The sequence below is a fragment of the Photobacterium sagamiensis genome, assembly GCF_050337085.1.
GTDB lineage: Bacteria > Pseudomonadota > Gammaproteobacteria > Enterobacterales > Vibrionaceae > Photobacterium > Photobacterium sagamiensis.
Map to the genome: position 1 here is coordinate 1 of NZ_JAKJSP010000036.1, position 57,671 is coordinate 57,671.

The following is a 57,671-nucleotide window of genomic DNA, read 5'->3' on the forward strand; positions in this document are numbered from 1 at the left end:
TACCGCTCGACTTGCATGTGTTAGGCCTGCCGCCAGCGTTCAATCTGAGCCATGATCAAACTCTTCAATTAAAGTTTTGTTGTTCCTTTCGGAACGGCTCAATGATTTTTACTGATTTTCTGTTTCAACCCCTTCTTCGAGAAGAAAGAGCGAAACGTAAATTGACTGTGCCAATATAATTACTCTGCAGTAACTACATCGTTTGGTCACTCAGTTCATTGATAAATCTTTCGACGAATCATTTCACGAGTGCCCACACAGATTGCATGGTCAAATTGTTAAAGAACATACTGACTGGTTACCGGCTTAAGTTGCCGTGCTCCGTGTCAGTGAGGTCGCATTATAGAGAGTTCGATCGCATTGGCAAGGGGTGTTTATAAATAAACTTATCAAAACTGACAGTTCGAACATAAAACACACTAAACCGTCATAATTTATACTTAAAACTGCTTAAACTGGGCTGCAAAGAGAGAAACTTTATTCCAATCTGTGTATTCCACCTCTTTTGTTGTATCAGTTTCCCCTCCCGTCATCTTCATAATGAATTTAATCATAGTACGATCGAACCAGTTATAACGTGGATAACGTAGTGCACCTGCAAACACAGCCAATATTTTGGGTTGCCATAATGACTTCTTTAAAAACTTCTGCATATAGACACTAGTTTCAGGCGTATTTTTACCTTCTTTACGAGCGGTCAGGTTCACACAGAAGAAACCTACTTTGTGCCGCTCTAATTGTTGCTGATTTTGAGCAATAAACTGATACAGTTTTTTGTTTAAGTGACCATAACGAATAGAGGCACCAATCAGTACACGATCGTATTGAGAAAAATCAACAGCAGACAATGAATGAAGGTCCTGCAATTCGCACTCACAGCTATCACGTAATTCCTCTTTTATATAATGAAGAATTTTAATCGTTTGCCCTTCGGTACTTGAGTGAAGTAGTAAAGCCTTTTCCACAACCTCTCCTTAATTTCGCCAAAACGTCGGCGTAAACAAAACAAGTAAAGTAAACACTTCTAAACGGCCAAATAGCATTGAGATAATGAGTACCCACTTAGCTGATGAATTTATCTCACCAAAATGTACTGCCACTTCTCCCAAGCCTGGCCCCAGGTTATTTAAAGTCGCAGCAACAGCTGAGAATGCCGTAAGCTCGTCAAGCCCTGTCGCAATTAAAGCCAGCATACAAATAACAAATACGAGGGCATAAGCTGAGAAAAAGCCCCAAACCGCATCAACCACTCGCTGCGGCAAAGCTTTACTGCCAAGCTTGATGGTGTACACCGCGCGCGGGTGCACCAGACGTTTAAGTTCTCGAACCCCTTGCAATAACAGCAACAGCATACGAATCACTTTCATACCACCACCGGTTGAACCTGCACAGCCACCAACAAAAGATGAAAACAATAAAAGTACAGGTAAGAACAACGGCCAATCTGAGAATCCAGTTGTAGTAAAACCCGCGGTCGTGGATATCGAAACAGTCTGGAATAAAGCCTGATCAAACGCATCATAATAAGAATTGTATGATTGGTGCTGCAACAACATAGCAAAGCATATTAAGAACAGTATCAATTGAGCTGCCAAAAAGGCTCTGAACTCAGGATCTCGCCAGTAGGTACGAAGATGGATCCCACCATTTGCAAATGCTGCAAAGTGCAGTGAAAAGTTACAGCCGGATATCAGTAAGAACACCACAGTAATAAGATTAATCGTGGGGCTATCAAAGTAACCCATACTGGCATCGTGAGTTGAGAAGCCACCAATGGCAACTGTTGAAAAACTATGGGAGACAGCATCAAACATGGTCATACCTGCCATCCAAAATGCACCAGCACAGCTGACAGTCAAGGCTAAATAGATATACCAAAGGGCCTTCGCTGTTTCTGCGATCCGCGGTGTCATTTTGCTGTCTTTGACCGGCCCCGGAATTTCTGCCCGATATAACTGCATCCCACCGATCCCCAGTACCGGTAAAATAGCAACGGCTAATACAATGATCCCCATCCCGCCGAACCATTGCAGTAGCTGGCGATAAAACAGAACAGCCTTAGGTAAGTCATCCAGCCCGACGATCACCGTCGCCCCTGTCGTGGTTAAGGCTGAGAAAGATTCAAAGAAAGAATCGGTGAGAGACAAATCGGGGGTTTTAGCCAATATAAAAGGGACGGCACCGGCACTACCGATTACAGTCCAGAATAAAACAACGATTAAGAAGCCATCTCGCGCTTTCAGCTCATGACGATGACGCCGGTTGGGAAACCATAACAAAGCTCCACCAGCAAACAGCAGAAAGAACGTGACAACAAATGGAAAACCGGCACCATCCCTATAGATCAAGGCGACCAAAGCAGGTGCAAGCATGGTGACACTAAATAACGCGAGCAATAGCCCCACGATTCTGATAATAGATCGAAACTGCATGGCCTAGTCGGCTCTCATCCTTAAAAACGATTATAGAGTGCGATTAATTATCGGAACCCGTGGTTAGCATGATTCGGCCACCACTGCGATTAGTGAGTTTGGCCGAAAATTCTTTCACCAAACGGCTATCAAGTTCAATTGTCATATCGACCTGGTTGCCATAATCAGCACGAAGCTGAATCCCTGCATATTCTGCCAGCAACGACTCGACCAATGAAACCTGATTATACTCACAGCTCAGGCTGAGTTCCGAAGTTATTACCTTTTCTTTGGTTTGCAGCACAGTTAAGGCTTGCTGTACGCCACCACCATAGGCTTTGACGAGTCCACCCGTACCTAACTTTATCCCACCAGAATAACGGGTAACCACTGCAGTGATCTCACCGACGCCGGACCCCGTTAGCTGGGCAAGAATGGGCTTACCCGCCGTTCCAGAAGGTTCACCATCATCACTGAATCCCCATTTCATCGAATCCGTTGGCCGTCCGGCTACAAAGGCCCAGCAGTGATGGCGAGCACCGCCGTGCTTAGCTTTGATATCTCTAACAAAAGCTTTCGCAGCATCGACTGTTGGAGTGTGCGCCAAATAGGTGATGAAACGACTTTTCTTTATTTCTTCTTCAAAGCTTGCTTCAGCCGCTGGCACTAAATAAGGTTCACATTCCATCATTGGGTGACTACCAATAAAATCCAGATGAAAATAATCGCGCAGGATACCACAACACAAGCCGCAACAAATTCAATATGGTTGTAAAAAGATATATATAAAGGGAAATAATCAGCCAGATACAACAATTAGCAGGCTCGCTCACCAACCCGTTACATTCCAATCAGCATAATACATAAGGAGAGCCGCTGGCTTACCCATGGTTATGGCTAGCCGAATAGAATATGTGCAACAGGCTAATCGCTGAAATCAAACGGTCACCTATACGAAAGACCGTCCTTTGAGCTTAAATCGATATTAACCGGCCTGTCGACTTTATTCACACCCACCATCGTCATAAATAAATGCAGTCAACTAACGACTCGCATCAAGCACTCAGACTTCAGACTTCAGACTTCAGACTTCAGAGGATACAAGGAAATTAACAACAGCCCAACAACAGCCTTACTCTTTCATCAAACACCACAATAATAAAAATCACTTATTTTCAACGATATGCGCAAACTCACAAGTTCCGCCAAATTATCACCCACACAAAAAGTTAAACGATTGTTTTAAATAAGTGTTGAAATAGTTGCATAACGGGTTCAGACTTATCTCTAATCTGGTTACAGGTCAAACCAGTAAAATCAAATCTGGCACAGAACCGGAAATCACGGAGATAGAACATGATTTACCAAGGTGAAACCCTATCCGTTCGCTATCTGGAAGATGGTATTGCGGAACTTAACCTCAACGCTCCAGGCTCGATTAACAAATTCGATCTAAAAACCCTGGAATGCTTTAACGAAGCCTTAAATGCCCTTTATCAGCAAGCAGAGCTTAAAGGCCTGCTGCTTACCTCAGATAAAGAGGCATTTGTTGTTGGTGCTGATATCACAGAGTTTCTTGGCTTGTTTGCCAAACCTGCGGACGAGTTGTCCCAATGGCTGACCCGAGCCAATGACATCTTTAATAAATTAGAAGATCTACCCGTACCTACCCTTTCTGCCATTAACGGCCACGCACTTGGCGGCGGCTGTGAATGTGTTCTTGCCACGGATTTCCGCCTGGCTGATACCACTGCACGTATTGGCTTGCCAGAAACCCGACTCGGTATCATGCCAGGCTTCGGCGGTACGGTACGTCTGCCACGTCTTATCGGAGCTGATTCCGCGATGGAAATCATTACCGCCGGTAAAGATAAAAAAGCTCAAGATGCCCTGAAACTGGGTTTAGTTGATGCCGTTGTCGCACCACAAGTGCTGAAAGAAGCGGCCGTGACAATGATAAAAGATGCCATCGCCGGGAAACTGGACTGGCAAGGCCGTCGTGCGCAGAAAAAGGCCCCGCTAACACTCAACAAAATTGAATCAACAATGTGCTTTACCATAGCCAAAGGTATGGTGGCACAGGTTGCGGGCCCGCACTATCCGGCTCCGATGGCGGCCGTTGTTACCATTGAAGAAGCAGCCAGAATGCATCGTAACGAAGCATTGGCTGTTGAAAACAAGCACTTCGTAAAACTCGCAAAAACGGAGGTCGCCCAGGCTCTGGTTGGGATTTTCCTCAATGATCAGTACATCAAAGGCAAAGCGAAGAAAGCCGCCAAAGAAGGCCAGCCAACAACCAAGGGAGTCGTTCTTGGTGCAGGGATTATGGGAGGAGGCATCGCCTATCAATCTGCGCTTAAAGGCGTACCGGTACTGATGAAAGATATTGCCGTTTCTTCTCTGGATCTGGGCATGAACGAAGCAGCAAAATTGCTGAACAAACAACTGGAACGGGGCCGTATTGATGGTATTAAAATGGCCAAAGTACTGTCAGGTATCACTCCAAGCTTGCACTATGCAGACGCAGAAGATGCCGATATCGTTGTTGAAGCAGTCGTCGAAAACCCAAAAGTTAAAGCCGCTGTCTTAGCGGAAGTCGAAGATAAAGTAACAGGCAATACGGTGATCACCTCTAATACCTCAACAATTCCAATTAACTTACTGGCAAGGTCTCTCAAGCGTCCTGAAAACTTCTGTGGTATGCACTTCTTCAATCCCGTTCACCGGATGCCATTAGTTGAAATCATCCGAGGTGAACGCACGTCAGAAGAAACCATCTCACGTGTTGTCGCCTATGCGGCAAAGATGGGCAAATCCCCGATCGTAGTTAATGACTGCCCAGGGTTCTTCGTTAACCGCGTACTGTTCCCTTACTTTGCCGGCTTTAGTCTGCTACTGCGTGACGGTGCTGACTTCACGGCCGTCGACAAGATCATGGAGAAACAATTCGGCTGGCCAATGGGTCCTGCTTATCTGTTAGATGTAGTTGGTATTGATACCGCTCACCATGCCCAAGCGGTAATGGCAGAAGGTTTCCCGACCCGCATGAGCAAAGATTACAGAGATGCTGTTGATGTGATGTTTGAAGCACAGCGTTTTGGTCAGAAGAATGGTAAAGGTTTCTTCGCCTATTCTGTCGATCGCCGCGGTAAGCCGAAGAAGAGCATTGATCCTGACGTGGCTGAACTGCTCGCACCTGTTTCGGGCTCAGCAACAGCGTTCACCAGTGACGATATTATTGCCCGCATGATGATCCCGATGATTAACGAAGTCGTTCGTTGTCTGGAAGAAGGTATTATTGCAACCCCGGCCGAAGCCGATATGGCGCTGGTGTATGGCGTCGGTTTCCCTCCTTTCCGCGGCGGCGTATTCCGCTACATCGATACTCTTGGTCTGGCTGAATATGTCGCCATGGCTGATAAGTTTGCGCATCTCGGTGCCGTTTATGAAGTACCGGCAGGTCTGCGTGAAAAAGCAGCCAAAGGTGAAAGCTACTATTCGATGCAAAATACAGCACAAGCAAACGCTTAAGGATGAGGGATAAAAAATGAATAACGTAGTAATTGTTGATTGCATCCGTACCCCGATGGGACGCTCTAAAGCTGGTGCATTTCGAAATGTTCGTGCTGAAGATCTGTCTGCGCACCTGATGAAAGGGTTAATCAGCCGTAACCCTCAACTGGATCCAAATTCCATTGAAGATATTTACTGGGGTTGTGTACAGCAGACGCTAGAGCAAGGCTTTAACGTAGCACGTAATGCATCGCTTTTAGCCGGTATTCCACACACTGTTGGTGCAACCACGGTAAACCGCTTGTGTGGCTCTTCCATGCAGGCACTGCATGATGCAACCCGTGCCATCATGGTTGGCGATGCAGACACTTGCATCATTGGCGGTGTTGAGCACATGGGCCATGTACCAATGAGCCACGGTGTAGATTTCCACCCGGGCATGTCAAAGTCCGTCGCAAAAGCCGCTGGCATGATGGGATTAACAGCTGAAATGCTGGGCCGCATGCATGGGATAAGTCGTGAAATGCAAGATCAATTCGCAGCACGTTCTCACCGTCGCGCCCATGCGGCAACGATTGAGGGACGGTTTAAAAATGAAATCCTGCCACTTGAAGGTCACGACGAAAACGGTGTACTAAAACTGTATGACTACGATGAAGTCATTCGCCCGGAAACCACTGTAGAAGGCTTATCTGCTCTGCGCCCGGTATTTGATCCGGTTAACGGTACAGTAACAGCCGGCTCGTCATCTGCGTTGTCAGACGGTGCTTCAGCCATGCTGGTAATGAGTGAGAGCCGCGCTAAGGAGCTGGGGCTCACTATCCGTGCTCGCGTGAAATCAATGGCCATTGCAGGCTGTGATCCTTCGATCATGGGATATGGCCCGGTTCCTGCCACCCAGAAAGCACTGAAACGTGCCGGTCTGGGCATGGAAGATATTGGCATGGTGGAATTAAATGAAGCCTTTGCCGCTCAGTCTTTACCATGTGCGAAAGATCTTGGCTTGCTTGATAAAGTCGATGAGAAAGTGAACCTTAATGGCGGCGCGATTGCATTGGGTCACCCGCTCGGTTGCTCTGGTTCTCGTATATCAACCACGTTAATCAACCAGATGGAGCACCACGATGTTCAGTTTGGTCTTGCCACCATGTGCATTGGCTTAGGCCAGGGCATCGCCACTATCTTCGAACGCGTTGAATAGCCCGTAACAAAGACTTAGCCCGCATTTTGCGGGCTTTTTTTTGTGATCACCCCGTTTGTTCAAACCACACATGCGCTTCATGCATAGATGAAATGATAAAGTTTCATTTTATTCATGGTCTTATCACGACTACACTCTGCCCATATTCACGGCCCTTTCATTTATACCCGGAGCACATCTATGTTTAAGGCACTCGTTCTTGATCAGGAAGAGAAAAAAACCATTGCTGAGATCCGTCAAATTGACGAATCTCAGCTGCCTGAAGGTGAAGTATTAGTCAGTGTTGATTACTCTTCTCTTAACTACAAAGATGGTTTAGCCATCACAGGTAAAGGCCGTATTGTGCGCCAGTTCCCGATGGTGCCGGGTATCGACTTAACCGGTCATGTTGTGGAATCAAGTGATGACCGCTATCAGGCTGGCGATCAGGTTGTACTGACTGGCTGGGGCGTCGGCGAAGGCCACTGGGGCGGTATGGCAGAAAAAGCGCGTCTGAAAGCTGACTGGTTAGTTCCCTTACCTGCGAATTTAGATGGCAAACAAGCCATGATGATTGGTACAGCCGGTCTAACCGCCATGCTTTGTGTACAAGCATTGGTAGATGCGGGTGTTACACCTGATGCCGGTGAAGTACTGGTTACTGGTGCAAGTGGTGGTGTGGGCTCGGTTGCCGTCACTCTACTGGCCCAACTTGGCTATCAAGTTGCAGCCGTCACTGGCCGCAGTGAAGTCAATGGCTCGCTACTCAAAGAGTTGGGCGCTGTCCGTATTATCGAACGCAGTGAATTTGAAGAGCCGGCCCGCCCATTAGAAAAACAAGTATGGGCAGGTGCCGTTGATACTGTCGGGAGTAAAGTACTGGCAAAAGTCCTGGCGCAGATGGATTACAACGGCGCTGTTGCCGCTTGCGGTCTGGCGGGTGGTTTTGATTTACCCACCACGGTTATGCCTTTCATTCTTCGAAATGTAAGACTACAGGGTGTCGATTCGGTCTCGTGCCCATTAGAAAAGCGCCAGCAAGCATGGCAACGTTTAACAGAATTACTACCGGCCAGTTACTACCAGCAAGCTTGCCGAGAAGTGGAGTTAGAACAAGTTGCTGAATGTGCCGAAGCCATTACTAATGGTCAGATCACTGGCCGTGTCGTGATCAAGCTATAAAGAAGACAATGACTACCCAGGCCAGCTATTGCTGGCCTTTTTTGTACCCAATCAGTGCCGGTTTTCCCAGCACCCACAAATAGCGGCTTATGGTTCAGAACGTCTAAGCCAGTCCCATATCATGGATCCGCTTATCAATCAGGCGTCCACACTCTTCTTTAATCAGATTACGCAACCAAATCTGTGAAGCTGAATGTTCACAGCGCTGGTGCCAAATCAGCGAGTAGTCAAACGGCTTGAATTCAAACGGCAAAGACTTCACCACCAAATCATGCTTTTCCGCCACTAAATAGGCCAAATCCGCCGGCACCGTAATAATGAGCGGCATTTTATCCACAATAGCCAATGCCGCTTCCAAATGATAAGCCCGCAGTACCATCTTGCGTTGGCGATAGCCTCGCAAAGATTCATCAATCAGGGATTTAACCCCGTCACTGATCGCAATCATCGCATGGGGAAACGTTAAATAATCATCCAGGGTCAGGTGCTGATCTGCCATCGGATGATTTTTTGACAACAGGCAAAATACACTCACCAGACCCAGGCTATCACGGCATAAGGGATCAACAGGGCCGGTCGGACGGCAAATAGCCATATCACAACCATCGGTGGTTAACTGGCTAAGTAAATGATCATGCTGTAACGGTTCGAATTTCAAGGATATATTAGGTGCTTCCTCATAAATTCGAGGCAAAGCAAACGGTAAGATTGTTTGCATTGCGTAATCGGTAGTGGCAATAACAAAACGCTGATCGCACAATTCCGGACGGAAATCACTGGGGGTGAGAAGAATACGTAATGCTTCCAGCGGATCATTAAGTGACTCATTGAGCTCCAATGCCCTTTGGGTAGGAATAAGATGCTGCCCTTGACGGGTAAAAAGAGGATCGCCCAGTAAATCCCGTAACCGCCCCAATACCCGGCTCATCGCTGACTGGCTGAGACTGAGTCTGACCGCAGCCCGACTGACACTGCATTCTTCAAGCAGGACTTTTAACGCCACCAGAAGATTCAAATCACGGCGGTAGACTTCTTCCAGCTCCATATCAAACTTCACTCGCTTAGCAATAACCACTTCATTATTAGGCTCCCGATAATGATGAAGGTCCAGATAAAAAAATCCCGCTAAAAAGCGGGTAAGCCCAAGAAACTGGGGAGAGTGTAGTATTCGGTGGTCAAAAAAGTTAAGTTTCTTCCTCTTCGAGATCCGGTGAATTTGTTAATTCGAACCAGAGTCCCAGCGCGGCAGCAATCAACCCTCCAAGAGCAAAAATACTCAGATTATTTGGGCTGCGTAAAACAAGAGAACAAAAAGTTATAAAGCACAGCACGCAATAAATTGTCAGGCGATCAATTTGAGTCAACATAAGAACCTCCTAATCCTTCAGAAGATAACGTTAATACCCTGTTAAATAAGTTACACAGTTTACGTTGATTTGCCAACCCTTATTGATTAATTCTTATCCATAAGTATGATCGAAGGCTCTAAAACAGAATGTGTATGTTATGACAGCTATTTTTAAAAACCCGACTCATAACCTGGAAGCACAAGGATTGCGTTGTCCAGAGCCTGTAATGATGGTGCGCAAGACCGTAAGAAAAATGGCAGAAGGTGACACCCTGCTGGTACTGGCCGATGATCCCTCAACAACCAGGGATATCCCTAGTTTTTGTCGCTTTATGGATCACACCCTGATTGCGGCAGACACGGATAATATTCCTTATCGTTTTCTGATCCGTAAAGGAACTGGGAATTAAAAAAGGCAGCTCACAGAGCTGCCTTTTTGCTATTCAACGTTTTCGCCATGTAATACCACTCGATATCCCTTCTTTACTGGCAGCTATCACGAACATCTCTGCGCGCCTGCTCTAACTCGTGGCGTAACTCGCGAATTTCTTTTTTCATCGGAATAACGTAACGTAATCGCACCAAAGCATCGACCGATAAATAGGTCGTTATAATCGCTCCGACCACCATCGGCAACCACATATCGGTCAGCATCATACCCAATATGTTGAGTGCTAAGGCAATATTAAATAACCAGCATTGGCTTTGCGGTGAAATAGCGAGAAATCGGGTCATATCCCCTCCTACGATTGAATACCGTAACGCTCACCACCACCATATCATGGCGATATTTGGTGCACTACGGCAAACATCACAGTTCAGTTGCTCGTCATAATAACTTGATAGTTAACGATTGTTTCACGTGAAACACCTCGCTTTATTTAAATGTCAGAGCCAATGACAGGAAAGTGCGCTTACAAACCAAAGACCGCTGTAACCGCAAGACCAGCAAACAGTGTCGCCGTTACCTTACGGATCAAACCCAGTGGCATACGATCTGCAGACAACTTGCCAATCAAGACGACGGGAACATTCGCCAGCAACATTCCGATCGTCGTCCCCATAACAACAAGCAATAGCGCATCGCTATACTTAGCCCCTAACATCGTTGTGGCAACCTGGGTTTTATCACCTATCTCGGCAATAAAAAACGCAATAAAACTGGCCACAAAAGGGCCTCTATTCGATATGTTTTCATCATCATCGAGCTTATCCGGGATCAGTATCCAACCGGCCATTAAGACAAAACTGATCACAAGCACCCATTTTAAAGCTTCCGGAGTCAGGTAATCAGCCAGCACAACGCCCAACCAGGCAGCCAACGCATGGTTAGCTATCGTGGCGAGAAAAATGGCTAAAATAATGGGTACAGGTTTACGATAGCGACTGGCTAACAGCAGAGATAATAGTTGGGTTTTGTCACCAATCTCAGCTAAAGCAACAGTAGTAATTGATACGGCTAACACACTCACGACATGCTCTTTGGGGCGAGGATATTTATTAGAACCACAGGCAAACTCACACGCCCCACCCCGGTTCATGCAGATTTACCAATGGTCTCGCCAAACTCACCTGTAGGATGAATGTGAGTCATAATCGCCATGAAGATTTTGCTTCAAGTATGTTGACGATTATCTCGATAGATCGAGAGGCTACTCCCCAAAGGAGGAAGGATCATAACCAGTTAGGAAATAAGGGTCAAGCCAGAGATGAAAGCGATAATGAGGAGGCGTTGCCAGCCAATGTCATCGGCTGGCAACAAAAAGAGCAAATTAGCCTGCCGTTGGGCTTAATACAATTGCAACACGACGGTTTTCTGCACGTCCCTGCGTTGTCTTATTAGAGGCAATAGGATGTGCTTCCCCCATCCCCTTTGATACAACCCGGTTTGCAGTTACGCCATCTCGGATCAGGTAATTGCTCACTTCGCCTGCTCGTACTTGAGAAAGACGCAAATTGTAAGATTCAGAACCGGTGCTATCTGTAAAGCCATAAACATTGAGCATGGTCTTATCGTATTCTTTTGCCACCAACGCCACATTATGCAGCGCATTCATCGCACGGGAGCTTAAATCTGACTTATCGACCCCGAAGGTAATTTCATTTGGCATATTCAGTACAATATTGTCACCATCCCGGGTAACACTAATGCCCGTTGATTCTAACTGCTGACGCAGTTTCGTCTCCTGGACATCCATATAATAACCAATGCCACCACCTAATGCCGCACCGGAAGCCGCACCAATCAGTGCACCTTTTCCGCGATCACTCTTACTGGAAGATGCCACACCAATAGCCGCGCCCGCAAAAGCACCAATTAATGCGCCACTGGTTGATTTGGCTGTTTGATCTTCACGGGTATAAGGATTAACGGTTGTACAACCCGTTGCGGCAACAGATGTTGCCACTGCAAAAATAGCAGAGCGCACCCATTTATTAGATGCCACTGAAAAATTGATAGTCATTCTCTTGTCCCTGTTCTCGATTTACGATCGATGTGATTGTTACTAACATTAATACTGTACGGCATATAACTCCGTTCAGAAACCAGTATCATTCTAAAGAATGGAAGAATTAAACACATCAGAACTTTGTCAATTATTCATCTGCCAGATAGTAAAGCCCGTTAATACGCCAAAATATTTAAGCAAATCCGCTAAAGATGGATAAAAAACATGCACTGGCCCTACTCGGAAAATGCCATGCAATGTATACTCGATTGTTACACAAATTACTTTTAATCCACTAATTTCGCGAAGCTGACAATGCAGAAATATGATATTAAAACCTTTCAGGGCATGATCCTCGCGCTGCAGGATTACTGGGGCCAGCAGGGTTGTACCATTGTACAACCTTTGGACATGGAAGTAGGTGCGGGTACCTCTCACCCAATGACATGTCTTCGAGCTCTGGGTCCGGAACCTATTGCAGCAGCGTATGTTCAACCATCTCGCCGCCCAACTGACGGCCGTTACGGTGAAAACCCTAACCGTCTACAGCACTACTACCAGTTCCAGGTAATGTTAAAGCCATCTCCGGACAACATTCAGGAACTCTACCTAGGCTCACTTGAAGTTTTAGGTATTGATACTCAAGTGCACGACATCCGTTTTGTTGAAGACAACTGGGAAAACCCAACATTGGGTGCCTGGGGTCTTGGCTGGGAAGTTTGGCTTAACGGCATGGAAGTAACACAGTTTACTTACTTCCAGCAGGTTGGTGGGCTTGAGTGTAAACCTGTAACCGGTGAAATCACTTACGGTATTGAACGATTGGCGATGTACATCCAGAACGTTGATTCAGTCTACGATCTGGTATGGAATGATGGCCCATTAGGTAAAGTGACCTATGGCGATATCTTTCACCAAAATGAAGTCGAGCAATCAACATATAACTTTGAACACGCAGACGTAGACTTCCTGTTCTCTTTCTTCGACCAGTGCGAAAAAGAGTGTAAGGAACTATTGGAACTTGAAAACCCACTTTCACTTCCAGCCTACGAGCGTATTCTAAAAGCAGGTCACGCGTTCAACCTTCTTGATGCACGTAAAGCGATCTCGGTTACCGAGCGTCAGCGTTACATCCTGCGTATTCGCAACCTGACTAAACAAGTTGCTGAAGCTTACTACGCATCTCGCGAAGCCCTTGGCTTCCCTATGTGCAAAAAAGATAAGTAAGGACGTCGCATGACTGAAAAGAATTTCCTTATCGAATTAGGTACCGAAGAGCTACCTCCAAAAGCCCTACGTACTCTTGCCGAAGCATTTGCGGCAAACTTTGAAGCAGAGCTAAAAGCGGCCGACCTGGCTCACCAGGGCATTAAATGGTTTGCGGCTCCTCGTCGTCTGGCACTAAAAGTCACAGCGCTGGCGGCTGGCCAAGCAGATAAAATCGTTGAAAAACGAGGCCCGGCTATCGCGTCGGCATTTGATGCTGATGGGAACCCGACCAAAGCGGCTCAGGGCTGGGCACGCGGTAACGGTATTAGCGTCGATCAGGCTGAACGTCTGAAAACAGACAAAGGCGAATGGCTTCTGTATAAGCAGGAAGTCAAAGGTAAGTCGGCACAAGCACTACTTCGTGATCTTGCCGCGGCAGCGCTAGCTAAGCTACCAATTCCTAAGCCAATGCGCTGGGGTGACTACGACACTCAATTTATCCGCCCGGTTAAAACCCTAACAATGTTGTTAGGTGACGAACTGATCGCCGGTAATATTCTAGGTGCCGATTCTGCTCGTACTATCCGTGGTCACCGTTTCATGGGTGAAGCAGAGTTCACGATTGATAATGCTGATCAGTACCCGTCAATTCTTGAAGAACGCGGTAAGGTCATGGCAGATTACGATACACGTAAAGCTATTATCCTTGCTGGTGCTAAGAAAGCAGCTTATGACGTTGGTGGGATTGCCGATCTTGAAGATGAGCTAGTTGAAGAAGTGACATCCCTGGTTGAATGGCCAGTGGTACTCACTGCTTCATTCGAAGAAGACTTCCTGAACGTCCCTTCAGAAGCACTGGTTTACACCATGAAAGGTGACCAAAAGTACTTCCCCGTTTACGATGCACAGGGCAACCTGATACCTAAGTTTATCTTCGTAACTAACATTGTGTCGAAAGACCCTCGTCAGATCATTGAAGGTAACGAAAAGGTGGTTCGCCCTCGCCTTGCGGACGCAGAGTTCTTCTTCAAGACCGACCGTAAGCGCCCGCTTGTTGAGCGCCTACCAGAACTTGAAACTGTGTTGTTCCAAAAGCAACTAGGTACACTGCGTGATAAAACCGACCGTATTACTGCGATGTCTGGCTTTATTGCTAACCTGATCGGTGCCGACGTTGAACATTCAGAGCGCGCAGGTCTGCTGTCTAAATGCGACCTGATGACATCAATGGTATTCGAGTTTACCGATACCCAAGGTGTAATGGGCATGCACTATGCACGCCTAGACGGTGAGCACGAAGATGTTGCAGTTGCGCTGAACGAGCAATACATGCCTCGTTTCGCCGGTGATGAACTACCAAAATCTGACGTTGCAGCCGCAGTTGCCCTAGCAGACAAGATGGATACGCTTGTGGGTATCTTCGGTATTGGTCAGCACCCGAAAGGTGCCAACGACCCATTTGCCCTTCGCCGTGCAGCACTAGGTGCACTTCGCATCATGGTAGAGAAAGGCTACAAGCTTGATTTAGTTGACCTGATCACCAAAGCAAAAGAGCTATTTGGTAACAAGCTAACTAATCACAACGTTGAAGCTGATGTTATCGACTTCATGCTGGGCCGCTTCCGTGCCTGGTATCAAGACGAAGGCCATAGCGTTGATGCTATTCAGGCAGTACTGGCTCGTCGCCCGACTCAACCTGCTGACTTCGACAAGCGAGTTAAAGCAGTTACCCACTTCCGTTCTTTGGAAGCGGCAGAATCATTAGCGGCAGCAAACAAGCGTGTCGGTAACATTCTGGCGAAATTCGACGGTGAACTACCAACAGCTATCGAAAGCGCACTACTGGTTGAAGACGCAGAAAAAGCCCTGGCTGAGAAAGTCCAAGTGATGCTAGCGGCACTAACGCCAGTATTTGCAGAAGGTAACTACCAGCAGGCACTGTCTGAGCTGGCAACCCTACGCGAATCCGTGGATGCCTTCTTCGACAATGTCATGGTAATGGCAGATGACGAGAAACTGAAAGTTAACCGTCTGACAATGCTAAACCTGCTTCGTAATGAGTTCCTGAAAGTCGCTGATATTTCACTCCTGCAGAAATAATCACTGATAACAGACTCAAACCCCATACTCAGGTGTGGGGTTTTTTTACGTTCCATTCACTAATGCATACGTCACTCACCGCTGAACATAACCGCATGGTTCCACGTGAAACACCAATTCATTCATACCTCGCTGTAGAGTTTCACCATCGGCTACACTCAAAATATAACAGTACAACTTCGACTTTATTACTGTTTCACGTGAAACAATGAGCAAACAAACTCGGTGAGTTCTTCTCCTTTCCCTCTGCAGTACAATCATGTATGTTGACAACTGAAGGCAATATATACAGACATTTAACAAGTTAATGATAAGAACAAGATACTGAGGTCGGAAGTGCACATGGAGTTTTCTACATTCGGAGACAAGTTCGCTCGTTATTCAGGTATTACCCAGCTAATGGATGATCTCAATGACGGTTTAAGAAATCCTGACGCGATCATGCTTGGTGGCGGCAACCCTGCCCAGATACCAGCCATGGTGGACTACTTTAATGGTGTTGCCAAAGAAATGGTCGACTCCGGTGAGCTCGCGGCGGCAATGACAAATTACGATGGACCACAAGGTAAGAACACCTTCCTTAATGCCCTCGCCGATTTGCTCCGAGAAACGTATGATTGGGATATCACCGCGAAAAACATCGCACTGACTAATGGCAGCCAGAGTGCTTTTTTTAATTTGTTCAACCTGCTTGCCGGTGATTTCCCAGACGGCAGCCGGAAGAAGGTTTTATTGCCTCTGGCTCCAGAGTATATTGGCTATGGCGACTCTGGCCTGAGTGATGACATGTTTATCTCTTACCGCCCGGAGATTTCCTTACTCGACAATGGTCTGTTCAAATACCACATCAATTTTAACGAACTCATCGTTGATAACAGCATCGGTGCAATTTGTGCTTCTCGGCCAACCAACCCGACCGGTAATGTACTCACCGACGAAGAGATCCATCATTTGGATGAACTGGCCCGGCAGCACAATATTCCCCTGATCATTGATAATGCCTATGGCATGCCGTTCCCAGATATTATCTTTGCCGATGTCACCCCTTTCTGGAATGACAACACTATTCTTTGCATGAGTTTATCTAAGCTCGGTTTACCGGGTGTTCGCTGCGGCATCGTCATTGCGAGTGAAGAGATCACCACAGCGATTACAAACATGAACGGTGTGCTCAGCCTAGCGCCTGGCGGCGTTGGTCCTGCAATCGTCAATAAGATGATTGAAAAGCAGGATTTATTGGTACTCAGCGAACAGGTCATTAAACCTTTCTATCAACGTAAATCACAGCATGCTGTCGAGTTATTACAAACCGCCATTACCGATGAACGCTTTCGTATTCATAAGCCAGAAGGTGCAATGTTCTTGTGGTTATGGTTTAAGGAATTGCCCATTACGACGATGGAGCTCTATCGCCGGCTTAAAGCCCGCGGGGTTTTAATTGTTCCTGGTGAGTATTTCTTTATTGGTTTAGACGCTGATTGGCAACATGGCCATGAATGCCTGCGTATGAACTATGTCCAGAATGATGATGACATGAAAAAAGGCATTGCGATCATTGCTGAAGAAGTCGCGAAAGCCTACGCTGATGCTTAATTTTTAGTGACGGGCGGTATGACAACACCGCCTTTCCACGACACTTCCCACTCGCCGATTTCGTTTTTGGTTACATGACTTAATCGATAAAACAGCTTATAAGAGGACTACTTACAACATCACTGTTCATCATCCACAACAAAATTCATCGTTACAGAACTGTTTGGTTCTATCTTTATACTGAGATTCACATCCATTGCCGCAATACTTGATAATCGATAAATTGAATGTTCGAAATCAGCCAAATCGGTAACTATCATGTCTACATCCAGCAAAGCTTTATGATTTGCCGTGTACGTGCTTAGCAGAGATGATATTGCTCAGGCACTCTTCATTCACATACCACAAAGCAGATCCTTCCAACGAGCTTATCGGCATGTTTAAAATATTTCACGTCGAAAGTATGTCTGTATTAAACGAAATTTCACAGGTGAGATCTGTCAAAGTGGATGCAGATTATTGGATAGGGATCAGGGGTGCGGCGTTTTTCAAGATATTAGTGTTCCACGTGAAACAGCTGATAGTCATTTTCACTTATTACGCTCTCCTAGAACCTTTCGGTAAAATAACTAAAGGTCATTTATGAGCTAAGTGAAAATCAAAAAGGCCAGCATATGCTGACCTTCCACTACTCTAAAACGAAATGATTCACACTGAAGTGCTACTCGCCTTCAATCAGGTTTCTGCCGTTAATAGCAATTTTTCTTGGCTTCTGCTCTTCAGGGAGTTCACGTTCAAGATCAATATGAAGTAAACCATTCACCATCTGAGCATTGATTACTTTTACGTAATCCGCTAGTTGGAATTTACGCTCAAAGTCGCGTTCAGCAATACCTTGGTAGAGATAATGGCGCTCTTCTTTGCTCTCAGTTTCTCGAACACCACGCACAATGAGTTTATTTTGCTGCTGGGTAATGTCCAACTGTTCATCAGCAAAGCCGGCAACGGCCATAGTGATGCGGTAGTGATTCTCATCTTGTTGCTCAATGTTATATGGAGGGTAACCGGTATTCGCGTTACTGACATTTTGTTCCATTTGATTGAACAGACGATCAAAGCCAATTGCAGAGCGGTAAAGAGGAGTGAAATCTAGGTTGCGCATAATAACTATCCTTCTAATGAAGCAATAAAAAACAATACGTTTATGTGGTGAAGTGGTTTTCCGCTATTGGACAAACCTGTCGCATGACCCTGAATCAGGCGTCTTGCTCTTCATAACTAGATATAGGGATGGTCTTCGAGTTTTCCAAGAGAAATAAAAAAATAATTGTTATGCCCTACTAGTTTCTAGTTTCTAGTTTCTAGTTTCTAGTTTCTAGTTTCTAGTTTCTAGTTTCTAGTTTCTAGTTTCTAGTTTCTAGTTTCTAGTTTCTAGTTTCTAGTTTCTAGTTTCTTAGAATTATACCCATAAAAAAACGCCACTAAAAAGCGGCGTTTTTATCAGTAATCAACTAAAAGTAATGTTCTATACGTCGAGATTCGCCACTTTCAGTGCATTCTCTTCAATGAAGTTACGACGAGGTTCAACCTGATCGCCCATCAAAGTCGTGAACAGTTCATCAGCAGCCACTGCATCATTGATAGTAACTTGTAGCATGCGGCGAGATTCAGGATCCATGGTTGTTTCCCAAAGCTGCTCAGGGTTCATCTCACCCAGACCTTTATAGCGTTGCAGTGACAGACCACGACGAGACTCTTTAATCAACCAATCCAAGCCTTCTTTGAAGCTAGCTACCGGCTGCTTACGCTCACCACGTTGAACATAAGCACTCTCTTCCAGCAGACCATGCAGCGCTTCAGAAAGATCAGCAAGCTTGCGGTATTCTTTCGAGTTTAATAAGTCATAGCTCAGCGCATATTCATATTCCACCCCGTGGGTGCGAACAATCACTTTCGGCAAGTAGACATTATTCTCTTCATCGCGAATAACGTCGAAGCTGTACTGGCTTTCACCCGATTGCTTGTCATTCAATGCCGCAACTAACGGTGTCGCCCATGCTTCAACCGTCGCTTCATCAGCCAGCATATCAACAGCAAGACGCGGCTGATAGACAAACTCGTTTAGCATCAACAATGGATAGCGGCGGCTCATTCGCTCTACCAGCTTCATTCCCGCATTGTATTGCTTCACTAACTCTTCCAACGCAAGGCCAGCAATAGCAGGCGCGCCTTCAGTGGCAAACAGAGAAGCATTATCCAGCGCCAGAGATACCTGATACTGGTTCATATCATCATCATCTTTGATGTACTGCTCTTGCTTGCCTTTCTTCACTTTGTAAAGCGGTGGCTGAGCAATATAGATATGACCACGTTCGATCAATTCTGGCATCTGACGATAGAAGAAGGTCAACAGTAGCGTACGGATGTGCGAACCATCGACATCGGCATCGGTCATGATAATGATGTTGTGGTAACGCAGCTTATCCGGGTTGTACTCGTCACGACCGATACCACAGCCCATCGCTGTAATAAGCGTTGCTACTTCTTGAGAAGATAGCATCTTGTCGAAACGTGCTTTTTCTACGTTTAGGATCTTACCTTTCAGCGGTAAGATTGCCTGATTCTTACGATTACGCCCCTGCTTGGCTGAACCGCCAGCAGAGTCCCCTTCCACTATGTATAGTTCAGAAAGAGCGGGATCTTTTTCCTGACAGTCAGCCAGTTTACCTGGCAGGCCAGCTAGATCGAGCGCACCTTTACGACGGGTCATTTCACGCGCTTTACGTGCCGCTTCACGCGCACGAGATGCATCAATAATTTTTGAACACACGATTTTGGCATCTGACGGGTTTTCCAGTAAGAATTCACTTAACTTCTCACCCGTTGCAGATTCAACCGCGGGTTTCACTTCGCTTGATACCAGCTTATCTTTGGTCTGGCTTGAGAATTTTGGATCCGGTACTTTAACCGAAACAACTGCAGTCAGACCTTCACGCGCATCATCACCAGAGGTCGCGGTTTTCGCCTTCTTCGAATAACCTTCTTTGTCCATAAAGGTATTCAAAGTACGAGTTAGCGCGCCTCGGAAACCGGCTAAGTGGCTACCACCGTCACGCTGTGGGATATTGTTGGTAAAACAGTAAATGTTTTCCTGGAAACCATCGTTCCACTGCATTGCGACTTCAACCTCAATGCCATCTTCACGCTCAAAATCGAAGTGGAAAACTTTTGAATGGATGGGCGTTTTGTTGCGGTTCAGGTGCTCAACGAACGCTCTGATACCACCTTCATACCTGAAATGGTCTTGCTTGCCTTCTTCACGCTCATCAATCAGTTTGATGGAAACGCCTGAATTCAGGAACGACAATTCACGCAGACGCTTAGCCAAAATTTCATAATGAAAAACGACATTGGTAAACGTGTCTTCACTTGGCCAAAAACGAAGACGTGTACCGGTCTTCTCCGTTTCACCAATCACAGCAAGCGGCGCATCAGGCACACCATGACGATAAATTTGATGATGAACAGAGCCGTGACGATAAATCGTCAGCTCGACTTTTTCAGACAGGGCATTAACAACCGAAACACCGACCCCGTGAAGACCACCCGATACTTTATATGAGTTATCATCAAACTTACCTCCGGCGTGCAGTACCGTCATGATAACTTCAGCGGCAGACACACCTTCTTCTTCGTGAATGTCGGTAGGAATACCCCGGCCATCATCGCTCACAGAAACAGAATTATCTTCATGAATCGTGATGACGATGTCTTCACAGTGACCAGCAAGAGCTTCATCGATAGAGTTGTCGACGACCTCAAACACCATATGGTGCAAGCCAGTACCGTCATCTGTATCGCCAATATACATCCCTGGGCGTTTACGTACAGCATCAAGGCCTTTAAGCACCTTGATGCTTGATGAATCGTAATTGTTGGACATTGAGTTACTCTCGCTTAAATTATCCTGCGGTTATTTTACCGTGTTCCACATGAAACATCTTGCCATTTTCATCATGCATTTCCGCGATTTGCTCATCGCTGATCGCACTAATGAAAACCTGGGCGTTGGTTTCTTTTAACCGTTGCGCTAACAGCGCACGCCGATGGCTATCCAGCTCGGAGGCAAAATCATCAATAAGGTAAATACACTGCTTGCCGGTCGCTTCTGTTAAATGGAGCCCCTGCGCTAAACGTAGCGCACACACCATTAATTTCAGCTGCCCTCGGGACAACACATCTTCAACAGGCGTACCGGCAACCTTCATTCGCAAATCAGCTTTATGAGGGCCGCTTGCGGTATAGCCGAGCTGACAATCACGTTCAAAATTACGCTTTAACAGCTCAGCATAGGGTGTTTCTTTTTCCCAGCCACGATAATAAGCCAGCTGGAGATCATATTCAGGCAAAAAGCCCTGACAGATTTCAGCCGCTTTCTGTTTTACCGCTTCTAAATAGCGGTCACGCCATACGCTGATCTCTTCGGCCAGCGTCGCCAGCTCCTGATCCCAGTAACTGAGTTCACGATAACTACGGGCCGTTTTTAACAACGCATTGCGCTGCTTGGTCAGGCGTTTTATCCGGCTCCAGGCATTATAAAACTGAGGTTCGACATGAAAAACACCCCAATCAATAAATGCACGGCGATATTTCGGCCCGCCGATCAACAATTCAAACCCTTCAGGGGTGATCAACTGCAGCGGTAGAACTTGTGCCAGCTGTGCCAGTTTCTGGCCACTTTCACCGGCAACTTTAACTTCCGTGGTACCGTCTCGCTTTTTATTAATGCCAAGAGGAAGTTCTAAATTATTGTCGGTCTGAACCCGGCCATGGATAAACAATTCATGTTGTTCATGACGGATCACGCGACTGGTAAGGTGGCTGCGAAACGAACGCCCGTGGCCCAGATAATGAATGGCTTCCAATACACTGGTTTTTCCGCTGCCATTCGCTCCAACCAAAAAATTAAAGCTTGCCGACAAGGTTAAGTCACAAGCTTCAATATTTCGAAAATCTTTGATGATTAAACGGGTAAGTGCCATGCCTTATAATCTGATTGGCATCACAACATACATTGCTTCATCGTTAGCACAGTCTTCGACCAAGGCACTGGCATTCGCATCCGTTAACGAGAGACGAACTTGCTCACACTTCAACGTATTAAGCACATCAAGTACATAACTAACATTAAAGCCAATTTCCAAATCATCACCCTGATAATTTACATCAACAAACTCTTCCGCTTCTTCCTGCTCGGGATTATTGGCGGTAATGCGCATTTCACCGTTAGAGATATTAACCCGCACGCCACGGAATTTCTCATTCGACAAAATCGCCGCGCGGGCAAAGGCTTTACGCAATTCATCGCAGCTTGCTTCAACAAATTTATTACTGTTCTGCGGCAATACCCGGCGGTAATCAGGAAAACGACCATCGATCAGTTTAGAAGTGAAGACAAAGTTATTTACTGTGGCACGAATGTTCGAGTTACCAATCTGAATATCAACCATCGCGTCGGCATTATCCAATAAGCGAACCAGCTCCAGTACCCCTTTTCGCGGCACGATGATTTGCTTAGAGGCTAGCTCTTGCGCTAAATCGATCGCACACACCGCCATACGGTGGCCATCGGTAGCCACTGAGCGCAAGTGCGTGCCTTCAGTTTCAAATAACATACCGTTCAGGTAATAACGTACATCCTGATGCGCCATCGAAAACTGAGTACTGTCGATCAGCTGACGCATACGACCCTGAGGTAAGGTAAATTCAACCTCGCTCTGCCAGTCATCGATATTTGGGAAATCTGTCGCCGGTAACGTCGACAGCGAATAACGGCTACGACCAGAACGGATAAGTACGCGGTCTCCTTCCAACGACACCGCAATGTTGGCACCATCAGGCAGGCCACGACAGATATCAAGAAATTTACGCGACGGGACTGTCACCGCCCCCGGCTCGAAGTCCGCTTCAAGAGTCAGCTTCGCAATCAGCTCCACTTCCAGGTCGGTTCCCGTCATCGACAGACAACCGGATTCTACCTGAAGCAGAATATTTCCCAGGATCGGCAGAGAAGGCCGGCCACCCAGTGCACCAGAAACCTGCTGCAGGGGCTTTAATAAATGTTCGCGTTCAACGGTAAATTTCATATCAAGACGACAATGTTCTTATTAGGTTTGAATAATCTTCTTTTATATCATGGCTTTCTTCACGCAACTGTACGATTTTACGACAGGCATGTAAGACAGTGGTATGGTCACGACCACCAAAAGCATCACCGATTTCCGGAAGACTGTGGTTGGTTAATTCTTTTGCCAGGGCCATCGCCATCTGACGCGGGCGCGCCACAGAGCGGGAACGACGCTTCGACAGCATATCAGCCATCTTTATTTTATAGTATTCGGCAACGGTCTTCTGAATATTATCAATCGTTACCAGTTTTTCCTGCAGCGCTAACAAGTCACGCAATGCTTCTCGCACGAAATCGATCGTAATAGCCCGTCCGGTGAAGTTGGCATTGGCGATAACGCGGTTTAATGCCCCTTCCAGCTCACGGACATTAGAGCGCAGACGTTTTGCAATAAAGAACGCCACTTCATCAGGCAGGCGGATATTATGATTTTCCGCTTTCTTCATCAGAATCGCGACTCGGGTTTCCAGCTCCGGCGGTTCAATCGCGACGGTTAATCCCCAACCGAAACGTGATTTCAAACGATCTTCTACCCCGTTGATCTCGCGCGGGTAGCGGTCAGAAGTCAGAATGATCTGCTGATTGCCTTCAAGCAACGCATTAAAGGTGTGGAAAAACTCTTCCTGCGAACGCTCTTTATTGGCAAAGAATTGGATGTCATCAATGAGCAATGCATCAACACTGCGGTAATAACGCTTAAATTCTTCAATCGCATTGTTTTGCAGCGCTTTGACCATGTCTTGCACGAAACGCTCAGAGTGCATGTACACCACACGCGCATTGGGTTTACGCTTAGCAATCGCATTACCCACAGCGTGCAGTAAGTGCGTTTTGCCCAGACCAGTGCCACCATACAGGAACAGCGGGTTATAGGCCGCCCCTGGGTTATCAGAGACCTGACGACAAGCCGCCAGACCCAGCTGGTTCGATTTACCTTCCACAAAATTATTAAAATTGTGCTTTGGATTCACATTCGAACGGTAACCCGACTTCGATTCCGGCTGTACCGGTGAAGGTGCAGGCTCCCATGAACGCGAAGGCGGCTCATCACGCACAATCGGTGCTGGTGACACGGCAACAGGTGCAGCAACGGGCTGAGGCGGGGGCGCGACGACCCGACGACTGCCAACCTCAAAACGCAAAATCGGCATATCATTGCCACAAAACTCATTGAGCAGGCGGTTGATATTATTAAGGTACTTATCCCGTACCCAATCAAGCACAAAACGGTTAGGTGCAAACAGGGTCAACGAATTATCGTTTAACTCTGCCTGTAGGGGTCGAATCCACATGCTGAATTCTGTTGCAGGGAGTTCTTCCTGAAGGCGTTGAAGGCACTGCAACCATAGCGAAGATGACAAGTTCGACTCCACACTGAATAACAAAACACAAAAAGGGAAACAATGTTATACCTGCTGGCTCCGGATCACCAGCAAAGAGATCGCAGATCCAGTGAATAAGATCAGACTTATTCACAGTGATCGCACAAGCAACCCCGAGATCAGCACAATTTTATCAGCCCTTACCCACAATTCTGTTAACAATCGTTCGGATCCTAACCCCTTAAATACAAAACAATATGCATAATATCTCAGCTTATATCGGTAACAGTTTAACTCACGACGATATCGTTAAAGAGCAGATAGAAGTGGCCTATATTAAAAGCAAGGCGGTGAAACAATGACGTGAAGGAGCAAAAAGGAAAACACTGATAAAACTATTTGTTATGTCAAATAACTCCAAGTTATTTAAAAAAAACAGATATAACCAAGTAGGATGACGTAAATAGAGAATCATCACAGTCAGCCACGGAGTAGACCGAATGAAAAGCTGGATAAAGACAACATTCACAGCAGTAGCACTAACGATTGCAGCCAGCCAAACAGCCATGGCAGCGACAGACGTGAAAGTCGGCATGTCCGGGCGCTATTTTCCTTTCACCTTTGTAGAACAAGATGAGCTGAAAGGCTTTGAAGTCGATCTGTGGAATGAAATCAGCAAACGTAATGACTATAACGTTGAATTTGTAACAGCAAGCTTCTCCGGTTTGTTTGGTCTGCTAGAAACCGGCCGGATTGATACGATATCAAACCAAATCACCATCACACCTAAGCGTCAGGCTAAGTACTTGTTTGCACAGCCGTATGTTATTGATGGTGCCCAGTTGGTAGTACGCAAAGGTAATACCGATATCAGCAGCACTGCCGATCTGGCAGGCAAAACTGTTGGGGTTAACTTAGGTTCAAACTATGAACAACTGCTACGAGAGCTGGATAAAGACGGCAAAATTAACATCAAAACCTACGACACAGGTATTGAGCATGATGTTGCGCTGGGACGTACCGATGCCTTTGTCATGGATCGCCTCTCTTCGGTCGAATTGATCAAAAAAGCAAACTTGCCACTGCAACTTGCCGGTACTCCGTTTGAAACCATCGAAAACGCCTGGCCTTTCGTCAAAGGTGAAAAAGGTGAAACACTCCGTGACGAAGTGAACAAAGCCCTAACCGCAATGCGTGAAGACGGTACGCTGACAGATATCTCTATCAAATGGTTTGATGCAGATATCACCAAATAACAGATATAATTAAGTAAAAGCTCGCACGTTAGTAAGCATTTACCTTATATTGACAAAGACTCACCACTTGGTGAGTTTTTGTGTCTCTGCAACGACAACAACGAACGGAATAAGCATCCATTATGGGTTTCGATTTTAACTACATGCTATCCCTGGTGCCGATCTTACTGAAATATCTAGGTACCACGCTCGCCATGGCGGCATGGGGATTAGTCTTTGCACTGGTACTCGCCGTCGCTCTGGCTCTGATCCGGGTTTATAAAGTGCCGGTACTCAATCAGCTCAGTCAGCTTTACATCAGTTTCTTTCGCGGAACACCACTGCTGGTTCAGCTTTTTTTGTTGTATTACGGCCTGCCCCAGGTCTTTCCGGTATTTGTTGGTCTCGATGCCTTCAGTGCTGCCGTGATCGGCCTGAGCCTGCACTTTGCCGCTTATAAAGCGGAAAGTATTCGCGCCGCCATTATTGGTGTCGATCGCAGCCAGATGGAAGCCAGCTTATCGATCGGCATGACGGAAATGCAGGCGATGCGACGGATTATTTTACCCCAGGCAACCCGGATCGCCTTACCGTCACTGATGAACTATTTCATCGACATGATTAAATCGACCTCACTGGCTTTTACCCTGGGCGTAACCGAAATTATGGCCAGAGCGCAAATGGAAGCCTCTTCCAGTTTTAAATTCTTTGAGGCTTTCCTGGCTGTTGCCCTGATTTACTGGGTGATGGTCGTGATACTAACCCGCGTGCAGTACTGGGCAGAAGCCAAACTCAACAAGGCGTATGTACGATGATCAAAATAAACAACCTAACCAAACGCTTTGGTGAAACCACCATCTTTTCCAACCTGGATTTAGAGATCAATAAAGGTGAGATTGTGGTGGTGATCGGCCCGTCAGGCACCGGCAAATCCACTCTGCTCCGCTGCATTAACTTCCTTGAAACCGCCGATTTGGGGCACATCAAGATTGATGATGTCGCCGTCAATAGCCCACAGGCAACAAAAGCAGACATTTTAGCATTGCGCCGTAAAACCGGCTTTGTCTTCCAGAATTATTCTCTTTTTGCCCATTTAACCGCCCGGCAGAATATCGCTGAAGGGCTGATCACGGTTAAAGGCTGGAAAAAAGAAGAGGCTTATGCACGAGCCCAGCAAATTCTCGACGACATTGGCTTAGGCGACAGAGGCGATGCCTACCCGTCAGCCCTCTCAGGCGGTCAACAGCAGCGGGTCGGTATTGGCCGGGCAATGGCCTTAGAAGCCGAACTGTTACTGTTTGATGAGCCGACATCGGCGTTAGATCCGGAATGGGTCGGTGAAGTACTGACTCTGATGCAGAAGCTCGCTACTCGTCATCAGACCATGCTGGTGGTCACTCATGAGATGCAATTTGCCCGTGAAGTCGCTGATCGGGTGATCTTTATGGCCGATGGCGAGTTTGTCGAGCAAGGGAAACCGGAGCAGATCTTCACTAATCCGCACGATCCTCGATTAAAAAAATTCCTGAATCAAGTCGGGATCAGCGAAGGATCCTTGCGCTCTGGCTCACAAAACGTATAATTCACCGCCCATGTCACGATATGGGCATAATTATTGACTCTTTAACGGTCAGTGATTACAATTCCGCCTCTTTGTTTGAGGTAGAGGGTGTTTTACATCCGACACTAAGTAACAAACTTAAAAACTGATCAGTTAATTTAAGGTAAAACCATGAAACGCACTTTTCAACCTTCTGTTCTGAAGCGCAAGCGTAACCACGGCTTCCGTGCTCGCATGGCAACTAAGAACGGTCGCGCAACAATCAATGCACGTCGTGCAAAAGGCCGTAAGCGTCTTTCTAAGTAATCTCTGATTATTTTGAATAAGCTAGCCTTCTATCGGGAGTTACGTTTGTTAACTCCCGATCATTATAAAAAAGTCTTCCAGCAAGCTCACCGTGCTGGCTCTCCTCATTTAACTATTCTTGCTCGTCCAAACGATCTCAATCACCCTCGCCTCGGTCTGGCTGTTCCCAAGAAACAGATCAAAACTGCTGTCGGCAGAAACCAATTCAAACGCATCGTGCGCGAAAGTTTCCGTCTCAAGCAACATGATCTGCCAGCCAACGATTTTGTGGTGATAGCCAAGAAAAGTGCCAGTGAGCTGAGCAACGAAGAGTTATTTAAGTTGTTAGATAAATTATGGCATCGCCTGTCTCGCCCTTCGCGTGGCTAGTCATACGACTGGTCCGCCTTTACCAACTGACAATAAGTCCACTCATTGGACCACGCTGTCGATTTACCCCTACATGTTCTCAGTACGCAATTGAAGCAATAAAAGCGCATGGAGCGATAAAAGGTTGTTGGTTCGCGGCGAAACGTCTATTAAGATGTCATCCTTTAAACAACGGTGGTTACGACCCCGTTCCGCCAACCAAGCATAACGACAGAGATCATTAACGATGGATTCCCAACGCAATATTCTGTTAATTGCCCTACTGTTTGTCTCGTTCCTGCTGTTCCAACAGTGGAATATGGACAACAGCCCACAGCCGCAAGGCCAGGGTGTAGAGCAACAAGTTAACAATAGTGGTGATGTCCCTTCACATTCCGGTGATGGCCAGCCAATTCCGGAGCAAAGCAGCTCCAACGACCTAATCACTATCAATACAGATGTACTGGCTCTTACTGTCGATACGCTTGGTGGTGATGTCATCGAAGCAAAGCTACTGGCTTACGATGACGAACTTGATTCTGAGCAGCCTTTCGTGCTGCTGCAAAACGAGCAAGGTCATAGTTATATTGCCCAATCAGGCCTGATCGGTGCCAATGGTATTGATACCACAGCGGGCCGTGCTCAGCTGACGGTTGAGGCAAAAGAATTCAACCTGGCTGATGGCCAGGACGAACTTCGTGTACCAATGACATTTGTTAAAAATGGCATTACCTACACCAAAACATTCGTGCTTACGCGTAACAACTACGCCGTTGACGTTGAATACACCATCAATAACCAGTCAGACGCCGCAGCAAGTGTCCAGATGTACGCTCAACTGAAGCAAAATCTGATGGACGACGGCGGTAGCCTGACCATGCCTACCTACCGCGGTGGCGCCTATTCAACAGACGATACCAACTACAAAAAATACAGCTTCGATGACATGCAGGATAAAAACCTGAACATGACAACGGCTAATGGCTGGGCAGCAATGCTGCAACACTACTTTGTATCGGCGTGGATCCCACGTTCAGAAGAAACATCGAACCTGTTCACCCGCGCTAGCAATGGCCAGGGCTATATCGGTGTCCGTCTGCCAACGACGACGATTGCTGCCGGCAGTGAGCAAACAGTGAAATCAACACTCTGGGTTGGTCCGAAACTGCAAAAAGAAATGGAAGCGACAGCTGCTAACCTGAACCTGACCGTAGATTATGGCTGGTTATGGTTTATCGCAAGCCCGCTACATAAACTGTTGTCCTTCATTCAGGGTCTAGTCGGTAACTGGGGTATCGCAATCATGACGCTGACGTTTATCGTTCGTGGTGCGATGTACCCGCTGACTAAAGCACAGTACACCTCGATGGCAAAAATGCGCATGCTTCAGCCTAAGCTGGCAGCAATGCGAGAGCGTCTGGGCGACGACCGCCAGCGTATGAGCCAAGAAATGATGGAGCTGTACAAGAAAGAGAAGGTAAACCCGTTGGGTGGCTGTCTGCCAATCCTTCTGCAGATGCCAATTTTCATCGCCTTGTACTGGTCACTGATGGAATCGGTTGAACTACGTCATTCACCGTTCTTCGGTTGGATCCATGATCTGTCAGCACAAGACCCATACTATATCTTGCCGATCCTGATGGGTGCGTCGATGTTCATGATCCAGAAGATGAGCCCGTCGACAGTCACCGATCCAATGCAGCAGAAGATCATGACGTTCATGCCTGTCATGTTCACGTTCTTCTTCCTGTTCTTCCCGTCCGGTCTGGTCCTTTACTGGCTGGTATCGAACGTGGTTACCCTGATCCAGCAAACACTGATTTACCGTTCACTGGAAAAGAAAGGTCTACACAGTAAGTCATAGTTAACCCTGTGACTCGCTCTGTTACCCAAAGGCGGCCTTCTGGCCGCCTTTTTAATGTCCGCTATAATCAAAAAATTGCACTCGAAGCGTTTTTCCTTCTACTCTCTATATACTCATTATCTAACTAGTCCCCCTATTCACTCCAATGGCAACCTCGACTAAAACCACTGAATTCTCGCTGAACTCTGCATCTTGGCCTGGTTTGGGTATACAATTGCAGCGAATTTTTAAAGCTAAGCCAAAGTTATGATCGAACAGACTGATACCATTGTTGCTCAAGCCACACCGCCAGGCCGTGGTGGTGTAGGCATTATTCGCGTCTCGGGCCCGAAAGCCAAAGATGTCGCACTCGCGGTTGCCGGCCGTGAACTTAAAACCCGTTATGCAGAATATCTCCCTTTTAAAAATGAAGACGGCAGCGCACTGGATCAGGGCATCGCTTTATTCTTTAAGGGGCCAAATTCCTTTACCGGTGAAGATGTCCTGGAACTGCAAGGACATGGCGGACCGGTACTGATGGATATGATGATCAGGCGTATCCTCAAGCTGGACGGTATTCGTCCCGCTCGTCCGGGAGAATTCTCTGAGCGGGCATTCATGAATGATAAGCTCGATCTCGCTCAGGCAGAGGCGATTGCCGATCTGATTGATGCCAGTTCAGAGGAAGCGGCCAAAAGTGCCTTTAAATCGCTTCAGGGCGCGTTCTCGACCAAGGTCAACGAGCTGGTGGAAGCACTGATCCACCTGCGTATTTTTGTTGAAGCCGCTATCGATTTTCCCGAAGAAGAGATCGACTTCTTATCAGACGGTAAAGTCAGTAATGATTTGAATGGCATCATGGCCTCTCTTGAAGCCGTACGCCGCGAGGCTAACCAGGGTTCAATTATCCGTGAAGGGATGAAAGTCGTCATCGCCGGCCGCCCCAATGCCGGTAAATCGAGCCTGCTGAATGCGCTGTCCGGCAAAGAGTCCGCTATTGTGACCGATATTGCCGGGACCACCCGTGACGTGCTGCGCGAACATATTCACATCGATGGTATGCCACTGCACATCATCGATACTGCCGGCCTGCGTGAAGCGTCGGATGAAGTTGAACGGATCGGGATTGAACGGGCCTGGGAAGAGATCCAGCAAGCTGACCGCGTACTGTTCATGGTTGACGGTACCACCACCGATGCAACCGACCCGAAAGAGATCTGGCCTGACTTTGTTGAACGCCTGCCAGACAGTATGGGATTAACCGTGATCCGCAATAAAGTGGAACTCACCGGAGAAGACGCAGGAATTTGCCACGTCAACAACCCCACCCTGGTTCGCCTGTCGGCCCGTACGGGCGAGGGCATCGATGACTTACGTGAACACTTGAAAGAGTGCATGGGCTTCGCTGGCACCACTGAGGGCGGCTTTATGGCCCGTCGCCGTCACCTTGAAGCGCTGGAACAAGCCGCTCAGCACCTCGAAATAGGAAAGGATCAGCTAGAAAGCTTTATGGCCGGTGAGATCCTGGCAGAAGAGCTTCGCCTGGCTCAGCAACATTTAAGTGAGATCACCGGTGAATTTTCATCGGATGATCTTCTCGGCAGGATCTTTACTTCATTCTGTATCGGTAAATAAAACGATCCGAATACGATCGCATCCACAGGACATTTCTTGTCCTGTGGATTTTTCTATCCTCCTCTTTCTTCTCTGTGATTCCTTACATTTAGTCACTTTTATCTCCTTCATGAAGCAGTACAATCAAGGTAATTCTTTCTGATACTGAGGACAGTATGAGCAACATTACCTTAATCACAGGCAGCACCTTAGGCGGTGCAGAATACGTTGCCGATCACTTGGCGGAACTGCTGGAGCAGGATGGCCACGGCACAGAAGTCACCTATCGGGCCGATTTAGCGGCTCTCACCACCGACACTATCTGGCTGATTGTCTGCTCAACCCATGGTGCCGGGGATTTCCCTGATAATATCCAGCCTTTTATCAAGCAACTAAGCGAACAACAACCCGATTTATCATCGCTGAAGTACGGGGTTATTAGCTTAGGTGACAGCAGCTACGATACGTTCTGCGCGGCAGGTAAAGCCATCGACGAGCAGCTTCAATCACTCGGTGCAACCCGGTTAGGTGAGCGTCTAGATATCGATGTTTCACAACACTCCGTACCGGAAGACCCGGCTGAAAGTTGGTTGTTAAGCTGGAAAAAACACATTTGTGGATAAATTTAACCCCTTAATTACCCCATTTTAAGGGCCATTTGAAACTTTTTTCTGTGGATAACTATAGATCTAAACGGTGATCAACCCATAGTTATCCATTGAATAACTTATTACCTTCCTCTCCCCTGTTGATAAGTGCCCTTTTTAACCCCAGCTAATCCTCACTAAGATCCAAGCTGCTCCACAGCAAATGATCCTCTCTAACAGCATGATCATTAGGATCATTTATCGCTTATCCACACGATCGTGCGATCCTAATAATAGATCTAATAGAAGATCTCTCTAAAAGATCTTATATATATTTAAAGACGCCCTTTTGGTTGATCAAATGATCTTCACGAAAGATTCTCTCTTCATCAGAAAAAGGATAGAATGATCGGCCTTCGCTCGTAGATAACTCACTGGCTGTTTGAATACCTGAGGTAGTTTAATGTTTTACCAGGAAAATTTTGATGTCATCGTGGTCGGTGGTGGTCATGCCGGTACTGAAGCCGCATTAGCCGCTGCCAGAATGGGACAAAAAACCTTACTTTTGACCCATAACATCGATACGTTAGGTCAAATGTCTTGTAACCCTGCCATTGGCGGGATCGGGAAAGGACACCTGGTGAAAGAAGTCGATGCCCTCGGCGGTTTGATGGCTAAAGCGACCGACAAAGGCGGGATCCAGTTCAGAACCCTGAACTCATCAAAAGGCCCTGCTGTTCGTGCAACCCGTGCTCAGGCAGATCGTGCGCTGTACAAAGCCGCAGTACGTGATGTACTAGAAAATCAGCCAAATTTAATGTTGTTTCAGCAGGCTGTTATCGACTTGATCGTGGAACATGATCGTGTCGTGGGCGTTGTGACGGAAATGGGACTGAAATTCCGCGCCAAAGCTGTCGTGCTAACGGTCGGTACCTTCCTTGGCGGAAAGATCCACATCGGTCTGGAAAATTACAATGGCGGCCGTGCCGGGGATCCACCGTCGATCGCGTTGGCAAACCGTCTGCGCGAATTACCTTTCCGGATTGATCGTCTGAAAACCGGTACACCACCGCGCATTGACGCCCGTACTGTAGATTTCAGCCAGTTGCAGACTCAGCATGGGGATAATCCAACCCCGACATTCTCATTCATGGGTAAAGCCTCGGATCATCCACGTCAGCTCCCGTGTTTTATCACTCATACTAATGAAAAAACCCATGAAGTGATCCGTAATAACCTCGATCGCAGTCCTATGTATTCAGGGGTGATTGAGGGGATCGGTCCGCGTTACTGCCCGTCGATTGAAGACAAGGTGATGCGCTTTGCGGATAAAAACAGCCATCAGATTTTCATTGAGCCAGAAGGCCTGACAACGCACGAACTGTATCCAAATGGTATTTCCACCAGCTTACCGTTCGATGTCCAGATGCAGATTGTCCGCTCGATGCAAGGCTTTGAGAATGCCCATATCGTGCGTCCGGGTTATGCGATTGAATATGATTTCTTTGATCCGCGCGATCTGAAACAGACCTTTGAAACCAAATTTATTCAAGGTTTGTTCTTTGCCGGTCAGATCAACGGTACCACCGGTTATGAAGAAGCGGCGGCTCAAGGCTTACTGGCAGGAATGAACGCGGCCCTACTGGCACAAGACAAAGAGGGCTGGAGTCCTCGTCGCGATCAGGCGTATATGGGCGTATTGATTGATGATCTGTCCACCATGGGAACCAAAGAACCGTACCGTATGTTTACTTCCCGTGCCGAATACCGTTTGTTGCTACGTGAAGATAATGCAGATATACGCTTAACCGAAGTGGGCCGTGAATTTGGTCTGGTTGATGATGCGCGCTGGGCCCGTTTCAATCAGAAGATTGAAAATATGGAGCAGGAACGTCAGCGCCTGAAAGAGATTTGGATCAATCCGACATCGGATCAAGCGGAATCGTTGAATAAGATCCTTAAAACGCCGATCGTGCGTGAAGCCAACGGTGAAGATCTTCTGCGCCGACCGGAAGTGACCTATGAGCAATTGGTCACGATCGAAACATTTGCTCCGGCACATGAAGACCGCCAGGCCTGCGAACAAGTTGAAATTCAGGTGAAATATCAGGGTTACATTGATCGCCAGAAAGATGAAGTTGAGAAATCCCTGCGCCATGAGAAGACTAAGCTACCCTTTGATCTGGATTACAGCGTGGTGAAAGGCCTGTCAAATGAAGTGATTTCAAAACTCAATGATGCGAAACCAGAAACCATTGGTATGGCTTCCCGTATCTCTGGTATTACCCCGGCAGCCATTTCAATACTGCTGGTTTATCTGAAAAAACAAGGCATGCTGAAAAAAGGCGAATAGGAGTCACCAGTGAAACAACGTTTGGAACAACTAATCGCGCAAACTGAATTGCAAGTCACAGAACAACAAATTCAGCAACTTGTAGGTTATGTTGAACTGCTTCATAAATGGAATAAGGCGTATAATCTAACGTCCGTTCGTGATCCTCGCGATATGTTAGTGAAACATATCATGGACAGTATCGTCGTGAGTGCTTACCTTAAGGGTGATAATTTCATCGATGTCGGCACGGGGCCGGGATTGCCAGGTATACCGCTGGCCATTATGTGTCCCGATAAAACGTTTACTCTGCTTGATAGTTTAGGCAAGCGTATTCGATTTATTCGCCAGGTGATCCATGAGCTGAAAATTGCCAATGTTACCCCTGTACAAAGCCGGGTTGAGGATTTTCAGCCGGAACTGGGGTTTGATGGCGTGATCAGCCGGGCATTTGCTTCGATGAACGATATGGTGTCATGGTGCCGCCATCTGCCGGCTGCAGATGGACATTTTCTGGCCTTGAAAGGTCAGTTCAGTCAACAGGAAGTGGCAGAATTACCTCAATGGTGTTCTGTGACTGAGGTCCAATCTTTGCAAGTCCCTGAGTTAGAAGGGGAGCGTCATTTAGTAACCTTGACGTCAAAGGATTAATTGATGAGGTTTTTTCGTGGGAAAAGTCATAGCTGTAGCCAATCAGAAAGGAGGCGTGGGTAAAACCACCACTTGCGTCAATTTAGCCGCATCGCTGGCTGCGACGCAGAGAAAAGTCTTAGTCATAGACTTAGATCCGCAAGGTAACTCCACCATGGCCAGTGGTGTCGATAAATATCAGGTGGATGCTACGGCATATGAGCTTCTGGTCGAAGAAACCCCGTTTAACGACGTCGTGATCACAGACACCACTGGCGGCTACCATCTTATTGCCGCCAATGGTGATGTCACGGCTGCCGAAATCAAGCTGATGGAAGTGTTTGCCCGCGAGGTACGCTTACGCAATGCGTTAGAGTTGGTTCGTGATAACTATGATTTCATCTTTATCGATTGTCCTCCGGCCTTAAACCTACTTACAATTAACGCCATGACAGCAGCAAATTCTGTGCTTGTCCCTATGCAGTGCGAATATTTTGCGCTGGAAGGCTTAACTGCATTGATGGATACCATCAGCAAACTGACCGCCGTTGTGAATGCCGATCTTAAAATTGAAGGTCTGCTCCGTACGATGTTTGATCCTCGTAACCGACTGGCGAATGAAGTCTCTCAGCAGCTTAAAAAACACTTTGGTGAAAAAGTATATCGCACCGTGATCCCTCGTAATGTCCGTTTGGCCGAGGCGCCAAGCCATGGCCGTCCTGCCATGTACTACGATAAATATTCGAGTGGCGCTAAGGCTTACCTTGCTTTGGCCGGTGAAATGATCCGCCGTGACGAAATGGAACGTGACGCCGACACCGTAAATGCATAAGGGTTGAACATGAACATAAGTAAACGAGGCCTGGGTAAGGGCCTTGATGCGCTGCTGGCAACCAGTTCGGTTGCACAGGCTAAACAACAAATAGCCGAAAAGGCACAATCTCTGTCGGCAGATGGCATGCTTAAGGATTTGCCAATCCACCGGCTCCAGCCTGGTCAGTATCAGCCTCGAAAAAATATGTCTGATGAAGCACTGTCGGAGTTAAGTGATTCGATCCGGGCACAAGGCGTTATTCAGCCGATTGTGGTGCGTGAAGTTGCGCAGCAACAGTATGAGATCATTGCAGGTGAGCGTCGCTGGCGGGCTTCTCGTCAAGCTGGCCTTCAGAAAGTCCCCTGTATTATTAAGGTTGTTGATGATCGCGCCGCGGTGGCGATTGCGTTAATTGAGAATATTCAGCGTGAAGATCTCAATGCGATTGAGGAAGCACAAGCCCTGGAGCGTCTGCAAAATGAATTTTCGCTAACGCATCAGCAGGTCGCTGAAGCGGTTGGCAAATCCCGTACGACGGTGTCGAATTTGCTCCGTCTGAATCAGCTTGAAGCTGCGGTTAAGCGAATGTTGGAAAAACGCCAGCTGGAAATGGGGCACGCTCGTGCTTTGCTCGCGTTGGACGCGACCTTACAGGTAGAAACGGCCCAAATAGTCGTCAATAAGTTATTGACGGTTCGTGATACCGAAAAGCTGGTAAAAAAAATGCAGACACCTGCGGCTGAACCTAAAGTCGCAACGATCGACCCTAAGGTCGAGGCGTTAGAAAATAGCCTGAGTGAACAGTTAGGCACCCAGGTGGCGATTAATCAACAGAGAAATGGTAAAGGTAAAATCGTTATCAACTTTGACGAGTCGCACAAATTACAGCAAATCCTTGCAATCTTCGGTCGGGAAATGTGACCTTAAACGTGCGGGTTTTGTTGCAAAATTTACAATCACGTGATCAAGTTATAGTGTTGTAAAATCTAACACATTTATTTGCTGCGATTAGATTGCATTCAATCTAATGAGCCGTATAATTTTCGCAGTTTTCCCAGCACAACAATCGTGTAGTGGAATGGACTCGAGGAACGAATACATGGTATCGGCGCTAGTAAGACCGGGACGCCAATTGGCGAAGCGGTTGCTGTTACTACAATCTGGCGTCGTTTTAACAACGGCATTAATGGCAGTCTTTGCTGTCAGTGTTGACTGGGGAATCTCGGCATTAATCGGTGGCGGCATCTTTGTGATAGCCAATGCTGTCTTTGCCATGTGTGCTTTTCTCTTCAGTGGTGCCCGCAAGGCGCGACTGGTGATGGCTTCATTTTTTGGTGGAGAAGTGCTGAAAATCCTCATCACAGTCATCCTATTTGTCATTGTTTACCTGTATATAGAGGTGGAACTTGTTCCCCTCAAACTGACCTATTTGCTGGCTCTCGGTATTAATATCTTTGGGCCGGTTTTATTCATTAACAACAACAAATAGGATGAGTTATGAGTGCGCCAGGTGAAGCGCTAACGCCGTCAAGCTACATTACTCACCACCTGACAAATTTGACAGTGGGTGATGGTGGCTTCTGGACGGTACATATCGATAGCTTGTTTTTCTCTGTGATGACTGGTCTTGCCTTTTTATGGGTATTCCATTCCGTAGCGAAAAAGGCGACATCAGGAGTTCCAAGTAAGTTACAGTGCTTTGCGGAAATTATGGTTGAATTCGTTGATAACAGCGTTAAAGAAACCTTTCATGGCCGCAATCCGCTGATAGCTCCGTTGGCACTGACTATTTTCTGTTGGATTATGCTGATGAACATCATGGACTTAGTGCCCATTGATTTTATTCCGTATGCCGCAGAACATGGTCTAGGTATTCCTTATCTTAAGGTTGTACCAACAGCAGATGTTAACATCACCATGGCAATGGCACTGGGTGTATTTGCTTTGATGATCTATTACAGCATCAAAGTGAAAGGCCTTGGTGGTTTTGCTAAAGAACTGGCTTTGCACCCGTTCAATCACCCGATCATGATCCCGTTTAACCTGCTTCTTGAAGTGGTATCGCTACTTGCGAAGCCTATTTCATTGGGTATGCGTCTGTTCGGTAACATGTTTGCCGGTGAGGTGGTGTTTATTCTAATCGCGGCACTCATGCCGTGGTGGGCACAATGGCTAGCTTCAGTACCGTGGGCAATCTTCCACGTTCTGATCATTACGATTCAAGCATTTGTGTTTATGATGTTGACTATTGTGTACCTGTCTCAGGCACATGAAGACAATCATTAACGATTATTCGTAACATATTTTTTCAATTTTTACTGGCACTTTAGCCGACAACTATAAACTGGAGATAGTGATGGAAACTTTACTAAGCTTTTCTGCAATTGCCGTGGGCATCATTGTAGGTCTTGCTTCCCTTGGTACAGCGATCGGCTTCGCACTTCTTGGTGGTAAATTCCTTGAATCTGCTGCTCGCCAGCCTGAAATGGCACCAATGCTGCAAGTTAAGATGTTCATCATTGCAGGTCTGCTTGATGCGGTTCCAATGATCGGTATCGTAATCGCACTACTATTCACATTTGCAAACCCATTTGTTGGTCAACTAGCTGGTTAATAACCCCTAGCGGCTTTAATAAACAATAGCAAATGGACCCATAGCAACCCTTTTTAAGGAGATGCGTTGTGAATATGAATGCAACTTTGCTGGGTCAGGCTATCGCATTTTTCCTATTTGTCGTGTTCTGCATGAAATATGTATGGCCACCATTGATGGAAGCGATTGAAGAACGTCAGGCTAAAATTGCCGACGGTTTGGCAGCTGCAGATCGCGCTGCCAAAGACCTGAACCTAGCTCAAGCTAATGCTTCTGATCAATTGAAAGAAGCAAAACACGCTGCGACCGAGCTCATTGAGCAAGCGAACAAGCGTAAAGCTCAGATCGTCGATGAAGCAAAAGCGGAAGCTCAAGCTGAGCGTGAGAAAATTCTTGCGCAAGGCCTTGCTGAAATTGAATCAGAGCGCAACCGTGCTCGTGATGAGTTAAGAAAACAAGTTGCAACTCTAGCTGTGATTGGTGCTGAGAAAATCCTTGAGCGTACGATTGATAAAGACGCTCACGCAGATCTTCTTAACAAAGTCACTGCAGAACTGTAATTAAAGGGGCAAGCACATGTCGGATATGACTACCATCGCACGCCCCTACGCTAAAGCAGCATTTGATTTTGCGGTTGAGAATGGTGAGCTAGCCCAATGGGCGGAAATGCTGACCTTTGCGAGTGAAGTAGTAAAAAATGAAACTATGCAGGATATCTTGCACAGTGGTTTTTCTGCTGACAAGCTCACTGAAATTTTTGTTTCAGTATGCGGCGAGCAACTCAACGAGTTCGGTCTGAACTTAATAAAAGTAATGGCTGAAAATGGACGCCTTGAAGCGCTCCCTGATGTCAGTGACGAGTTCTTGTTCCTGAAAAATGAACATGAAAAAACTATCGAAGCCAGCGTGATTTCTGCGGTGACTTTAGATGATAGTCAACTTGCCGCTATCAGTGAGAAGCTAGAGTTGCGTCTTGAACGTAAAGTTAAGCTGAATTGCAGTGTAGACGAGACCCTGATAGCTGGGGTTGTAATTAGAGCTGGAGACCTGGTAATCGATAACTCAGTACGCGGTAAATTAACCCGCCTGAGCGATACTTTGCTGTCTTGATTGGGGAATTGGAGCATGCAACTTAATTCCACGGAAATTAGCGCACTGATCAAACAACGTATTGAAAAATTCAACGTTGTAAGTGAAGCGCGCAATGAAGGTACTATCGTTTCTGTAAGCGACGGTATTATTCGTATCCATGGCCTTGCTGACGTAATGCAAGGTGAAATGATTGAACTACCTGGTGGCTGTTTTGCACTGGCACTTAACCTTGAGCGTGACTCGGTTGGTGCTGTTGTAATGGGCCCTTATGCCAACCTTCAGGAAGGCATGAAAGTGACAGGTACTGGTCGTATTCTTGAAGTACCGGTAGGCCCTGCGTTACTTGGCCGTGTTGTTAACACGCTAGGTGAGCCTATTGATGGTAAAGGTCCAATTGAAACAGAGACATTCTCTCCTGTTGAAGTGATTGCGCCGGGCGTTATCGATCGTAAATCTGTCGATCAGCCGGTTCAAACGGGCTACAAATCGGTTGATGCGATGATCCCTATCGGCCGTGGCCAGCGTGAGCTGATCATCGGTGACCGCCAGACTGGTAAAACAGCGATGGCGATCGATGCGATCATCAACCAGAAAAATTCTGGTATTTACTCTGTTTATGTTGCTATCGGTCAGAAAGCGTCGACTATCGCTAACGTAGTTCGTAAGCTGGAAGAGCACGGTGCGCTGGAAAACACCGTTGTTGTTGTGGCATCCGCTTCTGAAGCGGCGGCACTGCAGTACCTTGCGCCATACGCAGGTTGTGCAATGGGTGAATATTTCCGTGACCGCGGTGAAGATGCGCTGATCATATACGATGACCTGTCTAAGCAAGCTGTTGCTTACCGTCAGATCTCGCTACTGCTTAAGCGTCCACCAGGCCGTGAAGCATACCCTGGTGATGTTTTCTACTTGCACTCTCGCCTTCTAGAGCGTGCCTCTCGTGTAAGCGAGAGCTACGTAGAAAAATTCACTAATGGTGAAGTGAAAGGTAAGACCGGCTCCCTGACAGCGCTTCCAATTATCGAAACGCAGGCAGGTGACGTATCGGCATTCGTACCGACTAACGTAATCTCCATCACTGATGGTCAGATCTTCCTGCAGACAGAGCTATTCAACGCCGGTATTCGTCCTGCTGTTGACCCTGGTATTTCTGTATCGCGTGTTGGTGGTGCAGCTCAAACCAAGATCATCAAGAAACTGTCTGGTGGTATTCGTACCGCGCTTGCACAGTACCGTGAACTAGCGGCTTTCGCACAGTTCTCGTCTGACCTTGATGAAGCAACCAAGAAACAGCTTGATCACGGTCAGAAAGTGACGGAACTGATGAAGCAGAAGCAGTATGCGCCAATGTCTGTGTTTGAGCAGGCTGTGGTGATTTTTGCTGCTGAAAGAGGCTATTTGATTGACGTTGAGCTATCGAAGCTTGCTGATTTCGAAGCTTCGTTGCTTTCATATGCCAAAGGTCAATTTGCTGAGCTAGTATCTCAGATTGATGAAACGGGTGCGTGGAACGGTGAAATTGAAGCTCAGTTTGTAAAACTGGTTGACGATTTCAAAGCTACCCAGACTTGGTAATTGGTTGGTGATCGCTTGCGATCACCTACTAACGGAGAGTAACGATGGCCAGCGCAAAAGAGATTCGTAACAAGATCGGCAGTGTGCAAAACACACAGAAGATCACCAAAGCGATGGAAATGGTTGCCGCATCGAAAATGCGTAAAACGCAAGATGCGATGGAATCATCTCGTCCATATGCACAAACTATGCGTAAGGTGATCGGTCATATCGCCCTTGGTAACCTCGAGTATAAGCATCCTTATCTTGAGGTGCGTGAAGCCAAGCGTGTAGGTTACATCATTGTTTCTTCTGACCGTGGTTTGTGTGGCGGTTTGAACATTAACTTGTTTAAACAAGCGATGACAGACATTCAAGGTTGGTCAGAACAAGGTGCAGAAGTTGATATGGCGCTAGTTGGCGCTAAAGCAACAGCATTCTTTAACACCTACGGCGGTAACGTGATTGCTCAGGTTTCTGGTTTGGGTGATGCCCCAACCGTTAACGAGCTCATCGGTACCGTTGGCGTGATGCTGAAGAAATATGATGAAGGCCTATTGGATCGCCTGTACCTGGTTTACAACAAATTTGTAAACACCATGGTTCAGGAACCAGTGATTGATCAATTGCTACCTTTGCCTAGATCAGAAGACGAAGCAATGCAGCGCAATCATTCTTGGGACTATATTTATGAGCCTGAGCCTAAGCCCCTGCTTGATACCTTGCTGATTCGCTATGCTGAATCCCAGGTGTATCAGGGTGTGGTCGAGAACCTTGCCAGTGAGCAAGCGGCTCGAATGGTTGCGATGAAATCGGCAACAGATAACGCTGGAGATATAATTAACGATCTACAGCTGGTGTATAACAAAGCCCGTCAGGCTGCGATTACCCAAGAATTGTCAGAAATCGTTTCTGGTGCGTCTGCTGTTTAAGGCGAAGAATTAATAAGTTTAGAGGATTAACGATGGCTACAGGTAAGATCGTACAGATCATCGGTGCGGTAGTCGACGTAGAGTTTCCGCAGGACTCTGTGCCAAAAGTATACGATGCCCTACAAGTTGATGCGAAAGAGAACGGTACATTAGTACTGGAAGTTCAGCAGCAGCTAGGTGGCGGTGTTGTTCGTGGTATCGCAATGGGTACTTCTGATGGCTTACGTCGTGGTTTGTCTGTTGAAAATACAGGCCGCCCAATTGAAGTTCCAGTTGGTACTGCAACACTAGGGCGTATCATGAACGTTCTGGGCCAGCCAATTGATGAGTGTGGTGACATCGGTGAAGAAGAGCGTTATGCGATTCACCGTGAAGCACCAAGCTATGAAGAACAGTCGAATGTAACTGAGCTGCTAGAAACCGGCGTAAAAGTTATCGACCTGATTTGTCCATTCGCTAAGGGTGGTAAAATCGGTCTGTTCGGTGGTGCGGGTGTTGGTAAAACCGTCAACATGATGGAACTGATCAACAACATCGCCCTTCAGCACTCTGGCCTATCAGTATTTGCTGGTGTTGGTGAGCGTACTCGTGAAGGTAACGATTTCTACTTCGAAATGCAGGAAGCCGGTGTTGTTAACATCGAAAAACCTGAAGAATCGAAAGTAGCAATGGTTTACGGCCAGATGAACGAGCCACCAGGAAACCGTCTGCGTGTTGCCCTGACTGGTTTGACAATGGCTGAGCGTTTCCGTGACGAAGGTCGTGACGTACTGCTGTTCATCGATAACATCTACCGTTATACCCTTGCGGGTACAGAGGTTTCGGCTCTACTGGGTCGTATGCCGTCAGCGGTAGGTTACCAGCCAACACTGGCTGAAGAGATGGGTGTACTTCAGGAACGTATCACGTCAACGAAGAGCGGTTCTATCACTTCTGTTCAGGCGGTATACGTACCAGCCGATGACTTGACGGATCCGTCACCAGCAACGACGTTTGCTCACTTGGATGCGACAGTTGTACTTTCTCGTCAAATTGCTTCACTGGGTCTGTACCCGGCGATCGACCCATTGGATTCCACATCTCGTATGCTGGATCCTCTGGTTGTTGGTCAGGAGCACTATGACACAGCTCGTGGCGTTCAGAGCCTTCTGCAACGTTATAAAGAGCTGAAAGACATCATTGCAATCCTGGGTATGGACGAGCTGTCTGAAGAAGATAAGCAAGCCGTATCCCGTGCACGTAAGATTGAGCGTTTCCTAACTCAGCCTTACCACGTTGCTGAAGTCTTTACGGGGTCTCCAGGTATCTACGTATCACTGAAAGACACGCTACGTAGCTTCAATGGTATCCTTGCTGGCGAATACGACGACATCCCAGAGCAGGCATTTATGTACTGCGGTGCGATTGAAGACGTGTTGGAAAACGCGAAGAAGCTTTAAGCTAAGTAGGAGGCGACATGGCAGCGATAACCTTCCATCTGGACGTGGTAAGTGCAGAGAAAAAACTGTTCTCTGGCCGAGCCGAAAGTATTCAGGTGACCGGTAGCGAAGGTGAACTGGGTATTTTCGCAGGACATGCACCGCTGCTGACCGCTATTACACCGGGTATGGTTCGAATCACCAAGCAAAACGGCGAGGAAGAGGTTATCTATCTTTCTGGTGGCATGCTTGAAGTTCAGCCAAGTGCAGCGACTGTACTGGCTGATACCGCGATCCGTGGTGAAGATTTGGATGCAGCGAAGGCAGCAGAAGCGAAACGTCAGGCTGAGGAACATATTCAGAACCAGCATGACGATATCAACTTTGCTCAAGCGGCCAGTGATCTGGCTAAAGCGATTGCTCAGCTTCGTGTTATCGAGCTGACAAAAAAATCGCGTTAATCAGACGCATGACGCAAAAAAGCGACCTTAGGGTCGCTTTTTTTATCTCTGAAAAATCCCTGCTATAACAAATCTATATCAATTATGAGTTAATACTTGGTAAAAATTAATAGATTGCTCTTAAACCCAAAGGGATGAGCAGATACAATGCTGGCAGATAAATTTCAATTATGCATCAAGAAGGATACCTGTCATGAGCTTCAGCGCTGTGATTCTGGCCGCGGGAAAAGGCACCCGTATGTACTCTAATTTACCGAAGGTATTACATACCCTGGCAGGTAAACCAATGGCTAAGCATGTCATTGATACCTGTGGTGATCTGGGCGCGAACAACATCCATTTGGTTTATGGCCATGGTGGTGATCACATGCAGCAGGTGCTGGCGGACGAGCCGGTGAGCTGGGTATTGCAGGCAGAGCAGCTTGGTACTGGTCATGCGGTTAATCAGGCATCTCCGGCTTTGGCTGACAGTGAAAAAGTGTTAATTCTGTACGGTGATGTGCCGTTGATCAGCGCTGATACCCTGACCAACTTACTTGATGCACAGCCCGATGGCGGTATTGCCTTACTGACTGTGGTACTTGATGATCCGATGGGTTACGGCCGTATTGTGCGTCGCAATGGTCCGGTTGTGGCGATTGTTGAGCAGAAAGATGCGAGCGAAGAGCAGAAGCTGATCAAAGAAATCAATACCGGAGTGATGGTTGCCAACGGTGGCGACTTGAAACGCTGGTTAGGTCAGCTGAAAAATGAAAATGCCCAAGGTGAATACTACCTGACAGATATTATCGCCATTGCCCATAATGAAGGCCGTGCAGTTGAAGCGGTACACCCGGTGAACCCGATTGAAGTGGAAGGGGTGAATAACCGTGTTCAACTCGCGAAACTGGAGCGTGCATTCCAGGCGATGCAGGCCGAACGTCTGTTGGAACAAGGGGTGATGCTGCGCGATCCGACGCGTTTTGATCTGCGTGGTAAGCTGCAATGCGGCACGGATGTGGAAATTGACGTCAACGTGATCATCGAAGGCAGCGTATCACTGGGTAGCAACGTCATCATTGGCACGGGCTCTGTGCTGAAAGACTGTGAGATCGACGATAATACCGTTATTCGCCCTTACAGCGTGATTGAAGGCGCAACAATAGGCGAAGATTGTACGGTGGGTCCGTTTACCCGTCTGCGTCCGGGAGCCGAGCTGGTGGGTGATTCGCATGTTGGTAACTTTGTCGAAATGAAGAAAGCCCGCTTGGGTCGCGGTTCTAAAGCGAACCACCTCACTTACCTGGGTGATGCGGAAATCGGCGAGCGGGTAAATATCGGTGCGGGTACGATCACCTGTAACTATGATGGTGCGAATAAGTTCAAGACTGAAATTGCAGACGACGTCTTTATCGGCTCCGATACTCAGCTGATCGCGCCGGTTAAAATTGCCAAAGGTGCCACTATTGGGGCCGGTGCGACCATTAACCGTGATGTCGGCGAAGGTGAGTTAGTGATCACTCGCGTCGCAGCTCGTACTATCAAAGGCTGGAAACGCCCGGTCAAGCAAAAGTAGTGATTGCGAATTAGATCTATTGAGAAAAGGCAGGGGCTTCCCTGCCTTTTTGTTATCTGCGATATGCTTTTCTAGTTTCTAGTTTCTAGTTTCTAGTTTCTAGTTTCTAGTTTCTAGTTTCTAGTTTCTAGTTTCTAGTTTCTCTGCCTGTCTTTTTATTCCTCATTTCAATACGCTTTATGTGCTCATAGAATAATCTTTGTTGATCTTATTTGTTTTGATTTGCTATCATTAAGTTTCAGTTCGAAACTTAGCGCTAATGAATCAAAACATAATGTCTAAACGTAATACTCAGCAACGTCGTCATACCATTGTGGCGATGGTCAATGAACAAGGTGAAGTGAGCGTTGACCAACTCGCAACTTGCTTTACCACCTCTGAAGTTACCATCCGGAAAGATCTCGCCGCTTTAGAAAAAAATGGTTTATTACTTCGCCGTTATGGTGGCGCGATTGCTATGCCATCAGAAATTGTGGCTACAGATGCAGAAGATAATGTTTCGGTTCGTAAGTTAGCCATTGCGCAGGCAGCGGCGGCACGTATTCGTGACCATAACCGCATCATCATCGACAGCGGCAGCACAACAGCAAGCCTGATCAGTTTACTTAATGACAAGCAGGGTTTAGTGGTGATGACTAACTCGCTGAATGTGGCGAGCGCGCTGAATGAGTTGGAAAACGAACCCACCCTATTAATGACCGGCGGTACCTGGGATCCCCATTCTGAATCGTTTCAGGGGCAGGTGGCGGAATCGGTTCTGCGGTCGTATGACTTTGATCAGTTGTTTATTGGCGCTGACGGTATCGATATCAGCCGTGGAACCACCACCTTTAATGAATTGATTGGTTTAAGCCGGGTGATGGCGGAAGTGTCCCGTGAAGTGGTGGTGATGGTGGAATCCGACAAAGTCGGCCGCAAGATCCCCAATATGGAATTGCCGTGGAATAACATCAGTACCTTAGTGACTGATGACGGCTTAAGCGCTGAAGCAAAAGAACAAATAGAACATCAAGGTGTGCAGGTTATCTGCGCATCAGCTGAATAAAATTAGGAGTTAATACTATGTGCGGGATTGTCGGTGCTGTTGCCCAGCGTGATGTGGCAGAAATTTTAGTTGAAGGTCTGCGTCGTCTTGAATACCGGGGTTACGACTCTGCTGGTGTGGCGATTGTTGATAGTGAAAACAACCTTAAACGCGTACGTCGTTTAGGTAAAGTTCAGGAGCTGGCCAATGCTGTCGACAGTTCGCCGCTGAGTGGCGGTACCGGTATCGCCCATACCCGTTGGGCGACCCACGGTGAGCCATCTGAAGTTAATGCCCACCCGCACATGTCTGGTGATGATATTGCCCTGGTACACAATGGTATTATTGAAAACCACGAAGAGCTGCGTGCATTGCTGACCGAACGTGGTTATACGTTTGTTTCGCAGACCGATACCGAAGTGATTGCTCACTTGGTGGAATGGGAACTGCGCACGGCGTCTACCCTGCTGGAAGCGGTACAGAAAACAGCAACGCAGCTGGAAGGTGCCTACGGTACTGTGGTGATGGATCGACGTGATCCTGAACGTGTGGTTGTCGCTCGTTCTGGTAGCCCGCTGGTGATCGGTTTAGGCATTGGCGAAAACTTCCTGGCTTCTGATCAGCTGGCATTACTGAATGTTACCCGCCGCTTTATGTTCCTTGAAGAAGGCGATGTGGCTGAAATCACCCGTCGTGAAGTGAATATCTTTGATATCGATGGCCAACCGGTTGAGCGTGAAGTCCATGAATCAAACCTGCAGCAAGATGCCGCAGATAAAGGCCAGTACCGCCACTACATGCAAAAAGAGATTTATGAGCAGCCTAGCGCGCTGATCAACACCATGGAAGGCCGTATCAGTAGCGACTCTGTGATTGTTGAGAGCATCGGTAATGGTGTTACCGATATTCTGGAAAACGTTGAACACGTCCAGATTGTTGCCTGCGGTACTTCTTACAATGCCGGTATGGTTGCCCGTTACTGGTTTGAAGCGATGGCGGGTGTGAGCTGCGATGTCGAAATTGCCTCTGAATTCCGTTACCGTAAGTTTGTGACCCGTCCTAACAGCCTGTTGATCACCCTTTCCCAGTCAGGTGAAACGGCAGATACACTGGCTGCCCTGCGCTTGGCGAAAGAGAAAGGCTACATGTCAGCGATGACTATCTGTAATGTCGCGGGCTCTTCTCTGGTACGTGAGTCAGATCTGGCCTTTATGACCCGTGCAGGTACTGAGATCGGTGTTGCATCGACCAAAGCATTCACTACCCAGCTGGTTACCCTGTTGATGTTTGTCACCGCGCTGGGCAAAGAAAAAGGGCTGATTGATACTGCTAAAGAGAAAGAAATTGTCGATTCTCTGCATCAGCTACCGACCCAAATTGAAAAAGCACTGGCGTTTGATAAGCCGATTGAACAGTTGGCTGAAGACTTTGCAGACAAGCACCATGCATTATTCCTGGGTCGTGGCGAGTTCTACCCTATCGCAATGGAAGCGTCACTGAAGCTGAAAGAGATCTCTTATATTCATGCTGAAGCTTATGCGGCGGGTGAATTGAAGCATGGTCCATTGGCACTGATTGATGCCGATATGCCGGTTATCGTGGTGGCACCAACCAATGATCTGTTAGAGAAGCTGAAGTCGAACATCGAAGAAGTCCGTGCCCGTGGTGGTTTGCTGTATGTCTTTGCCGATAGCGAAGCGGGCTTTGAAGCGTGCGAAGGGATGAAGATCATCACTATGCCACGAGTTGATGATATTATCGCGCCAATCTTCTATACCGTACCGATGCAGTTACTGTCATATCATGTCGCCTTGATTAAAGGGACGGATGTGGATCAACCGCGAAACCTGGCTAAAGCCGTCACGGTTGAATAATTTTCTCCCTCGCTAAATGTCTTAAAATTGAGAAAAGGCGCCAATAGTGGCGCCTTTTGTTGTTTTTGCCTGCAGTCAAAAAGTGAACGTCTATTCTTTAGTACATCACTGACGAATTTATTGCGAAATATGAAAAGTCTGATGGCTTTTTGCATTCTGCAACTCAAAATAATAAAAATGACAAATGTTACATTTAAGTGATTGATTTTATTGTTTGTAATTATAGTTCAGAGTTGGCTTATGTTGTGCAAGCTTGGTTATAAAAGCTAGGTAGTCTTCATTTCATCTGTATTGGAGGTTAGACATGACAGATTCAAAAGCCCAAATTGCCGCACGTATTAAAGAAGCACGTGAATGGAAAGGGCTGACTCAGGTACACATGGCACAGCAGTTACGTGTTGCCCGTCAGACCTATCTTGATTTGGAAACCGGCAAAACAGAGCCTAAAGTCAGATTGTTATCGGAGATCTCGGAAATAACCGAACGACCTCTTACCTGGTTTGTTTATGGCGATGAAGGCATTGATATTTTAGAAAGCGAGTATAAAGATGAGATAGATCGTTTGTTAAAATCCTTCAGCTGTTTACCCCACTCGGCGAGAAATGTCATTTTACAGCAAAGTATTAACCTGGCTGGTTTTATGGTGGAGTACACCAAAGCATTAACCCATAAAGAGAAATAACCTCCGTTTTGTGCTGGCTGGCATTCACGATGGCGCATATGGCATGTATATCATGATGGGCATGGTTGCTTTTATTTGCCCAGTTGGGTTTACATTGGAAGTTTTGCTTCACATTTTCAGTTTTCGTGATGTGAAGTTATGTTTATCAGCGGCATAATTCATCTTTAATAACAACAAATTATGTGACAACCATTCTATTTTAATGGCGTTAATTGTGTTGTAGGTAGTGATATTGAATAGATGGTGTGTGAATGGAAAACTCAAAATCACGGATCGCCGCTAAAATTCGGGAAGCCAGAGAGTGGAACAAAATCACTCAAGTTGGTATGGCCGGGAAATTAGGTATTGCGCGTCAGACGTATTTGGATCTGGAGTCGGGTAAAACCGAGCCGAGAGTGTCAACCCTGGTCAGTGTTGCCGAGATCACCGGGCGGCCGTTATCCTGGTTTGTTTATGAAGGTGAAGGGCCGGTATCTCACGATGAGCAAGAAGATATCCAGCAATTACTCGCTCTCTTTGCTCAGGTACCCCGCTCAATGAGAGCCCGCCTGATAGAGCATAATATTAATTTTGTCTCTTGCTGGGTGGATTATGTCTCCGCCATCAAGCGGAAATAAAAAAGCAGCCGGATGGCTGCTTTTGTTGTTAAGGGATAGCTATTTATTACTGGGCGAGGAAAAATTGGTAAGCCGGATTACCCGTTTCATCTTTCCATTGATAGCCAAGTTCACGTAAATGGCTGGTAAAAGACAACAAATCTTTATCTCCCAGTTCAAAGCCACACAACACCCGACCGTAATCGGCGCCATGATTTCGATAATTGAACAGGCTGATATTCCAGTGCGATCCTAAAGTAGTCAGAAACTTCAGTAGTGCGCCGGGATATTCAGGGAATTCAAAACTGTACAGTCTTTCCTGTAATGGTTTCGATGGTCGGCCGCCAATCATATAGCGAACGTGCACCTTGGCCATTTCATCGTCAGACAGATCGACCACGGGATAGCCGCCTTTACGCAGATCCTGAATGATGCCATCCAGCTCTTCTTGCCCCCGCATTAAACGGACCCCGACAAAGACATTCGCCAGCGTGTCATCGTTATAACGATAGTTAAACTCCGTTACCGCCCGGCCGCCTAAGATATGACAGAAGTCGAGAAAGGCTCCCTGGCGCTCAGGGATGGTGACGGCCAGCAGACCTTCTCGTTTCTCACCCAACTCGCAACGCTCTGAAACATAACGCAAGCCATGGAAATTAAGATTGGCACCTGACAAAATGGCGGCCAACTGCTTATCCTGTACCCCATGTACTTCGGTATATTTTTTTAAACCAGCCAGAGACAGCGCCCCTGACGGTTCGGCGATGGCACGGGTATCTTCAAAAATATCTTTCACCGCCGAGCAGATTTCATCGCTGCTGACGGTGATCACATCATCAAGGTAGTGTTGGCATAAACGGAAAGTTTCTTCGCCGATACGCTTGACCGCGACACCGTCGGCAAACATGCCCACCTGATCTAGCGTCACAGGCTCCCCGGCATCCAAAGCCGCCTTTAAACAGGCGGAATCTTCTGCTTCGACGCCAATGACTTTTATCTCCGGCATCAGTTGTTTGAGCAGTACCGATACCCCAGCAGCCAAACCACCGCCGCCTACCGGAACAAAAACATAATCGAGATGGCCATTTTGCTGAACCAGCTCCATACCTATGGTGCCCTGACCCGCAATGACCGATGGGTGATCGAATGGCGGGATAAAGGTATAGCCATGTTGTCGGGCCAGGCTTTCAGCGTGGCTTTTCGCTTCATCAAAGTTATTGCCATGCAGTATTACTTTGCCGCCAAAGCTTTTGACCGCTTCGACCTTAATGTCTGGCGTGGTAAGCGGCATGACAATGGTTGCCTGTACATTAAGCTTATGGCCTGACAGTGCTAAACCCTGGGCATGGTTACCCGCAGAAGCGGCGATGACGCCAGCTTGTCGCTGAGCCTGGGTAAGCTGTGTCATCATGTTATAAGCACCGCGCAGTTTGAACGAGTGGACCGGCTGGCGGTCTTCTCGTTTCAGTTGCACGTCATTACCTATTCTGGCTGATAGCCGACTCATGCTTTGCAGCGGGGTGACTTGCGCCACCTCGTAGACCGGCGCCCGAAGAATATCGCGAAGGTAATCGGCTCCGCTTAATAGCTCTGTCCTTCCGGCCTGTTTCACTTCGCTCATCATCATTATCCTTCGAGTTTGGATTTATCGCGGATAGCCCCTTTATCGGCGCTGGTGGCAAGAAGCGCGTACGCACGCAGCGCATACGAAACGTCACGCTGGCGATCTGCGGGCTTCCAGCCGCGTTGATTGGTTGCTTCGCGGCGTTGTGCCAATTCGTGCTCATCGACGCGTAGTTCAATGCTGCGATTGGGAATATCAATATCGACGATATCACCATCGCTGATCAAACCAATGGTGCCACCGCTGGCAGCTTCCGGTGAAACGTGACCAATTGAGAGGCCGCTGGTACCGCCAGAGAAGCGGCCATCGGTGATCAGGGCACACTCTTTGCCCAGACCCATCGACTTAAGGTAAGTGGTCGGATAGAGCATTTCCTGCATACCCGGGCCGCCTTTCGGGCCTTCATAGCGAATAATAACCACATCACCGGCTTTTACCTTGCCACCTAAAATGCCTTCCACGGCACAATCCTGGCTTTCAAATACCACGGCCGGACCGCTGAAGGTTAAGCAGCTTTCATCAACCCCGGCAGTTTTAACGATGCAGCCATTCAGTGCCATGTTGCCCGATAGCACCGCAAGGCCACCATCTTGGCTGAATGCGTGTTCTTTGCTACGAATACAGCCATTTTCACGGTCGTCATCGACGCTGTCCCAGCGACAGTCTTGCGAGAAGGCTTTGGTGGTACGAATACCCGCAGGGCCTGCGCGGTAAAAATCTCTGACTTCTTGCGAGTCAGTCACGGCAATATCGAATTGTGGCAAAGACTCTGCGAATGTTTGCCCCAATACGTTATGACAATCGCTATGGAATAAACCGGCGCGGTTGAGTTCGCCTAAAATACCGTATACACCACCCGCACGGTGCACATCTTCCATGTGATATTGTTGTGTCGAGGGGGCGACTTTACATAGGTGAGGCACACGACGAGACATCCGATCGATGTCTTCCATGGTGAAATCAATCTCACCTTCTTGCGCTGAAGCAAGCAGGTGTAAGACAGTATTGGTTGAGCCGCCCATCGCGATATCTAACGCCATCGCATTCTCGAAGGCCTTTTTGCTGGCGATACTGCGTGGTAGTGCGGTTTCATCATCCTGTTCGTAGTAGCGCTTAGTCAGTTCAACAATGCGTTTTCCAGCATTGATGAACAGCTGTTCACGATCAACATGGGTCGCCAGCATTGAACCGTTACCCGGTTGACTTAACCCCAGAGCTTCGGTTAGGCAGTTCATCGAGTTGGCGGTGAACATACCGGAACACGACCCGCAGGTCGGGCAGGCAGAACGTTCGATTTGCTCGCTCTGCTCATCAGAGACTTTTGGATCCGCACCCTGGATCATCGCATCAACCAGATCCAGTTTCAGGATCTGATCCGACAATTTGGTTTTACCGGCTTCCATCGGGCCGCCCGAGACAAAGATCACCGGGATGTTGAGCCGCAGGGCTGCCATCAGCATCCCAGGGGTGATTTTGTCACAGTTAGAGATGCACACCATGGCATCGGCACAGTGGGCATTGACCATGTACTCGACAGAATCGGCGATCAGTTCGCGTGACGGCAGTGAATACAACATGCCGCCGTGGCCCATGGCGATACCATCATCAACCGCGATGGTATTAAATTCTTTGGCAATACCGCCTGCTTTCTCGATTTCCCCTGCAACCAACTGTCCCATGTCTTTCAGGTGGACGTGGCCGGGTACAAACTGGGTAAATGAGTTCACCACGGCGATGATTGGTTTACCGAAATCTTCATCTTTAACGCCGGTCGCTCGCCATAAAGCGCGCGCACCTGCCATATTCCGTCCATGAGTTGTCGTTGCACTACGATATTGAGGCATTGTTGAGTCCTTTATTTAGCAGATGGTGCGTCTTCAGAATATACGTAATCTAACCAGCCCCACTTATCTTCCGTGGTGCCGTTGAATAGGCCAAAGTAAGCTGCTTGAATGTCTTTCGTGATTGGGCCGCGTTTGCCTTCACCGACGGTGATTTGGTCGACGCTGCGTACGGGAACGATTTCTGCCGCCGTACCGGTCATGAAGATTTCATCAGCGAGGTATAGCGCTTCACGGGCAATATTTTCTTCCCGTACTTCGTAACCCATCTCATTTGCCAGCACCATGATCGAATCTCGGGTGATACCCGGTAGAATTGCGCTGGTGGCTGGTGGCGTGCGTAGTACTCCACCCTGAACCACAAAAATATTTTCGCCGGCGCCTTCGGACAGGTAACCGTCAACACTCAGGGCGATGCCTTCGGCATAACCGTGGCGGCGTGCCTCGCTGCCGACCAACAGAGATGAAAGGTAGTTGCCTCCCGCTTTCGCTGCGGTAGGAATGGTGTTTGGCGCGGCGCGGTTCCAGCTTGAAATCATCGCATCGACACCATTTTCGAGGGCTTCTTCACCGAGGTATGAGCCCCACGGGAAGGCCGCGACGATAAGATCCATTTCGGTTTCAACCGGCGGGCAGACACCTAAACCGACATTACCGACATAGCCCAATGGGCGAATGTAAGCCGATTCTAGTTTGTTGACGCGAATGGTTTCGCGACAAATTTTCATCAACTCTTCGGAGGTGTATGGAATAGGAAAACGATAAATCTTGGCCGAATTTTTCAGGCGATCCATGTGTTCCTTATGACGGAATACAATCGGGCCCTTTGGCGTGTTATAGCAGCGAATCCCTTCAAAAACCGAGGTACCATAGTGCATGGCGTGGGTAAGGACGTGAACGTTTGCCTCAGCCCAGGGAACCATTTCACCATTAAACCAAATATAATCTGCTGTGTTTGCCATATTGTGTTCCTTCCTTATGCACTAATCTCGGTTTTCCAATATTGTTGTTTCGACGGTGCGAATATCCCAAAGCTTTTCTATTTGATTGATAAGCGTAGTAATAGGACGATCACTGTCTACAATAATTTCGACACTCGCAATTTTGCTTTCATGATTTTGGGTCGCCACCACTTTTTTTATAATAAATCCGCGGTGACGGATAACGCGCAATACGCGTTCTAGTAATACTGGCTTATCATCCGCTTTGATGTCGAGTAAATATCTTTCCATTAGGTATTCTCCAGCATATCTTGATTGGCGGCACCCGGCGGGACTAACGGCCACACATTTTCTTCTTCAGAGATCAGAACGTGAAGTAGGTACGCTGTTTTACTGGCTAGCATCTCTTTTAAAGCGGGTTCAACTTCTTCTTTCTTGGTGATGGTTTTGCCCGGAATACCAAAAGCACTCGCCAGTACGACAAAATCAGGGTTGTCATCTAAGATGGTTTCGCTGTGGCGGCCATCAAAGAACAGCGATTGCCACTGTCTTACCATGCCCAGGCGCTGGTTATTGATCAGCACCATTTTTACCGGAATTTGCTTACGCTTTAACGTACCCAGTTCTTGCACATTCATCATGAATGAGCCGTCACCAGAGATCAGGATCGATTCATCATCTGGCCTGGCAACTTTAGCCCCCATCGCTGCGGGTAAACCAAAGCCCATCGTGCCAAGGCCGGCAGAAGTAATATAGTTTTGCGGCTGGCGAGGCTGGGTATGCTGCGCTGCCCACATTTGATGCTGGCCGACATCGGTTGAGATCATCGCGCTGTCAGGCATCATGTCTGAGAGTTGCTTCAGCAACAGTGGCGCATAAATAAGATCGCCCGGATGGTTATAGCGCCATTTGAAATCAGAACGCAAGCTTTCACTGTGCTGTACCCAGGGCGTGATGTCTTGTGATAGTTCTAACTGTGGCAGAATGACATTAATATCGCCGCGTAGCGGTGCATGAGCATGACGTAGCTTACCGAATTCTGAGGCATCAATATCTAAGTGAATCACTTTGGCATGCGGGGCAAAGGTATCCAGTTTACCTGTCACCCGATCATCAAAACGGGCACCCAAAACAATCAGTAAATCAGATTCTTGTACCACTAAATTAGCAGCCTTGGTGCCGTGCATACCGAGCATACCCAAGTAGTGCGGGTCATGACGTTCCACGGTCCCCAGCCCTTTAAGCGTACTCACCGATGGCATTGGATTTAGGCGTAAAAACGAACGGACAGTCTCGGTTGCTTTGGCCAGTTGCACCCCACCACCGACATAGAGCACCGGGCGCTGACTTTCAGATAAAATGCGCTGAGCTGCAGCGATCGACTCTGTTGTTGCCACGGGAATGGCGGGTGGTTCAACAAATGGCAGTACTTCAACGGGCGCTTGGGCGAGTTGAACATCTTTGGCGATATCAACAATAACCGGACCCGGTCGGCCTGCTTTGGCAACGATGAATGCCTCCGCTAACGTTGGGGCAAGATCGTTGATATCCGTGACGAGATAGCTGTGTTTGGTACATGACAATGACATCCCAATCACATCCATTTCCTGGAAGGCATCGGTACCGATATGCGAACTGGCGACTTGTCCTGTTATTGCCACCAGCGGGACCGAGTCAAGAAACGCATCGGCTAAACCGGTGACGAGATTGGTCGCCCCAGGACCTGATGTTGCCATGCAGACAGCGACATCTTGAGTTGCGCGAGCCATACCAATAGCAGCCATTGCTGCCCCTTGTTCATGACGGCAAAGAATGTGTTCGACACCACCATCATATAGTGCGTCATAGATTGGCATGATCGCGCCGCCCGGATAACCAAATACCGTGGATATCCCCTGTTGCTGCAGCGCTGTAACAACTAACTCTGCCCCTGTCATCGCTGCTCCCCTTTTCCTTGCTTGCGAGTTGCTGAAATCAGTCTTGCTGGTTCTTTCAGCATGTTTACGTCCTGTGTTTAAAAAAAAGCCCCCGAACCGGTTTGGTGCGGGGGCTTTCTGCGTTTGTTGTGTTTGGTGTTACCTTACGCCTGCCAGCCCCTCTCGCGGTGAAATAATCACCACGATGACGTTAATAATGAGTGCGATAGCTTTGGCGTTAAATGGCATCTACTGTCTGTCCGGTTTTTATTGTTTATTTGTTGCTCTTCCTAATTGGTAACACAGACATGGCTCGCATGACAAGGAAAAACTTGAGATTTTTTTGCAAATGATCTGCATAAATAGGCTATTTGTGAAACGAATTTGATGACTTTCATTAACTTATTTGTGTGCCATATTATCAGGATGATTAAAAATGCCTCTTGCCATTGTTCATAGCAGAGCTTGTGTTGGTGTTGATGCACCGGCCGTCACGGTTGAAGTGCATCTGAGTAACGGAATGCCCGCTTTCAATTTAGTCGGCTTGCCAGAGACAACGGTCAAAGAAGCCCGTGATCGGGTCAGAAGTGCCATTGTGAATACCAATTTTGAATTTCCTTCCCGGCGGATCACCGTTAATTTGGCTCCCGCAGATTTACCCAAAGAAGGGGGGCGGTTTGATCTGCCTATTGCCTTGGGGATCCTTGCCGCATCAGGTCAAATTCCAGCCAATAAGCTGCAAGATTATGAGTTTTTAGGTGAATTAGCGTTGTCCGGTGAATTGCGAATGGTCAAAGGTGCACTGCCTGCCGCTTTAGCGGCGATGAAAGCCGGGCGCTGTTTGATCGTTCCGGATGATAATGGTGATCAGGTAGCCCTGGTGGGTAAAGAGCAGCATAAATCGGCTGCTGGCTTATTAACGGTTTGCGCCCATTTGTGTGGTCAGCAACAGCTGCAGTTACACTATCGGAGTGAAACTGAAACCGTGCAGGAAGAGCCGGAATTCAGCCGTGATATGCAAGATATTATTGGTCAGCAACAAGGTAAGCGTGCATTGGAAATCGCCGCTGCCGGTGGTCATAATTTGCTGTTTCTGGGGCCGCCCGGGACGGGGAAAACCATGCTGGCATCACGGTTGTGTGATTTGTTGCCCGAGATGGATCACGAAGAGGCGCTGGAAACCGCAGCGGTTGCTTCGCTAACGCAACAAACCCTGCATGAAGGGAATTGGTTAAAACGCCCTTTTCGTACTCCGCACCATTCCAGTTCAATGGCGGCACTCGTAGGGGGCGGCTCTGTACCGAAACCGGGAGAGATCTCGCTGGCGCATAACGGTATTTTGTTTCTCGATGAGATGCCGGAATTTGATCGCAAAGCACTGGATTCGCTACGAGAGCCTTTAGAATCGGGTGAGATAGTGATTTCGCGCGCCACCAGCAAAACATGTTTTCCAGCCCGTTTTCAATTAATTGGCGCGCTTAATCCCAGTCCGACAGGTTATTATGAAGGTAATCAAACCCGGACCAACCCGCAGGCCATACTGCGGTATTTAGGCCGCCTTTCCGGGCCGCTTCTTGATCGGTTTGATATGTCGATTGAAATTCCCGCCCTGCCCCGTGGCACATTGGCTGAAGGCGGTGATCGTGGTGAGCCCAGTGAGGTGATCCAGCGGCGGGTTTTTCAGGCCCGGCAAGTGATGCTGGCGCGAGGTGGAAAAGTAAACGCCCTGTTATCGACCCGTGAGCTGGATAAGCATTGCGAATTAGCGAAAGCGGATGCACAATTTTTGGAAACGGCGTTGCACCAACTGGGCTTGTCGGTTCGCGCTTATCACCGGATCATCAAAGTGGCCAGGACTATCGC

The 57,671-nt window shown here is 47.5% G+C and carries 53 protein-coding genes, 1 rRNA gene and 1 riboswitch (1 of these 55 running past the window's edge); of the genes, 35 read left to right on the forward strand and 19 right to left on the reverse strand.

Annotated elements, in window-relative coordinates:
• From L4D76_RS17400 to L4D76_RS17415, 4 genes are all read right to left on the reverse strand, one after another.
• Window positions 1-71 (reverse strand): 16S ribosomal RNA (locus L4D76_RS17400); the annotation flags it as partial.
• A gap of 369 nt (window positions 72-440) precedes the next feature.
• A complete protein-coding gene (hemG, locus tag L4D76_RS17405; protein ID WP_428442160.1) occupies window positions 441-965 on the reverse strand; it encodes a menaquinone-dependent protoporphyrinogen IX dehydrogenase in 525 nt (174 codons plus the stop codon).
• 9 nt (window positions 966-974) lie between these two features.
• Window positions 975-2,432 carry a TrkH family potassium uptake protein gene (locus tag L4D76_RS17410; RefSeq protein WP_428442161.1) on the reverse strand — a complete coding sequence of 486 codons (1,458 nt, stop codon included), beginning with the start codon at window positions 2,430-2,432 and terminating at the stop codon, window positions 975-977.
• A gap of 43 nt (window positions 2,433-2,475) precedes the next feature.
• Complete coding sequence (locus L4D76_RS17415) at window positions 2,476-3,102, reverse strand: YigZ family protein (RefSeq protein ID WP_428442162.1); 627 nt, start codon at window positions 3,100-3,102, stop codon at window positions 2,476-2,478.
• A gap of 665 nt (window positions 3,103-3,767) precedes the next feature.
• Here L4D76_RS17415 and fadB point away from each other — a divergent pair.
• From fadB to acuI, 3 genes are all read left to right on the forward strand, one after another.
• Complete coding sequence (fadB, locus tag L4D76_RS17420; protein ID WP_428442163.1) at window positions 3,768-5,942, forward strand: fatty acid oxidation complex subunit alpha FadB; 2,175 nt, start codon at window positions 3,768-3,770, stop codon at window positions 5,940-5,942.
• 16 nt (window positions 5,943-5,958) lie between these two features.
• On the forward strand, window positions 5,959-7,125 hold the full coding sequence (fadA, locus tag L4D76_RS17425) for an acetyl-CoA C-acyltransferase FadA (protein ID WP_428442164.1): 1,167 nt from the start codon (window positions 5,959-5,961) through the stop codon (window positions 7,123-7,125).
• A gap of 180 nt (window positions 7,126-7,305) precedes the next feature.
• The gene (acuI, locus tag L4D76_RS17430; RefSeq protein ID WP_428442165.1) at window positions 7,306-8,286 is read left to right on the forward strand and encodes an acrylyl-CoA reductase (NADPH); all 981 of its coding nucleotides are present in this window, start codon (window positions 7,306-7,308) and stop codon (window positions 8,284-8,286) included.
• 103 nt (window positions 8,287-8,389) lie between these two features.
• Here the strand turns inward: acuI and L4D76_RS17435 are convergent, their stop codons facing one another.
• Window positions 8,390-9,331, reverse strand: coding sequence for a LysR family transcriptional regulator (locus L4D76_RS17435; RefSeq protein ID WP_428442224.1), 942 nt, complete (start codon window positions 9,329-9,331; stop codon window positions 8,390-8,392).
• A 139-nt stretch (window positions 9,332-9,470) separates the two neighbouring features.
• Window positions 9,471-9,653: a hypothetical protein gene (locus L4D76_RS17440; protein WP_107285056.1), complete on the reverse strand. Its 183-nt coding sequence runs from the start codon at window positions 9,651-9,653 to the stop codon at window positions 9,471-9,473.
• Between the two features lie 139 nt (window positions 9,654-9,792).
• On the opposite strand from L4D76_RS17440, the gene tusA reads away from it, so the two are divergent.
• Entirely contained in the window at window positions 9,793-10,044 is a 252-nt protein-coding gene (tusA, locus tag L4D76_RS17445; RefSeq protein ID WP_318927163.1) for a sulfurtransferase TusA, read from the forward strand.
• A gap of 73 nt (window positions 10,045-10,117) precedes the next feature.
• Here tusA and L4D76_RS17450 read toward each other — a convergent pair whose 3' ends face one another.
• The 3 genes from L4D76_RS17450 to L4D76_RS17460 form a co-directional block, all read right to left on the reverse strand.
• Window positions 10,118-10,369: a hypothetical protein gene (locus tag L4D76_RS17450; RefSeq protein ID WP_428442166.1), complete on the reverse strand. Its 252-nt coding sequence runs from the start codon at window positions 10,367-10,369 to the stop codon at window positions 10,118-10,120.
• 179 nt (window positions 10,370-10,548) lie between these two features.
• On the reverse strand, window positions 10,549-11,106 hold the full coding sequence (locus L4D76_RS17455; RefSeq protein WP_428442225.1) for a TMEM165/GDT1 family protein: 558 nt from the start codon (window positions 11,104-11,106) through the stop codon (window positions 10,549-10,551).
• A 92-nt stretch (window positions 11,107-11,198) separates the two neighbouring features.
• A riboswitch (yybP-ykoY riboswitch) is annotated at window positions 11,199-11,307 on the reverse strand.
• A 99-nt stretch (window positions 11,308-11,406) separates the two neighbouring features.
• Window positions 11,407-12,099: a YiaD family glycine zipper/OmpA-like lipoprotein gene (locus tag L4D76_RS17460; RefSeq protein WP_428442167.1), complete on the reverse strand. Its 693-nt coding sequence runs from the start codon at window positions 12,097-12,099 to the stop codon at window positions 11,407-11,409.
• Between the two features lie 300 nt (window positions 12,100-12,399).
• Between L4D76_RS17460 and glyQ the strand changes: the two genes are divergently transcribed.
• The 3 genes from glyQ to L4D76_RS17475 all read left to right on the forward strand — a co-directional run bounded on the left by glyQ (window position 12,400) and on the right by L4D76_RS17475 (window position 16,986).
• Window positions 12,400-13,311, forward strand: a complete 912-nt coding sequence (gene glyQ / locus L4D76_RS17465) for a glycine--tRNA ligase subunit alpha (protein ID WP_428442168.1) — start codon at window positions 12,400-12,402, stop codon at window positions 13,309-13,311.
• Between the two features lie 9 nt (window positions 13,312-13,320).
• Complete coding sequence (glyS, locus tag L4D76_RS17470) at window positions 13,321-15,393, forward strand: glycine--tRNA ligase subunit beta (protein WP_428442169.1); 2,073 nt, start codon at window positions 13,321-13,323, stop codon at window positions 15,391-15,393.
• A 342-nt stretch (window positions 15,394-15,735) separates the two neighbouring features.
• Window positions 15,736-16,986 (forward strand): valine--pyruvate transaminase, encoded by a 1,251-nt coding sequence (locus L4D76_RS17475; RefSeq protein ID WP_428442170.1) that lies wholly within the window; start codon window positions 15,736-15,738, stop codon window positions 16,984-16,986.
• A gap of 661 nt (window positions 16,987-17,647) precedes the next feature.
• Here L4D76_RS17475 and ibpA read toward each other — a convergent pair.
• The 5 genes from ibpA to dnaA form a co-directional block, all read right to left on the reverse strand.
• Window positions 17,648-18,088, reverse strand: coding sequence for a small heat shock chaperone IbpA (gene ibpA, locus L4D76_RS17480; protein WP_428442171.1), 441 nt, complete (start codon window positions 18,086-18,088; stop codon window positions 17,648-17,650).
• A 363-nt stretch (window positions 18,089-18,451) separates the two neighbouring features.
• On the reverse strand, window positions 18,452-20,869 hold the full coding sequence (gene gyrB, locus L4D76_RS17485) for a DNA topoisomerase (ATP-hydrolyzing) subunit B (RefSeq protein WP_428442172.1): 2,418 nt from the start codon (window positions 20,867-20,869) through the stop codon (window positions 18,452-18,454).
• A gap of 19 nt (window positions 20,870-20,888) precedes the next feature.
• Window positions 20,889-21,968, reverse strand: coding sequence for a DNA replication/repair protein RecF (gene recF / locus L4D76_RS17490; RefSeq protein WP_428442173.1), 1,080 nt, complete (start codon window positions 21,966-21,968; stop codon window positions 20,889-20,891).
• Window positions 21,969-21,971: 3 nt separating this feature from the next.
• On the reverse strand, window positions 21,972-23,072 hold the full coding sequence (gene dnaN / locus L4D76_RS17495; RefSeq protein ID WP_428442174.1) for a DNA polymerase III subunit beta: 1,101 nt from the start codon (window positions 23,070-23,072) through the stop codon (window positions 21,972-21,974).
• A gap of 1 nt (window position 23,073) precedes the next feature.
• On the reverse strand, window positions 23,074-24,474 hold the full coding sequence (gene dnaA, locus L4D76_RS17500; protein WP_428442175.1) for a chromosomal replication initiator protein DnaA: 1,401 nt from the start codon (window positions 24,472-24,474) through the stop codon (window positions 23,074-23,076).
• A 461-nt stretch (window positions 24,475-24,935) separates the two neighbouring features.
• Here dnaA and L4D76_RS17505 point away from each other — a divergent pair, with 461 nt between their 5' ends.
• The 27 genes from L4D76_RS17505 (at window position 24,936) to L4D76_RS17635 (ending at window position 49,507) form a co-directional block, all read left to right on the forward strand.
• Window positions 24,936-25,691: an amino acid ABC transporter substrate-binding protein gene (locus tag L4D76_RS17505; protein ID WP_428442176.1), complete on the forward strand. Its 756-nt coding sequence runs from the start codon at window positions 24,936-24,938 to the stop codon at window positions 25,689-25,691.
• Window positions 25,692-25,813: 122 nt separating this feature from the next.
• Window positions 25,814-26,485 (forward strand): amino acid ABC transporter permease, encoded by a 672-nt coding sequence (locus L4D76_RS17510; RefSeq protein WP_428442177.1) that lies wholly within the window; start codon window positions 25,814-25,816, stop codon window positions 26,483-26,485.
• Window positions 26,482-27,252, forward strand: coding sequence for an amino acid ABC transporter ATP-binding protein (locus L4D76_RS17515; RefSeq protein ID WP_428442178.1), 771 nt, complete (start codon window positions 26,482-26,484; stop codon window positions 27,250-27,252). Before L4D76_RS17510 ends, L4D76_RS17515 begins: the two co-directional genes overlap by 4 nt.
• A 150-nt stretch (window positions 27,253-27,402) precedes the next feature.
• Entirely contained in the window at window positions 27,403-27,537 is a 135-nt protein-coding gene (gene rpmH / locus L4D76_RS17520; protein ID WP_045037224.1) for a 50S ribosomal protein L34, read from the forward strand.
• Window positions 27,538-27,549: 12 nt separating this feature from the next.
• A complete protein-coding gene (gene rnpA / locus L4D76_RS17525) occupies window positions 27,550-27,906 on the forward strand; it encodes a ribonuclease P protein component (RefSeq protein WP_428442179.1) in 357 nt (118 codons plus the stop codon).
• A complete protein-coding gene (gene yidD, locus L4D76_RS17530; RefSeq protein WP_107285073.1) occupies window positions 27,873-28,130 on the forward strand; it encodes a membrane protein insertion efficiency factor YidD in 258 nt (85 codons plus the stop codon). Before rnpA ends, yidD begins: the two co-directional genes overlap by 34 nt.
• 2 nt (window positions 28,131-28,132) lie before the next feature.
• Window positions 28,133-29,749: a membrane protein insertase YidC gene (gene yidC / locus L4D76_RS17535; RefSeq protein WP_428442180.1), complete on the forward strand. Its 1,617-nt coding sequence runs from the start codon at window positions 28,133-28,135 to the stop codon at window positions 29,747-29,749.
• 246 nt (window positions 29,750-29,995) lie between these two features.
• On the forward strand, window positions 29,996-31,363 hold the full coding sequence (gene mnmE / locus L4D76_RS17540; protein WP_428442181.1) for a tRNA uridine-5-carboxymethylaminomethyl(34) synthesis GTPase MnmE: 1,368 nt from the start codon (window positions 29,996-29,998) through the stop codon (window positions 31,361-31,363).
• Window positions 31,364-31,518: 155 nt separating this feature from the next.
• Window positions 31,519-31,965: an FMN-binding protein MioC gene (gene mioC, locus L4D76_RS17545; RefSeq protein ID WP_428442182.1), complete on the forward strand. Its 447-nt coding sequence runs from the start codon at window positions 31,519-31,521 to the stop codon at window positions 31,963-31,965.
• 427 nt (window positions 31,966-32,392) lie between these two features.
• Complete coding sequence (gene mnmG, locus L4D76_RS17550) at window positions 32,393-34,282, forward strand: tRNA uridine-5-carboxymethylaminomethyl(34) synthesis enzyme MnmG (protein ID WP_428442183.1); 1,890 nt, start codon at window positions 32,393-32,395, stop codon at window positions 34,280-34,282.
• Between the two features lie 9 nt (window positions 34,283-34,291).
• Window positions 34,292-34,912 carry a 16S rRNA (guanine(527)-N(7))-methyltransferase RsmG gene (gene rsmG, locus L4D76_RS17555; protein ID WP_428442184.1) on the forward strand — a complete coding sequence of 207 codons (621 nt, stop codon included), beginning with the start codon at window positions 34,292-34,294 and terminating at the stop codon, window positions 34,910-34,912.
• Window positions 34,913-34,928: 16 nt separating this feature from the next.
• Window positions 34,929-35,723, forward strand: coding sequence for a ParA family protein (locus L4D76_RS17560; protein ID WP_428442185.1), 795 nt, complete (start codon window positions 34,929-34,931; stop codon window positions 35,721-35,723).
• 15 nt (window positions 35,724-35,738) lie between these two features.
• A complete protein-coding gene (locus L4D76_RS17565) occupies window positions 35,739-36,626 on the forward strand; it encodes a ParB/RepB/Spo0J family partition protein (RefSeq protein ID WP_428442226.1) in 888 nt (295 codons plus the stop codon).
• Between the two features lie 178 nt (window positions 36,627-36,804).
• Window positions 36,805-37,194 carry a F0F1 ATP synthase subunit I gene (locus L4D76_RS17570; RefSeq protein ID WP_428442186.1) on the forward strand — a complete coding sequence of 130 codons (390 nt, stop codon included), beginning with the start codon at window positions 36,805-36,807 and terminating at the stop codon, window positions 37,192-37,194.
• Between the two features lie 8 nt (window positions 37,195-37,202).
• Window positions 37,203-37,991, forward strand: a complete 789-nt coding sequence (gene atpB, locus L4D76_RS17575; protein ID WP_428442187.1) for a F0F1 ATP synthase subunit A — start codon at window positions 37,203-37,205, stop codon at window positions 37,989-37,991.
• Window positions 37,992-38,061: 70 nt separating this feature from the next.
• Window positions 38,062-38,319, forward strand: coding sequence for a F0F1 ATP synthase subunit C (gene atpE / locus L4D76_RS17580; protein ID WP_107285083.1), 258 nt, complete (start codon window positions 38,062-38,064; stop codon window positions 38,317-38,319).
• 68 nt (window positions 38,320-38,387) lie between these two features.
• On the forward strand, window positions 38,388-38,858 hold the full coding sequence (atpF, locus tag L4D76_RS17585) for a F0F1 ATP synthase subunit B (protein ID WP_428442188.1): 471 nt from the start codon (window positions 38,388-38,390) through the stop codon (window positions 38,856-38,858).
• A 16-nt stretch (window positions 38,859-38,874) separates the two neighbouring features.
• Window positions 38,875-39,408, forward strand: a complete 534-nt coding sequence (gene atpH, locus L4D76_RS17590) for a F0F1 ATP synthase subunit delta (RefSeq protein ID WP_428442189.1) — start codon at window positions 38,875-38,877, stop codon at window positions 39,406-39,408.
• A 15-nt stretch (window positions 39,409-39,423) separates the two neighbouring features.
• Window positions 39,424-40,965: a F0F1 ATP synthase subunit alpha gene (gene atpA / locus L4D76_RS17595; protein WP_428442190.1), complete on the forward strand. Its 1,542-nt coding sequence runs from the start codon at window positions 39,424-39,426 to the stop codon at window positions 40,963-40,965.
• Between the two features lie 44 nt (window positions 40,966-41,009).
• Complete coding sequence (gene atpG / locus L4D76_RS17600; RefSeq protein ID WP_428442191.1) at window positions 41,010-41,876, forward strand: F0F1 ATP synthase subunit gamma; 867 nt, start codon at window positions 41,010-41,012, stop codon at window positions 41,874-41,876.
• A gap of 32 nt (window positions 41,877-41,908) precedes the next feature.
• The gene (gene atpD, locus L4D76_RS17605) at window positions 41,909-43,315 is read left to right on the forward strand and encodes a F0F1 ATP synthase subunit beta (RefSeq protein ID WP_428442192.1); all 1,407 of its coding nucleotides are present in this window, start codon (window positions 41,909-41,911) and stop codon (window positions 43,313-43,315) included.
• 17 nt (window positions 43,316-43,332) lie between these two features.
• Window positions 43,333-43,755, forward strand: a complete 423-nt coding sequence (locus L4D76_RS17610; RefSeq protein WP_428442193.1) for a F0F1 ATP synthase subunit epsilon — start codon at window positions 43,333-43,335, stop codon at window positions 43,753-43,755.
• Window positions 43,756-43,948: 193 nt separating this feature from the next.
• Window positions 43,949-45,310, forward strand: coding sequence for a bifunctional UDP-N-acetylglucosamine diphosphorylase/glucosamine-1-phosphate N-acetyltransferase GlmU (gene glmU, locus L4D76_RS17615; protein WP_428442194.1), 1,362 nt, complete (start codon window positions 43,949-43,951; stop codon window positions 45,308-45,310).
• Window positions 45,311-45,584: 274 nt separating this feature from the next.
• On the forward strand, window positions 45,585-46,355 hold the full coding sequence (locus tag L4D76_RS17620; RefSeq protein ID WP_428442195.1) for a DeoR/GlpR family DNA-binding transcription regulator: 771 nt from the start codon (window positions 45,585-45,587) through the stop codon (window positions 46,353-46,355).
• Between the two features lie 17 nt (window positions 46,356-46,372).
• Entirely contained in the window at window positions 46,373-48,208 is a 1,836-nt protein-coding gene (gene glmS, locus L4D76_RS17625; protein ID WP_428442196.1) for a glutamine--fructose-6-phosphate transaminase (isomerizing), read from the forward strand.
• Window positions 48,209-48,512: 304 nt separating this feature from the next.
• Window positions 48,513-48,890: a helix-turn-helix transcriptional regulator gene (locus L4D76_RS17630; protein WP_428442197.1), complete on the forward strand. Its 378-nt coding sequence runs from the start codon at window positions 48,513-48,515 to the stop codon at window positions 48,888-48,890.
• Between the two features lie 251 nt (window positions 48,891-49,141).
• Window positions 49,142-49,507, forward strand: a complete 366-nt coding sequence (locus L4D76_RS17635) for a helix-turn-helix domain-containing protein (RefSeq protein WP_428442198.1) — start codon at window positions 49,142-49,144, stop codon at window positions 49,505-49,507.
• A 46-nt stretch (window positions 49,508-49,553) separates the two neighbouring features.
• On the opposite strand, the gene ilvA is transcribed toward L4D76_RS17635, so the two are convergent.
• Genes ilvA through ilvG form a run of 5 tightly spaced genes read right to left on the reverse strand, consistent with a single transcriptional unit; the run spans window position 49,554 to window position 55,829 of the window.
• Window positions 49,554-51,107, reverse strand: a complete 1,554-nt coding sequence (gene ilvA, locus L4D76_RS17640) for a threonine ammonia-lyase, biosynthetic (RefSeq protein WP_428442199.1) — start codon at window positions 51,105-51,107, stop codon at window positions 49,554-49,556.
• 5 nt (window positions 51,108-51,112) lie between these two features.
• Window positions 51,113-52,954: a dihydroxy-acid dehydratase gene (ilvD, locus tag L4D76_RS17645; RefSeq protein WP_428442200.1), complete on the reverse strand. Its 1,842-nt coding sequence runs from the start codon at window positions 52,952-52,954 to the stop codon at window positions 51,113-51,115.
• 11 nt (window positions 52,955-52,965) lie between these two features.
• Complete coding sequence (gene ilvE, locus L4D76_RS17650) at window positions 52,966-53,913, reverse strand: branched-chain-amino-acid transaminase (RefSeq protein ID WP_428442201.1); 948 nt, start codon at window positions 53,911-53,913, stop codon at window positions 52,966-52,968.
• Window positions 53,914-53,934: 21 nt separating this feature from the next.
• Window positions 53,935-54,183: an acetolactate synthase 2 small subunit gene (gene ilvM / locus L4D76_RS17655; protein WP_428442202.1), complete on the reverse strand. Its 249-nt coding sequence runs from the start codon at window positions 54,181-54,183 to the stop codon at window positions 53,935-53,937.
• Window positions 54,183-55,829 carry an acetolactate synthase 2 catalytic subunit gene (gene ilvG / locus L4D76_RS17660; protein ID WP_428442203.1) on the reverse strand — a complete coding sequence of 549 codons (1,647 nt, stop codon included), beginning with the start codon at window positions 55,827-55,829 and terminating at the stop codon, window positions 54,183-54,185. The genes ilvM and ilvG overlap by 1 nt, the downstream gene beginning before the upstream one ends.
• A 415-nt stretch (window positions 55,830-56,244) precedes the next feature.
• Here ilvG and L4D76_RS17665 point away from each other — a divergent pair, with 415 nt between their 5' ends.
• Window positions 56,245-57,671, forward strand: partial view of a YifB family Mg chelatase-like AAA ATPase gene (locus L4D76_RS17665; protein ID WP_428442204.1) — the 5' portion only. Its footprint extends 106 nt past the window's final position; the window shows 1,427 of its 1,533 coding nt (coding positions 1-1,427); it begins with the start codon at window positions 56,245-56,247; its stop codon lies beyond the right edge, outside the window.

Coding starts and splice junctions, on each gene's coding strand:
- L4D76_RS17410 (WP_428442161.1), bottom strand. CDS start 2,432: ATGCAGTTTCGATCTATTATCAGAATCGTGGGGCTATTGCTCGCGTTA.
- L4D76_RS17415 (WP_428442162.1), bottom strand. CDS start 3,102: ATGATGGAATGTGAACCTTATTTAGTGCCAGCGGCTGAAGCAAGCTTT.
- fadB (WP_428442163.1), top strand. CDS start 3,768: ATGATTTACCAAGGTGAAACCCTATCCGTTCGCTATCTGGAAGATGGT.
- fadA (WP_428442164.1), top strand. CDS start 5,959: ATGAATAACGTAGTAATTGTTGATTGCATCCGTACCCCGATGGGACGC.
- acuI (WP_428442165.1), top strand. CDS start 7,306: ATGTTTAAGGCACTCGTTCTTGATCAGGAAGAGAAAAAAACCATTGCT.
- L4D76_RS17435 (WP_428442224.1), bottom strand. CDS start 9,331: ATGGAGCTGGAAGAAGTCTACCGCCGTGATTTGAATCTTCTGGTGGCG.
- L4D76_RS17440 (WP_107285056.1), bottom strand. CDS start 9,653: ATGTTGACTCAAATTGATCGCCTGACAATTTATTGCGTGCTGTGCTTT.
- tusA (WP_318927163.1), top strand. CDS start 9,793: ATGACAGCTATTTTTAAAAACCCGACTCATAACCTGGAAGCACAAGGA.
- L4D76_RS17450 (WP_428442166.1), bottom strand. CDS start 10,369: ATGACCCGATTTCTCGCTATTTCACCGCAAAGCCAATGCTGGTTATTT.
- L4D76_RS17460 (WP_428442167.1), bottom strand. CDS start 12,099: ATGACTATCAATTTTTCAGTGGCATCTAATAAATGGGTGCGCTCTGCT.
- glyQ (WP_428442168.1), top strand. CDS start 12,400: ATGCAGAAATATGATATTAAAACCTTTCAGGGCATGATCCTCGCGCTG.
- glyS (WP_428442169.1), top strand. CDS start 13,321: ATGACTGAAAAGAATTTCCTTATCGAATTAGGTACCGAAGAGCTACCT.
- L4D76_RS17475 (WP_428442170.1), top strand. CDS start 15,736: ATGGAGTTTTCTACATTCGGAGACAAGTTCGCTCGTTATTCAGGTATT.
- ibpA (WP_428442171.1), bottom strand. CDS start 18,088: ATGCGCAACCTAGATTTCACTCCTCTTTACCGCTCTGCAATTGGCTTT.
- gyrB (WP_428442172.1), bottom strand. CDS start 20,869: ATGTCCAACAATTACGATTCATCAAGCATCAAGGTGCTTAAAGGCCTT.
- recF (WP_428442173.1), bottom strand. CDS start 21,968: ATGGCACTTACCCGTTTAATCATCAAAGATTTTCGAAATATTGAAGCT.
- dnaN (WP_428442174.1), bottom strand. CDS start 23,072: ATGAAATTTACCGTTGAACGCGAACATTTATTAAAGCCCCTGCAGCAG.
- L4D76_RS17505 (WP_428442176.1), top strand. CDS start 24,936: ATGAAAAGCTGGATAAAGACAACATTCACAGCAGTAGCACTAACGATT.
- L4D76_RS17510 (WP_428442177.1), top strand. CDS start 25,814: ATGGGTTTCGATTTTAACTACATGCTATCCCTGGTGCCGATCTTACTG.
- L4D76_RS17515 (WP_428442178.1), top strand. CDS start 26,482: ATGATCAAAATAAACAACCTAACCAAACGCTTTGGTGAAACCACCATC.
- rpmH (WP_045037224.1), top strand. CDS start 27,403: ATGAAACGCACTTTTCAACCTTCTGTTCTGAAGCGCAAGCGTAACCAC.
- yidD (WP_107285073.1), top strand. CDS start 27,873: ATGGCATCGCCTGTCTCGCCCTTCGCGTGGCTAGTCATACGACTGGTC.
- yidC (WP_428442180.1), top strand. CDS start 28,133: ATGGATTCCCAACGCAATATTCTGTTAATTGCCCTACTGTTTGTCTCG.
- mnmE (WP_428442181.1), top strand. CDS start 29,996: ATGATCGAACAGACTGATACCATTGTTGCTCAAGCCACACCGCCAGGC.
- mioC (WP_428442182.1), top strand. CDS start 31,519: ATGAGCAACATTACCTTAATCACAGGCAGCACCTTAGGCGGTGCAGAA.
- mnmG (WP_428442183.1), top strand. CDS start 32,393: ATGTTTTACCAGGAAAATTTTGATGTCATCGTGGTCGGTGGTGGTCAT.
- L4D76_RS17570 (WP_428442186.1), top strand. CDS start 36,805: ATGGTATCGGCGCTAGTAAGACCGGGACGCCAATTGGCGAAGCGGTTG.
- atpB (WP_428442187.1), top strand. CDS start 37,203: ATGAGTGCGCCAGGTGAAGCGCTAACGCCGTCAAGCTACATTACTCAC.
- atpE (WP_107285083.1), top strand. CDS start 38,062: ATGGAAACTTTACTAAGCTTTTCTGCAATTGCCGTGGGCATCATTGTA.
- atpH (WP_428442189.1), top strand. CDS start 38,875: ATGTCGGATATGACTACCATCGCACGCCCCTACGCTAAAGCAGCATTT.
- atpA (WP_428442190.1), top strand. CDS start 39,424: ATGCAACTTAATTCCACGGAAATTAGCGCACTGATCAAACAACGTATT.
- atpG (WP_428442191.1), top strand. CDS start 41,010: ATGGCCAGCGCAAAAGAGATTCGTAACAAGATCGGCAGTGTGCAAAAC.
- atpD (WP_428442192.1), top strand. CDS start 41,909: ATGGCTACAGGTAAGATCGTACAGATCATCGGTGCGGTAGTCGACGTA.
- L4D76_RS17610 (WP_428442193.1), top strand. CDS start 43,333: ATGGCAGCGATAACCTTCCATCTGGACGTGGTAAGTGCAGAGAAAAAA.
- glmU (WP_428442194.1), top strand. CDS start 43,949: ATGAGCTTCAGCGCTGTGATTCTGGCCGCGGGAAAAGGCACCCGTATG.
- L4D76_RS17620 (WP_428442195.1), top strand. CDS start 45,585: ATGTCTAAACGTAATACTCAGCAACGTCGTCATACCATTGTGGCGATG.
- glmS (WP_428442196.1), top strand. CDS start 46,373: ATGTGCGGGATTGTCGGTGCTGTTGCCCAGCGTGATGTGGCAGAAATT.
- L4D76_RS17630 (WP_428442197.1), top strand. CDS start 48,513: ATGACAGATTCAAAAGCCCAAATTGCCGCACGTATTAAAGAAGCACGT.
- L4D76_RS17635 (WP_428442198.1), top strand. CDS start 49,142: ATGGAAAACTCAAAATCACGGATCGCCGCTAAAATTCGGGAAGCCAGA.
- ilvA (WP_428442199.1), bottom strand. CDS start 51,107: ATGAGCGAAGTGAAACAGGCCGGAAGGACAGAGCTATTAAGCGGAGCC.
- ilvD (WP_428442200.1), bottom strand. CDS start 52,954: ATGCCTCAATATCGTAGTGCAACGACAACTCATGGACGGAATATGGCA.
- ilvE (WP_428442201.1), bottom strand. CDS start 53,913: ATGGCAAACACAGCAGATTATATTTGGTTTAATGGTGAAATGGTTCCC.
- ilvM (WP_428442202.1), bottom strand. CDS start 54,183: ATGGAAAGATATTTACTCGACATCAAAGCGGATGATAAGCCAGTATTA.
- ilvG (WP_428442203.1), bottom strand. CDS start 55,829: ATGACAGGGGCAGAGTTAGTTGTTACAGCGCTGCAGCAACAGGGGATA.